We start from the raw sequence: 57,671 nt of genomic DNA on the forward strand, positions 1-57,671 counted from the left end.
AGAAACACGGAACTGGTCACTGGGGGACAGCGTCTATCTCAATCCAGAGAAGGCTCGTGTAGAAGAAAAGGCGTACATGAAGGCTGCTTAATTTAAATTGAGGCGACAACTACCTTGACACACACCGGAAGCAAAGAAAGGAATTCGGCCGCCGGGCCGAGACCCGGCCTGTATCCACGAAGGCAATCGCTTTAATTAACGACACGGTATACAAACACAGACACTGTGCTCCAGCCTGCGCTGGAGCGACGTTAATATGATTGCCGCTTATCGAAAGAAACCCATCCCCACCCTAGCCCTCCCCTTGAAAGGGAGGGGATTTCCCGGTCATTTTTTGTCAAGCACATTATTCCGGACAGCACTGAGTCTTCACTAAAGCGACCAGATTATGATTGCCAGTAACTGACCAAACCTACCTCAACTCCAAAAACTTCTGTATCGTCGACAACACCTGCTTACGCGACAAAGGCTTGGTCAAAAACCCCTCACACCCCGCCTGTTGCGCATTGGCAACTTTATAAACAAATACCTTATCGACCAGTAAAATCACCGTCGTCCTGCGGTCCGTATTTTGTTTTTTCAGCTCGCTACACAGACGATATGGGTCCAGACCAGGGGTAGAAGTGTTGATCATGGTCATCGCATGCCGGTTGTTCTTGTCCAGCATCAGGGCACTACGTTCGTCACAGGCCAGGGTTACGGAAATATTGTATCTATCCATGATCATGGCCACATATTCGCGGAAACGCATGTCTTTGTCGACGATCATGATGCCGCCCCGGGTAACGGTGGGACGGCGCATTTTTTGGTAATCGACAGGGTCGCTCAGGTCCAGATCCAGGCGTTCACGGCGGCGGCGTTCGGGCACGGCCACGGCGCTGTAGGCACTCAGGGTGGTCAGCAGCAACTGGCGACGGTCGATCAGCTCATCCAGCACATCAAACAATTTGCGCCAGCGTATCGGGCGCGGCATGAAGGGATAGGGCAAACTGATGGTAGTTTTGCCAATAAGCAACACTGGCTGCGCATCGCCCAGATTTAAGTCCGACAAGGTCGCCAATGCTTTAATATCCTCTGCATTGACAATATGGAGGTCAGGATCTTGTAGACTACCGGTTTTTAAGACCAGATAGCGGTAACCCTTCTCGCGGAGAACGGCAAGAACGGTTGAAAAGGTTTCTTCCTCTTTTTGGGAAAATCCAAGCAGTCGGATCGCGATCGTTGGAGTTTTTGTTGACATCGTTTTTCCACCTACTTATTGCGGCTACAATCATTGCAGCTACAATAGCTGCAAAAACGTTGCCAGAATACCGCTTTATTCTGCCAGCCTGAGAAAAAAATTGCAAAATATCATCACAAGATTAACCAAAACAACAGATTTTCATTCGCATGGCCACTAAAAAAAATACTTCTCCGTCCGACTATAGCGAATCATCCATCCGAGTACTCAAAGGTCTGGAACCGGTCAAACAAAGACCGGGGATGTATACCCGCACCGAAAACCCGCTGCATATCATTCAAGAGGTGATCGACAATGCTTCAGACGAGGCATTGGGCGGACACTGCAAGCACATTATCGTCACCATCAATGCTGACAGCAGTATCAGTGTAGAAGATGATGGCCGCGGCATCCCGGTCGGCCTGCACCCTGAAGAAGGTGTGCCGACGGTAGAAATCGTCTTTACCCGCCTGCATGCCGGCGGCAAGTTCGATAAAGGTTCTGGCGGTGCGTATGCCTTCTCTGGCGGCTTGCATGGCGTCGGTGTGTCGGTCACCAATGCGCTGTCGAAACGCCTGGAAATCACGGTCTGGCGTGAGGCCGGCCTGCATCAGCTGACGTTTGCCAATGGCGATGTGATAGAGCCGCTGCGCAGCCAGCCGCTGGCACGTGGTGATAAAAAGAACGGTACCCGCGTCACCATCTGGCCAGATGCCAAGTATTTTGACAGCGCCAATATCCCGCAGGGTGAATTACAGCGTCTGCTGCGTTCCAAGGCTGTTTTGTTGCCCGGCGTCAAGGTGACACTGACGCATGCAAAAACCGGTGAAAGCCAGACCTGGCAATATGACCAGGGCCTGCGTGGCTACCTGACGGAAGCTTTGGCCCAGTCTTCGCATGGTGACCCATTGATCCCGCTGTTTGAAGGTGAACAGTTCGCCACCTCTGAAAGCGACGGCTTTGCCGAAGGCGAAGGCGCATCCTGGGTGGTGGCCTGGACGGAAGAAGGCAATGTGGTGCGTGAATCCTATGTCAACCTCATCCCTACCCCGGCTGGCGGTACCCATGAATCCGGCTTGCGCGAAGGACTGTTTGGCGCAGTCAAGAGCTTTGCTGAAATGCATTCGCTGCTGCCGAAAGGCGTGAAGCTGTTGCCGGAAGACGTGTTTGCCCGCGTATCTTTCGTCTTGTCCGCCAAGGTGCTGGACCCGCAGTTCCAGGGCCAGATCAAGGAAAGGCTGAATTCACGCGATGCCGTGCGCCTGGTATCGTCGTTTACCAAACCACCGCTGGAGCTGTGGCTGAATTCCCACGTTGAATACGGCAAGAAACTGGCTGAACTGGTCATCAAGCAAGCCCAGTCACGCCTGCGCTCAGCGCAAAAAGTTGAAAAGAAAAAATCCTCGGGCGTGGCGGTCTTGCCAGGCAAGCTGACGGATTGTGAATCCAGCGACCTGGCCCGCAATGAACTCTTCCTGGTCGAGGGCGATTCTGCCGGTGGTTCTGCCAAGATGGGCCGCGATAAAGAATTCCAGGCCATCCTGCCACTGCGCGGCAAGGTCTTGAATTCATGGGAATCTGAACGCGACCGCCTGTTTGCGAATAATGAAATTCATGATATCGCGGTAGCGATTGGGGTTGATCCGCATGGTCTCAATGAAATTGCTGACATGAGCAATCTGCGCTACGGCAAGATCTGCATACTCTCTGATGCGGACGTCGATGGCTCGCACATCCAGGTCTTGTTACTGACCCTGTTCTTCAGGCATTTCCCGCAACTGATCGCGCGTGGCCATATCTGCGTGGCACGTCCACCGTTGTTCCGTGTCGATGCGCCGGCGCGTGGGAAGAAACCGGCACAAAAAATCTATGCGCTGGATGAAGGTGAGCTGATCGCCATCGAAGACAAGTTGCGCAAGGATGGTGTCAAGGACGGTGGCTGGAGTATCTCCCGCTTCAAGGGTCTGGGTGAAATGAATGCCGGACAATTGTGGGAAACCACCATGAACCCGGACACCCGCCGATTGCTGCCGGTATCCTTGGGCGAGTTTGACCAGGATTTTTCTGAAGGCCGATTCAATATGCTGATGGGCAAAGGCGAAGCCGCTGCCCGCCGCGCCTGGATAGAAGAGCATGGCAATGCCGTTGAAGCCGACATCTAAGAAGCCGCTGATTAAGCTACTGCGCGACGTGATTTTGAGCCTGCGATGCTCGCCGTACGTTCGTACGACTGCGCGTCTTAACTCAAACTAACGCCGCTCGCTACGCTTACTCAGCGACTTCTGAACAGCTATATGGAATATAACAGTATCAAAAATACGAAAAAGAATTATGAGCGAACAAGCAAATTTATTTGATCAAGCCCCGCCCCCACCCGGCGACGGTGAAACACTGACACTGGCGACCTTCGCCGAACGCGCATACCTGGATTACGCCATCTCGGTCGTCAAGGGCCGTGCCCTGCCCGATGTCTGCGATGGTCAAAAGCCCGTGCAGCGCCGCATCCTGTTTGCGATGAATGAACTGGGGCTGAACTCTGCTGCCAAACCGCGCAAATCTGCTGCCGTGGTGGGTGATGTACTGGGTAAGCTGCATCCGCATGGTGACCAGTCCGTCTATGACGCGCTGGTACGTATGGCACAAGACTTTTCGCTGCGCTATCCACTGATAGATGGCCAGGGTAATTTCGGCTCACGCGATGGTGACGGCGCCGCGGCAATGCGATATACCGAAGCCCGTCTGACACCTATCTCGCGCTTGCTGATGGATGAAATCGACCAGGGTACGGTTGATTTCCAGCCCAATTATGACGGCACCACGGAAGAACCCAAACTGCTGCCAAGCCGCCTGCCCTTCGTTCTGCTGAACGGTGCATCCGGTATTGCCGTTGGTCTGGCGACAGAAATTCCTTCGCATAACCTGACTGAAGTGGCCAAGGCCGCCGTGGCCCTGATACGCAACCCGGCCATGAAACATGCCGAGCTGATGGAACACATCCCCGGCCCGGATTTCCCGGGTGGCGGACAAATCATCACGCCCCAGTCCACCATCAATGACATGTATGCCACCGGTCGTGGCAGCATGAAGGTCAGGGCGCGCTGGAAGATAGAAGAAATGGCGCGTGGTCAGTGGCAGGCCGTGGTGACAGAATTGCCGCCAGGCACGTCTTCACAAAAGGTACTGGAAGAAATCGAAGAACTGACCAATCCAAAAATCAAGCTGGGCAAGAAAGCCCTGTCGCCAGAACAGGTTGCGTTGAAGCAAGTCATCCTGTCGGTGCTGGATACGGTACGCGATGAATCCGGTAAGGATGCACCGGTACGTCTGGTGCTGGAGCCAAAATCCAAGAACCAGGACCAGACCGAGTTCATGCAGATGTTGCTGGCGCATACCTCGCTGGAAACCTCGGCCTCTATCAACCTGGTGATGATAGGTGGTGATGGCCGCCCGCGACAGAAAGGCTTGCTGGACATCCTCAGTGAATGGGTATCTTTCCGCTTCACGACCGTCACACGCCGTACCCAGTTCCGCCTGAAGAAGGTGGATGACCGCATCCATATCCTGGAAGGCCGTGAAGCGGTGCTGTTGAATATTGATGAAGTCATACGCATCATCCGTGAGTCTGATGACCCTAAACCTGCACTGATTTCAGCCTTCAAGCTGTCGGATATACAGGCTGAAGATATTCTTGAGATACGCCTGCGCCAATTGGCCAGACTGGAATCCATCAAGATCCAGCAGCAACTGGATGAATTGCGCAAGGAAAAAGCCGGCCTGCACGACCTGCTGGACAACCCATCTTCGATGAAGCGCATGATCATCAAGGAAATTGAAACCGATGCCAAGCAATATGGCGATGCGCGCCGCACCATCATCGAAGAAGCTGCCAAGGCGTCGGTAGAGCAAAAAGTGATCGATGAACCGGTGACTGTCGTCATCTCTGAAAAAGGCTGGGTACGTGCCCGTACCGGCCATGGCCATGACAATGCCCAGTTCACCTTCAAGGCTGGTGACAGCCTGTATGGCACGTTTGAATGCCGCACGGTAGACCAGATGCTGGTGTTTGGTTCGAATGGCCGTGTGTATTCCGTCCCTGTCGCCGCCCTGCCCGGCGCCCGTGGCGACGGCGTCCCGGTCACTACCCTGATCGACCTGGCACCCGGCACCAAGATCCTGCATTATTTTGCCGGCAGCGCCGACATCAGCCTGCTGCTGTCCTCCAGCGCCGGCTATGGTTTCACGGCCAAGTTGGGTGACATGGTGGGCCGCATGAAAGCCGGCAAGGCCTTCATGACACTGGAAGAAGGCGACCTGCCCTTGCCACCAGCCATTGTCGCCGGTGATGCCAGCGCAATTGCCTGCCTGTCAGAAAAAGGCCGCCTGCTGGTATTTGGCCTGACAGAAATCAAGCAACTGTCCAGCGGTGGCCGTGGCGTCATCCTGATGCAACTGGAAGACAAGGAAAGTCTCCTGGCCGCCCAGGCCATCAGCCAGCGCGGCGTGCGCGTCATCGGCCTGGGCCGTGGCGGCAAACCGCAGGAAGTCAGCCTCAGCGCCAACGGTCTTGGCATCCACATAGGTGCCCGTGCACGCAAGGGTAAGGCGCTGGAAGCCAGGATCAAGGCCAGCGGCTTGCAAAGGATAGTGGCGAAAGAGTAGCAACACCCCGCCCGACGCTTTGTACAAATGGCTTCATTCAACATCTCTTGCTGAATGAAGCCATTTTGTTAGATAACACACACTTTAACAAAAAAGCGGGAACGACAATGTGACCATAGTGGTTTTTCGCAAACCCTATTTGCCCTGGTAGTGCGCTATGATCAACAGGTAAAAATTCGATACATTGATCGGTGCAGTAATCGGTATAGTGATCGGCGCAGTAAAAATACCTGTAATACGTATAAGGGACAAGGTCAATGACTGATCAGGCCAATACCAATACCACTGCCGACGACATGCTCAATCTGGCAGATAGCCAGGATGCCAGTTTTTCAGCCCACAAGACTGATCTGCCTGCCAGGGCAGACCTGCACCAGGATTTTTATCTCCACTCACCACAAGCACACCTGGGCATCTCGGTAGACGGTGTCATCAGGCAGGCCAATCTGGCCTCGGCAACGCTGTTAGGAACATCTCTTCCCGCATTGTTGCATACAGACCTCAGTAGCTATTTATTTGACACCGACGCCAGCCTCTTCAATGAGGCTTATCGACAAGTAATAGCAACCGGTATGGCACCGCAGCATGATTTACGTGTCATGCGGGCGGACCATAACCTGATATTGGTGCAATTCAACTTCCACAGACTGGATAGCAGCAAGCATGCACCGTGGGTCAGTATTTATTTATCAGATATTAGCCAACGACAACATAGCGGGATGGGATTGCCGGCCAGTGAAGAATTCAACCGCCTGATTGCCGACAATATTCCCGGCATGCTGGCGTACTGGACTGCCGACTTGCGCTGCACCTTTGCCAATAAGCAATACCTGACCTGGTTTGGGCGCAGTATCGACCAAATGCACAACATGCATATGCGAGACTTGATGGGGCCGGAGTTATTTCAAAAAAATATTGCCTATATCAATGGTGCGTTAAAAGGAATGGACCAGCAATTCGAACGTTCATTAATTAAGGCCAACGGTGAAACCGGGCATACCTGGGCACAATATATCGTGCATAAAACGGATGGTGTCGTGCTCGGTTTTTTTGCGCTGGTTACTGATGTGACCGTGCTTAAGCGCACGCAAACGGCCTTGCTGGAGAGTGAAAGACATTACCGCACTCTGGCAGAAGACATGCCCTTGTTTGTCATCACATTTTTACCCGATGGTACGCTGACCTACGTCAATAAACTGTTTGCGAGCGCAGTGTCGTCGACAAAATCTGCTTTGCTGGACAGGAATTTCTTTGATCTCCTGCCGGCTGCCGATCAACAAATGGTGAAAGTAAAACTGAGCTCGCTGACGCCAGAGCAAGCGTTTGAAATTCATGAACAATGTTACCCCATGCCGAATGGTGAATTGATTTATCACCGATGGACCAATCAGGCATTTTTCAACGCACAGAATAAACTCGTCTCTTTTCAGGCAGTTGGTGAAGACATCAGCGCCTATAAAAAGGCTGAAAAACAATTGCATGAAAGCGTATCCAAAAACCGGGCATTAATACAAGCCATACCCGATCTCATCTTTACTATCGGCCACGATGGAAGATTTCTGGATGTCCATGCACCCAAATCCGGGTTCATTTTCGCTGACCCGACAAAACTGATCAATACAAAGCTTGCTGATACATTGCCGTCAGAAATAGCAAGCCATTTACTGCGCGCTGTAAAAACCGCCCACCACAACCAGCATGTGCAGGAAATTCAATTCTCTACCGATGTCATCAACGGAAAGGAAATGATCTTTGAAGCCCGGATTGCGCCCAATAATGCTGACTCCGTCATCGCTATTGTCAGGGATGTCACTGACGTAGAGCACGGGCGCCAGCAACGTGAGCAACAACTAAACGCGCGTTTGCAGGTAACGGAAAACGATTTGCACGACGTACGTCAAAGTCTCACCCTGGCCAGTGATGCTGCCAATTTGGGAGTCTGGGTGCGCGACCTGGAGCGTGATGAAATTTGGGCTTCACCACAATGGCGATCCATCTTCGGCTTTTCTGCGGACCAGCGTTTGGGCATCAACGACGTATTACAACGCATCCATCCGGCTGACCGGAGTTCGATGGAAAAACTGACCAGCAATTTCAGCATCGATGAAAAACCCCGGTATCAGGCTGAATTTCGCATCGTCGTAGAGAATGGCAAAATTCGCTGGATTGCTGCCGTTTCGCAAGTTGAATTTGATGCCGGACAAAAACCGAAATTTACACGGGGTGTATTGCTGGATATCACTGCACGCAAACAATCCGAACTTGAACTGGAACAAAAACGTGCTGAAGTTACCCATCTGTCACGCGTAGTGACGCTGGGAGAATTATCCGGTGCCTTGGCGCATGAACTGAATCAGCCGCTGACCGCCATACTCAGTAATGCCCAGGCAGCGCAACGCTTTCTCATGCGTGAGAATGCCGATTTGAATGAAGTGCGGGATATCTTGCAAGATATCGTTGATGAAGACAAGCGTGCCGGTGAAATCATCCAGCGTTTGCGCCGCCTGTTCAATAAAAATGACAAGCTTGAACAAAACATAGACATCAATGCCCTGATCATGGAGGTTATGCATATATTACGAAATGATATGCTTAACCGTAGCATCAATGTGTCAACAGAACTCAATCCGGCCAACCCCTGGCTTATTGCGGACGCGGTGCAATTACAACAGGTCATCATCAATTTAATCATGAATGCCTGTGATGCCGTTTCTCATCTTGAAATTGGCGAGAGAACAGTTACCATAAAAACAGATCAGGTCGAATCAGACCGGATCCGTGTCAGCGTCATTGATAACGGGAAAGGTATCCCGGAAGAAAACAAGAGTAAGTTATTTGACGCGTTTTATACGACGAAAGAAAAAGGAATGGGCCTGGGCCTGTCAATTTGTAAAAATATTATCGAAGCACATGGAGGTAGGCTCTGGTGTGAAAACAATGCAACAAGTGATGACATTAGCTGTAACACCAGCGGTGCCAGCTTCCATTTCAGCCTCAGTCAATCAAGCAAATGCAAGAACAAATCATGATATTGAAATCTCGTGTCTTCCTGGTTGATGACCAGGAAAGCATTTTGAAGGCATTGTCGCGGCTGATCGTGTCTATGGGTTTCGAAGTCGAGACATATAATTCGGCGCAAGATTTTCTGGAAAGCGGCAATGCAACAACCCCAGGCTGCCTGGTACTGGATCTGAGCATGCCAAGGATGGGCGGCATGATGTTGCAAGAGCGCCTTGGGGGTATGGCAAGTGACATGCCCATCATCTTCCTGACTGGAAACGGTAGTATAGACAGCAGCGTGCAAGCCATGAAAAAGGGTGCGCACGACTTTCTGACCAAACCGGTTGATGCCGAAAAACTGCTGGCCGCCATACAAAGCGCCCTTGCCCGCAACCAGACAGCGCGGCAAATACGCGCGGAGCGCGACAAAATTACTGCACACCTGGCTGAACTGACGCCACGCGAACACGAGGTTTTGCTACACATCACCGACGGCAAACTCAATAAACAGATCGCAGACAATATGGGAATTGCAGAAAAAACCATTAAAATTCACCGTGCACGCGTCATGAGCAAGATGGAAGCAAAATCGGTAGCCAGCCTCGTCCATCAGCTAGAGAAACTGAAAAACTGAATTCAGGTTTTTGTCATTTACCAGCGCGTGTTGACCTGGCAAGCATTTCCCCTTCCCGCATTTCCCCTTCCCGCATTTCCCCTTCCATACCGCCTTATAAAGTGCTGTTAAAAGACGGCTCCCCCTCTGCTTGCCCTTCAACATAGCGTAGCCTGGATATAGGACCAAGGTCCTATATCCAGATTGCGCATAGACGCCTACCATGATTCTCATGGGCAATAAAACTACATGGGTCGCAATCGTTGATGATGAAGAAAGCATTCGTCGTGCGCTATTACGACTTTTTCGTTCAGTTGGGCTGGAAGCACAGGCATTTCGTTCTGGTCAGGGTTTTTTATCAAGTTTGCAACATACTATGCCATCTTGTGTAGTCATGGATTTACATATGCCAGAAATGTCCGGGTTTGCCGTTCTTGAAGAATTAAAGACTTATGCGCCCGATTTGCCGGTTGTCATCATGACGGCACATCAGATCAACATTGGCCAGTTGGAAAGCAGTCTGTCTACTGCAATCGCTGTTTTACAAAAACCAGTTAACGACGATGTCCTGCTGGATGCCATCACAAAAGCAACGAAGCCTCCAGAATTAGTCGCCGCAGAGAATGTAAAAGAAAACTGACACAGGAAAATGCATGAAATGGTGCAGCAAGACATAAAAAAACAGGGCATTAAAAAATCAACAGAGTTAAAAACGATACAAAGCCGCCACATATCAAACAACCCGGGAAGAATGTATGAAACTGTCAAACCTACCTATTGGAACACGACTCGGAGCAGGCTTTGCTTTGATACTGCTCATGTTGCTTAGTGTCGCCTATCTCGGGATTAACGGCATGCAACAGTCCAATGAAGCCTTGCACCACGTTGTGACTGTCAACGTTAAAAAAATGGATGCCCTTGAAAATATGTCGAAATCGATACACATCGTTGCACGTGTGATACGCAGCATCGCTTTACTGTCGGATGAAGCACAGGCAGCACAGGAACATAAAAAAATTGATGATGCACGGGCACTCTACAACACAGCCTTTACTGCGCTGGAAAAAATGCCTCTGGACGAAGCAGGAAAAAACTTTCTTGCCAGGATCAAGGAAAACCAGACTGTGTCGAGAGCGCTTAATGATAAATTCGCCGAGATGGCAAAAAGCAATAAAGATGAGGCTATACAATTTCTGCTGAAGGAAGCAGGACCAGCCAATACCAAATGGCAAAATGCCATACAAGAGTTCCTGGACCTGCAAGAAAAGAAAAGTCAATCCGATGAAGAAGCGGCAGCAAAAGCTTACCAGTCCGCGCTGACAATGACGCTTTCCATTACTGCACTGGCGATTGTATGCGGAGTAGCCATCGCCTGGTTTTCCACAAGGGCCATTACCGTTCCTATTGGTATTGCAGTTGAGTTGGCAAAAACGGTTGCCAAAGGTGATTTAAGCTCGGATATTGAAGTCAAGTCTACCGATGAAACCGGTCAGTTAATGCAGGCGCTGAAAGACATGAACGAGAACCTGATCAATATCGTCAGCAAGGTTCGTAACGGTACCGAGACCATCAATACAGCAACTGGCGAAATTGCAACCGGCAATCTGGACTTGTCTTCGCGGACAGAACAGCAGGCTGGCTCGCTGGAAGAAACCGCATCATCGATGGAAGAATTGACTTCTACCGTAAAACACAATGCCGAGAACGCCCGGCAAGCGAACCAGTTGGCCATTTCAGCGTCTGAAGTTGCCGTCAAAGGCGGTGCAGTGGTGAATGAAGTGGTCCACACCATGGGCTCTATCAATACTTCATCGAAAAAAATTGTCGATATCATTGGCGTCATCGATGGCATCGCCTTCCAGACCAATATCCTGGCCTTGAATGCCGCCGTTGAAGCAGCACGTGCTGGTGAGCAAGGCCGCGGCTTTGCCGTGGTCGCCAGTGAAGTACGCAACCTGGCACAACGCTCGGCAGCAGCAGCCAAGGAAATCAAGACTTTGATCAATGACTCTGTGGAACAGGTCGAAATTGGGTCGCGCCTGGTTGACCAGGCAGGTTCAACCATGGATTCGGTCGTATCCAGCATCAAAAACGTGACCGACATCATGGGTGAAATCACCTTGGCAAGCCAGGAACAAACTTCCGGCATCGAGCAAATTAATCAGGCGGTGACACATATGGACGAAGTCACCCAGCAAAATGCCGCACTGGTTGAAGAAGCTGCTGCTGCAGCAGCTTCGCTGGAAGAACAGGCACAGATTTTGACACAAGTTGTCAGTGTCTTTAGGCTGCCAGGAAATCTGCTGGAATCTGCCCCCACCATTAAAGCCAGCCGGCGCATCGAACCTGCAGTAAGAAAAACCAGCCCCCAAAGCATCCCGGCAAAACGCATTTCAAGCAATGTTCGTCCACTCAAACAGTCAAAGTCAGGCAATGCTGCCGCTAGCGATGAATGGGATGAATTTTAATGAAATTGCAAATGGAGTAATTTAGCCACCGGGCTGGCGTTCTACCGGCGTTGTTTTTGTGCCGTACTTTGATTAAAAGATTGCCCTTCGTGGGCACAAGCCGGGTCTCGGCCCGGCGGCCGAATTCCTTTCTTTGCTTCGCCAAAGAACGGAATCAAAGAAAGGCGACCGCAGACTCGCCCTACGGGTGCTTACGCTGCGCTTCAGCATAATTTGTGCATCACAAAAAATGGGAAGATCCGAAACTCGCTACGCTCAGACATCGGCTCTTCTGATTCCATTTTCTGTGAAGCACAAATTACATCGTCCCAAGCGGATGAGAGTCAAAGACAACGTCAAAAACAACTGCAACAGCAAAGTCAAAACCAACGTCAACACAACCACTAGTCATATTTATTTGAGTGGCATCGATCAACCATGGTGTTGGGGTTGCAGTTGTTTTTGATGTTGAGGTTGTTGTTGACTCTAATCCGCTTGGGACGAAGCCATTTGTGTAGTGCAGAAAATGGAAAAAGAAGGGCCGGTGTCTGAGCGTAGCGAGTTTCGGACCTTCCCATTTTTTGCACTACATAAATGGGCACTCCCGCAGGGAGCGAGTCTGCGGTCGCCTTTCTTTGATTCCGTTCTTTGGCGAAGCAAAGAAAGGAATTCGGCCGCCGGGCCGAGACCCGGCTTGCGTCTACGAAGGGCAATCGTTTTAATCAAAGTACGGCACAAAAACAACGCCGCTGGAGCGACGATAATATGATTGTTGGTAATGCCCCCTACTTCCTCACCCTCAACACCCACCTCGGCAACAAATTCAACACCCCAACCAGCCACTTCATCTGCCACGGAAACACCAGCCTGTCCTTGCGCCTGGCAATGGCATTCACAATCAAGCCCACCGCCTTTTGCTCTGACATGATAAAAGGCTTATGACTGGCATCGCCCGCATTCAACGCCCGCAGTTTGGCGGTATCCACGTAGCCCGGCACAATCGCAGTAACAGCGATGGAGAAAGGTTTCAGCGCTATGCGATACGTGTCGCACAGACTCAGCACACTGCGCTTGGTGGCGCTGTAGACAGAGGCACCAGGATAGTCGTGCAACAAACCGGCGATGGATGAAATGGCCACCAGTTGACCTGACTTTTGCTTTAACATTTTGGCAGCGGCCAACTCAAATGCATGGCCAAGGCCACTGACATTCGTTTGCAACATGCGCAGGGTTGTTGCCTCATCCAGCAGGTGGCTGCGGGTGTTGAAATAGATGCCAGCGGTGACAATCAACATGTCCAGACCTTGCACGGCAAAGTCATCGATGGCTTGCGCCACAGCGCTGCGGTCTGCAATGTCAAACTGAAAAGGCAGCACACCGGCAGCGCCATGCAGATCAGGCGGCAGCCTTTGCAGATCACGGCCACATACCGCCACGCTGGCGCCGTGTTGCAGATAATAGCGAGCAAGGGCCAGACCGATGCCGCTGGTCCCGCCGATGATCATGATCTTCATGCACTGCCCCGGCTGTACTTGTCGCTATTGCGGATATGCGATTCGTCATAGGCGGTTTGCCGGGTAAAGGCTTCCATGCCGCGCTCATAACCGTACTGCCACTGGGCGTCCATATACGCAACATAGGTGGCGTAATCTTTGGGCATTTGCAAGCTGATACGGTTCTGCAACCAGTTCAGTTTCTTTTGTACGGCTTCCTTGTCCAGCACCGTTGCCACATCGGACGTGTCGATGCGCACATCGACTGGCTGGCCATTCACATAGCGCAGGCGGTCATTGCCGTCCAGGCCGAGAACGGTGCGCCAGGCGGGAATGGAAAAGGCCTGGTCGAAGCTTTGCTTGAATTCCATCACTACTTCATCGGCCAGGCTTCTTGCCACTTCGATGGGGAACAGATCGAGCACGCCGCCAAAGTAATTACCGTCGGTATGTGCATGGCAGCGGAAGTAAAACATGTCGGTGATGGAAATGCGTGCCGCCAGGCTGGTAGGGGTAGTCACGTCACACAGCAATTCTTCTGAAATGGCGTGATCGCCCCAGCGTGGGTCGGCCAATGGGGATGGCATGCCTGCCAGCAAGGCTGCAGCCCTGGGTTCACAAAACACGGTTTCGGCAAACAGCTTGCGCTGGCCACGCGGCTGCCCGGCTTCGCTTTCATCAAACAGCAGCTTGCCACCGATGATGGCGGTGGCGACGGATTGTTGGCTGAGTTGGCTGAGTTGGCTGACCGCGACCTCTGGCAACGGCAGCTTGGGCGGGATTTCAAACAGGTATTCATTGAACAGGTCGGGGATGACCGTGGCAGAGTCACGTATGAAACCGCGCTTGGCCGCCATGGCCAGGGTACGGACGATGCCTGCCCTGGGTGACGACGTCAGGCCGCCCCAGTAATGGTACATGTCTTCAGAACTGAGCCAGGCCTTGCGTTGCACATCGTCCGGCAAACCCGCAATAATGCTGGCCGCGAGTGCGCCGCCGCAGCTTGCCAGCAAGATGTCAGGTGCCCGGCCAGCTTCACAGGCAGCCGCATACATTCCCAAATAAATGCCAAAACGAAACCCACCGCCTGCCAATACCATGCAGCGTTTATATTTTTTAACTTGATTCATACTGCTAAAATAGCACACTGTTAAGACTATTCGCACCTTAAATGCCGTCTCTACCTGCAACTGTGCAACACCGCTTGCGTCATTTGCTGCTGAATGCCTTGACGTTTGCGCTGTGCTACCTGAGTGCCAATTTGCTGGCTCAACAGCAGGGCATAGTGCGCCATGCCGCCTTGCCATTTGAGGCAAGCATTCCATTTTTGCAATGGATGATACTGCCCTACCTGAGTTCGGGTATATTTTTCTGCCTGGTGTTCTTTATGGTGAAGACGCAGGACGAATTGCGCGTCATCAGCCAGCGCCTGTTGCTGGCAACGGTGGTGGCAGCGATACTGTTTGTGATCTACCCGCTGCAATTCAGCTGGCCCAGACCTGCCATCCAGTCAGCCTGGTGTGCGTATCTGTATGCGTCACTGACGCTGATGGACAAGCCCTATAACCAGTTACCGTCGCTGCATGTCTGTTATTGCATCCTGTTCTGGCAGGCCTTGCACCCGCACATACGCTCCCGCCCTGGACGCATAGCGCTGGCAGCCTGGCTGACGCTGACTGCTATTTCTACCGTCTTCACTTTCCAGCATCATGTGCTGGACCTGGTGGGGGGTGTCTTGCTGGCGTTTTTTTGCATCATCATGATTACCCCCAAGAAAAGTGAACCCCATGTGGCTTTTTACTATCTGGTGGCAGCCTGTGCGCTGTTGTCTACCGGGGTCCTGGCCTGGCATAACCCGTTAGCGCTCTACCTGACAGGCAGTCTGCTGCTGATCAGCCTGGCGTATTTCCGGCGTGACCGGAATTTTCTGCATAAGCACGACGGCCGGCATCCGTGGTGGATCTGGCTCTTGTATGCGCCGTATCTGCTGGGTTACCGGCTGACCTGGCATGCGGTGGTCTGGCGTGAACGGCACAAGCCAGTTGTCATCAAACTCACGGAACAATTATGGGTCGGCCGTCGCCTCAGCGATAGGGAAGCCCGCCTGTTACCGCCAGATTGCAGCATCATCGACCTGGCCAATGAACTGAGCGAAACCACTGCCCTGCGTACCGATGCCTACCGGTATTTTCCCCTGATGGATTTGCTGACACCGGCACCGGATACCGTGCGTGAGGTATTGCAACACATGCGTGCAGAAATGGATGCCGGCAAGATAGTCTACCTGCATTGCGCCATGGGCTATAGCCGATGTATATTGCTGGCCAAACTGTATATGTCACAAGGGACACTTGCCAGATAATGAGCTTTTCCATCTACCAACTGAAACCCCGCTTCCAGCAACTGCTGCAACCTGTATTGGCCAGCCTGGCAAAACGGCGTGTCACGCCCAACCAGATCACGCTGCTGGCGATGCTGCTGTCCATCGCGTATGGTATTGCGCTGGCCTGCTTTCCACAGGACACAAGACTGTGGCTGGGCCTGCCGCTGTTCATGTTGGTACGTATGGCCTTGAATGCGATAGATGGCATGCTGGCCAATTTTACGCAGCAAAAAACGGCCTTTGGTGCCATCCTGAATGAAGTGGCTGACCAGGTATCGGATGCGGTTCTGGTCTTGCCCTTTGCGCTGGTAAGCGAGATCCATCTGCCCTTGCTGATTGCGGTTGCCATGCTGGCGCTGCTGGCGGAATTTGCCGGTGTGGCGGCCTTGCTGGCAGGGTCTACCCGGCGTTTTGACGGTCCCATGGGCAAAAGCGACCGCGCTTTTGCCTTTGGTTTGCTGGCCCTGCTGGTGGCCTTTCAAATAACAGCCACCTGGCTGAATGCCGTGCTGGGGATAGTCCTGCTGCTCTTGCTATGGACCTTGTTCAATCGGATAAAACGGGCATTGCCGCATCCCGCTGCGCCACCGACACCGTAAATATTCCGGCAATACCCAACTGGGTAGCCACTTTGCGGCAACCTATGCTGGCCACCAGGGCATCCATTTCTGCCTGGGGCCGTGGCCGCATCTGCCACGATTGACCGCGGTGATTATTCAGGGTGCGGGCGATCATCACCAGTTGTGGATGCCAGGGTTGGCCGGTGTAGATCAGGTGGCCACCGATTTTCAATTGCTGCTGTATGCCGCGCAGCGACGCCAGCACCAGCACATTGTCGCTGAATAATTCATGCAGACCGGATACGATGACGATGTCATACGTCCCCTCTTCTACCGGATAACTGGTGCCGGCAAAAGCATCGCGACATTGATAGTTGATAGTGTTTTTTAATTGCAGGCGTTCTGCCAGTTGACGCGCCTGATCCAGATTGACCTGGTCAAAATCCCGCAGGCTGATTTCTATATCACGGTTCTGGAAACGCTTGATGGTTTCCAGCACATAGCGGCCACCACCGGCAGCAATATCCAGTATGCGTACAGGCTGGTCTGCCGGGCATTGCTGTATCAGATCAGACAGTGTTTGCTGCATCTGCATTTTGCGCTGGCGTATGCCGCGCCAGCCTATGGCATCCAGATAACCACGGTCTATCATGCCACCTATCAGCAAATGGCCACCGGCCTGGTTGCGGTAGACATAGTCGAGCGACGCACCAGAATCAAAACCATGTTGCAGGCCGATACGCATACCATTGCTTAGCTTGCCGAGATGCCCCAGCATGAATTTTTGCAGGCCGTAAAAGGCATTTTCCAGCGCGCCGCCCAACTTGCCCTGCTGCAGGGCCAGGTATTGCTGCGCGCTCTGGCTTTGTGTATCGGCCTTGAAGTAATGCTGTGCAGGTGGTACATCACGCGCATAACATTCAAAGATAAATTCCCTGGCCGCTTGTATTGCTTGCTGCACCTGTGCATCGCTCTCATAGAAAATCGCATGGTGACAATTTTCTATCAGCACATAGCGCTTCAGGGTCGAAGAAATGCGCTCATAAAACTGCTTTTGCGGTGCCTGTTTGACGACATAATCCTTGTCGGCAACCAGCATCATGACCGGTACGTCGATCGCCTGCGCGTCCTGCACCACCCGTTTGGCAGTATCGGCCAGGTCCAACAAAACACGGGCAGAAATATTCTTGGTGATCAGTGGATCAGCATCATACGCCCTGGCCTGCTCGGCAGAATGGGTGAGCATGGACGAACGTATATAACTGGTGACAAACAGATCCGGCTTGAAACAGGTGGCAAAACGCAGTGCCGGCTTTGCCAGCGGCACATACAGGTTGATATCAAATGCTGCCGCTGCCATGACGACACCACGCACGCGCGGCGCATAATCATGCAGCCAGGTGGCGGCGATCACCGCACCCACGCTGTTGGCGACGATGAGCATGTTTTCTTTGGCGATGCCATAGTGACTGCTGATGTGATCAATGAAACTGTCAAAATCACGCACCATGGTTTGAAAATCAGGGGCATCACCACGTTCGCCCGGCGAATTGCCATGGCCACGTGCATCCCAGGCAAAAGCCCAGTCATTCACAAAACCAAACTGCTCGACCAGCGGCCCTATGCGACCAGAATGTTCATGGCCACGGTGTAGAAAGATCAGCGCCTTCTGTGATTTCTGTGCCTGGTCTGCAGCAATCGCCAAGGGTTTCCAGATACGATAAAACAGGTGCGACCTGTCGTGGCTGTCAAAGCCGGATTCACTGCATAGCCATTTGGCTTGTAGTTCAGTTGTCATGCATTGTCCTTCATTAGCTATCATTTTTTGTAAACGCTGATTTTTTAAAACAGCAGACCCAGATACAGCAAGGGCGCAGTCAGCACCAGGCTATCCACCCGGTCCAGTATGCCGCCATGGCCTGGTATCAGTTCAGAGAAATCCTTGATTTTGAGATAGCGTTTGGCTGCTGAAAAAATCAGATCACCAGCAAAACCACCGACAGACAGCAAGATGCCCATCAATAGCAAATACAGAGGGGTGGCCAGATGCAGATAGCTACCCAGGCCGGTCGATACCAGCATGGATATCACGACGCCGCCCAGCAAACCCTGCAAGGTTTTATTCGGGCTGATGGTGGGGGCGATGGTCTGCTTGCCGAATATTTTTCCGCTGACGAACTGGGCAATATCGTTCAGGGCCGTGACGACAAACAGGTAAAAAAACCAGGCCAGCCGGACTTCGTTTGAAAAGGGCAAGGTCAACAAATTCAGCATGAAACTGAGGCCATAGCACAGTAGCAGAAACAGCATCAGCAGCAATTGATTGCGTTGCCGCCAGATGAAAAACTGCAAGGCTTGCAGGCATAACAAGGCAGGTAAAATCAGGCTGGCATCAAAGACATTCACATATTGCAAGCCGACTTGCAGCAATACCAGCAGCAGGCAAGACAACAAGAAACGCCAGCGTGGCCCGGTATAGTGCAACGACAATTCACGCACCGCCAGCACCACGATCAGCAGCGCCATCAGCAAAGGGCCAACGGGATACAGGAACAGGCTCAGGCTGACCACGGGGAAAATAAACCACCAGGCATTCACCTGCTTGCGCAATTGACTCTGGGGTGCGCTATGCCTGCCTACGCCCACACTTGCGAAAGCCAGCAACAGGTACAGCATCAACATGGCACCCACGGTAGGATTGCCGGCAAGAAAATTGGGAAACACTGATCAACCTGGACAACAATAAAGATATGCCAGTGTACACCGACGTGTTCCGCACTTGTTTTTTTAATATGTAAGCAGAAGAAACAAATGGCATGCGCGCCCATCACACAGGGATTGCGCAACAAAAAATCCAGCGCCATGTTCTTTTGATTGCAGGCCAACAGCCGCTTATTTGCTGAAGAAAATACAAAACAGTGAAGTTCTTCCGCCGGGATATAAGGCAAGTCCCTTTGAAGCGCCTTCGTCATTGTCGGGCGCACTACGTGCGATTACGCTGCGCTAAATCGCACCGAAATAAAAAAGGCTACCGTGATGGTAGCCCGTTTTATCCAGCCATTAAGACTTAAGCCATGCTGATGCGATTACGGCCACTCTGTTTGGACACATACATGGCGGCATCGGCAGCGTCAATCAATTCGGCGGCATCGATCGTTGATTCCAGATCCGCCACACCGCCAGAAAAACTGACCGAGAAATGGCCGTTTTCACAATGGTGTTGTATCTTGGCAAATGCGACCCTGACCTGGTCCAGCACCTTGCGTGCCATGGTCGCGGTCGTGTCCGGGAAGATCACGGCAAATTCTTCACCGCCGTAACGTCCGACCAGATCACTGCGGCGCAGACGTTGTCGCAACAGGCGTGCCAGCGTGCGCAAAACCTGGTCGCCAGCGGGATGGCCATAGGTGTCATTGATTTCCTTGAAGTGATCCAGGTCTATCATCGCCAATGCCAGCGGTGCACCGTTGCGACTGGCTTGCGATATCTCGGAAGCCAGTTGTTCCTTGATGGCGGTATGGTTGTAGAGGCCCGTCAAGCCATCGCGCATGATCAAGGCGCGCAAAGAGCGATACCGCTCTGCCCGGCTGTACAGCGATGACTTCAGGTATTCTGGTGCAACCGGCTTGGTGATGAAATCATCGGCACCGGCGCGTACGGCATCGAGTTGCTTGGCCCGATCGGCTTCGCTGGATAAAAACACGATGGGTACATCAACATACGAATTGTCCTGGCGTATCATGCGCGACAACTCAACCCCGCTACAGACCGGCATATAGACATCCATCAACACCAGTTCGGGACGGAAATCAGTCATCACCGTCAGTAGCTGCGTAGGGTCATTCAGCAGGTAGACATTCATGCCGGCATCGCGCAAAATCGCGCCATAAAATTTCGAGGTAACGGCATCATCATCAATGATGAGCACGCGATAGCTCTTGTTTTCATGGAACTGCAAGATGCCTTCTATGCGCTCGGTCAGGGCCACCACATCCACCGGTTTGGTGAAGTAACCATCACCGCTGGCACGTACCGCCAGCAAACGCGATTCAAAACTGCTGGAACGCGAGACAAACACGGTAGGAATGCGGAAGCGTTCTATCTGTTTGATGCGGGCAATTTCTTCTGCGCCGGCGATTTTGCCTTCGGGGAAGCTGAGTTCAATCACGATCACATGCGGGCGCCTGGCGGCTACCGCCGTTGCCAATGCCCGCAGATGGCTGATGCGTACGACTTCATAACCGAAGTGTTCAAGCTGGTCGGTAATTTCCTGGTTCTGCGCTTCATCTTCGTCCACCAGGTAGATCAGGTGGGGGTCACTGATATACCGTTCTTCTTCCTGCACGCTCTCTGCGACGCCATTTACTGGCGTGGTGTCATGCTTCAAGGCATAGTCAAAATAGCGATTCATGTCGGCGGAATAGGCATTCAGCTCTTCTACCGTCCAGGGCTTGCCTTCCAGATGCGGCTTCAGCACGGCTTCAAAGACCCGGGCTTTTGCGCCGATTTCGGCAAAACCGAAAGTCCCGGCAGACCCGGCCATGGTATGCAGATGCCGGTGCAGGACGACCATGGCTTCTCTATCGTCCGGACGATCTTGCACCTCCTGCAAGGTGTTCAGGATTTCGTGTATTTTTGACGGTAGTTTCTGCAGAAAAACGGCTTCCAGGGCACGCAGCTTTTCTTGCAGGCTATCATTTTTGTCTGACATTTACGGCTTCTCCTGCCATAACTTACGTACTTGCGTCGATAATTCCATAGGGTCAAACGGCTTGGCGATCACGCCGATGGCACCCAGTGATTTATAAAATTCCATCTCGGTGGTCTGCACCTTGGCCGTCATGAAGATCACAGGTGTGGCCTGGGTGCCTGCCAATTTACGTAATTCGGCCAGCGTGGTCGGGCCATCCATGTTCGGCATCATGACATCCAGCAGCAGCAGGTCTGGCACGTATCCACCACTGACTACCTCAATGGCCTGGGCACCTGAACTACAGGTTTTCAGGCTAAAACCACCAACAACCTCCAGCGCTATCTGGGCCACGGTTTGTATGTCAGCATCGTCTTCCACATACAGAATGTTGGCGAGCGTTGCAGAAGTCATTGCTACTCCTTATTGCGATAGATGAAACGATTGCTTCAGGATAAATCAAGATTACTCGCAAAACAACAATAAATCCTGTTCATTATCAGAATAATCATCATTCAAAGCGTCCTCGGCAACAAGTCAGGGCCTGAATCCTCCTTTTTGTTTTCACGATACATGTATATTTTGAAATAATTATCCCCTTATTCGTCAAACAAGCAAGATTATCATTACCACAAGGGAAGTAATTGACGAAAAACATGGTCTAACGCTATAACAGCCAAAATATCTTGTACTGCAACATTGGCTGTTTTCCTGTTTCTGTACAGCGTTGATATCCATTTTAAAAAAACACCTGTTTTGTAATATGATCTGGCGGCAAATTAATTCAATTTATAGGACTTCTGATGCACCCCATGTTGACCGCTGTGTCCCTTATCGTTTTACATCTTGCTCTATCCAGTCATGCGGCCCAAGCCCAGCAAGTCCAGGAAGCGCCGTTGCGTGCACATCTGGCATTCTTATCTGACGATTTATTAGAGGGGCGTGGTACCGGACAACGCGGCGGTGATCTCGCCGTACGCTACCTCGAAACACAAGCGGCGGCAATGGGTCTGGTGCAGCTACCGGGCGCAAATGGCTATCGGCAAACTGTGACACTGGTTGGCAGCCAAACGCTGAGTAGCAGTCAACTCCGTTTTGAAACAAACAAAGCTACCCTCTCGCCAGTCATGGGGGCCGACATTGTGTATGGTTCTTCCAACGGCAAAACTGACAATGATATCGATGCTCCGCTGGTGTTTGTCGGCTATGGCGTACGTGCCCCAGAAGAACGTTGGGATGATTTCAAAGGCGTCGATCTGAAAGGCAAATTGCTGGTAATGATGGTCAACGATCCTCAGCCGACCATGGACGAGCCAAATCGTTTTGGCGGAAAGGCGCTCACCTATTATGGCCGCTGGACATACAAGTTTGAAGAAGCCGCACGGCAAGGTGCCGCAGGGGTGTTATTGATTCACACTTTGCCTTCAGCCAGCTACGCCTGGAACGTGCCACAAACATCTTTTAGCCACGAACGCTTTAGTCTTGGCAAGGATGGCAATGCGCTGGAAGGCTGGATACAGGAAGATACTGCCAAAGCCTTGTTCGCTGCGGCAGGACAGGACTTGGACGCGCTGCGTGCACACGCTGAAACCCGTGAATTTAAACCCGTCGCACTCGATGCAAGGATACATCTCACCTTGCGCAGTGCCGTGCGTAAAGTCGAGCAGCAAAACGTCATCGGCATGGTGCCTGGCAATGACGCAAAATTAAAAGACCAGGCCGTGGTGTATTCCGCACACTGGGATCATCTGGGGTTCGTGGAAGAACCCGGCAAACCCGCACAAATCTGGAATGGCGCAGTGGACAACGCTTCCGGTGCAGCTGCCTTGCTGGCCATGGCGCAGGCAGCGGTAACACATCCCGCGAAACGTACGCAAATTTTCTTATGGCCTTGTGCGGAAGAACAGAGCTTGCTTGGTAGCGCGTTTTACGTTCAACATCCCTTATGGCCACTGGAAAAAACTGCGGCCGATCTGAATTTGGATAGCATGAATTTTGTCGGTAAAACGCAGGACATGGGAGTAGCAGGCAGTGAGCACAGCAGCTTGCTTAACAGTGCTGCAGCCGTTGCCAAAAAAATGGGCTTGCGCATTGCGCCGTCCGTTCCCGATTTAGGTGGTGCCTTCTTTCGCGCCGATCATTTCAACTTTGTGCGGGCGGGTGTTCCCGCATTTAATGTTGGTTCCGCTGTATTTTCTGGTGATGGATCGTTTGCGTTTGATCACGATGCAGAACAAGAAGCAGCACAAATGAAAGCGTTTAAAAAAGACTACCATACCCCGCGCGATCGTTACAACCCGGCATGGGATTTAAGCGGCATGGTACAACAGGCGCAATTTACTTTAAATCTGGGCTATGCGCTTGGCAACGACGCCACTATGCCGGTCTGGAAAAAGGATGCAATGTACCGACGTGTAGCGAAGTGACGGGGTGACGGGGTGACGGAGTTAGGCAGGGACGACGGATACTCCCTTAGCTGTCCCTGCTGCAATCCCATTACCGTGCTGCTTCATTGCAGCACGAAATCACTTCGCCCGGCTTTCATCTTGTTCAAGCTATTTCAGCGAAAAATCCACCCGGTTCGGACTGCCCTTGTCCTTGATGCCATCGGCATTCAGTTTGGGGGCGATCAGGAACAGTCTTTCGCGTTCAACACCTGACACATCTTCCAGGTAATCGCGTACGGCATCGGCACGTTTTTGGGCCAGGCTGCGCAAGGCTTCCGGCGTCACCTGGGTATTGGCGAGTATCATTTTTTCTGCTTCTGCCGTTGGCAGGGTCTTGGCCATACCGATGGGATTGCGCGGCTTGGTGAATTTTTCTGCCTGGTAGACTTCTTCCACGTACTTGGCTTTTTCTGCTTCCGTGATGACGATGTCATCTTTTTTGACGGTGCGGTCTTTCTGGTGCACGTCTTTCCATTTCAGTTCACGCATTTTTTGCAGCAGCAATATCTGGCGTATGCCATCTGCATCCGTCGCCGGTTCGACACGGCCTATGATGTCCAGCTTCAGGCTACTGCGGTTCTTGAGTGCCTTGGCCAGATTGTCGAGCTTGGTAGTGGCAGCGGGTGTCAGGCTGGTCTGGCCGGGCAGGAATTCGGTATAGGCCAGTTCTTCACCACCACCAAACATCGAACCCAGCAAGGCAAATGGTGATGTCACTGCCTTGGTAATCACGTTCATGAAGACCTTGAATATGATACCGCCAACTGAAAACTGTGGGTCAGACAAAGAACCGGTGATCGGCAGATTAATGGCAATACGGCCCTGGTTATCACGCAGCAAAGCAACCGCCAGCATGACCGGCAGCTTGGTCGCGGTCGGACTGTCTACTCTTTCGCCAAAGGTCAGTTGATCAAGGCGTACATCATTTTCTGCCTGCAATTGCTGGTTTTCTATGCGGTAAGACACTTGCATGGACAGCTTGCCTTTTTCGATGACGTAACCGGCGTACTTGGCTGCATAAGGCGTCAGCCGGGTCAGCTCCAGCCCATTGGCGCTGGCCTTGACATCCATGAAAACAGGATTCGACAGCGGATTCAGCGTGCCGGAAATCACCAGCGGCGCATCGTCATCGACCTTGCCATTCAATTCTATGGTGGCAGGTTGTGGATTGTCAGAGGCGATTGCGCCTATGGTACCGGCAACACCGGTCAGGTTGGCGCTGTAATTCGGTTTGACGAAGTTGTCGGTGAAGTTGATATTGCCGCCACGCAGCGTGGTCTGGCTAACGCGTATCACGACGGGATTGGATTTTTCAGGCTTGGCTGGCAAAGGTACGGTGACAATAGTCGTGGTCGCGGTTTTGCTGGTGACGGGCTTGACTGTTGCATCATCTGCCGGCGCCGTGGCTGTGGTCTGCCCGGCTGCAGGAGCAACCGCAGCCGAGTCGCCATCTTCCATATCGGCCTTTTTGGTGCTGAGTATGGTCTGTATATTCAGCTTGCCTTTGGCAGACAGGATGGCGCGTGCATAGAAATCATTGAGTGCCAGTTTTTTCAGGGTCACCAGTTGCTTGTCACCACCGATCTGGGCGCTGAGGCCATCCATGGAGATGTTTTTCCATTCCAGAAAATCTTCATCCGCACCATTTTCCAGCAAGTGGAAATCATTCAGCGCCAGCACGCCTTCGTAATTGATCTGCCGGTTGCTGTCGAGTATGTTGTTGAGATTCAATTTACCTTTGATATCTGCCCGACCACGTGTCAATTCCGCATTCACATACGGCGACACATAGGGAAACAAGGCCGATACCGGCAAGCCCTGGCCATCCAGGTTCATGGTGATATTCTTCAACTGGGCGGATGCAGTTGCATCCAGGCTCAGCTTTGATTTCTTACCTATATTGGTTTGCAAAGTCATTTTGACTGGCTGCGACATATCACTACTGAGTTTTTCTGCATGCAAATTAAAGGCATCCAGTTTCAGTTTGACTTCTGGCGACATGGATTTATCGTTGAAGCTGACAGCACTATCCTTGAAGTCAAGGCTTGCAAGATAGACTTTCCAGGTTGCTACAGCGGCAGCGTTGTTCGAGTTGGCGGCAGCGCTGGTGGTGCTGGCAGCACTATCCACTGTTGCAGGTGCAGCCGTGCTGACGCTGGTGCTGGCACCAGTGCTGGATTTCAGCCATTTCTTCAGGTTCAATACCGCTTGTTCATCCCGTCGCACATCCGTCACCAGGCCGTCGAACAGCACGCTACCTATATTGACTTGCTTGCTTTCCATGTTCAGGGTCAGCTTATCTACCGTCAATGCTTTCAGGTTGAAACTGCCGTCGTCGACAGACTTGGGCTTGATGGCGAACTGGCTGAGTTTCATACCCAGATCATCGACTTGCACCAGGCCTTTTTGCACTTGCAATTGTGCATTCATGTCAAATTTCCCGCTGACACTCGCGAGTAAATAATTGCTCAGCAAAGGCTGATAAGTAGCCAATGACCATGAACTTAAAGCCAGTTGTGCTTTGACCGTGCCAATCAGTGGCTGCATCTCACCTTCCAGCTTCAGGCTTTCATCATTTTCACCGTTGAGGGCAAACTTGAACGCAGCAGCTTTGGCGTCGGCTGCAGACGACAAGCCATGCGCGGTCAGGCTGATATCTTTCAGGTTGACGGTCTGTGCAGGGTTGGCATGTTTGGCATCACGGAAATGCAAAATCCCTTTTGACAGCTGTAGTTCTGCCAATTGCTGCAAGGCAGCGACCGGCTTTGTTACGCTTACGGCTGGAGACGATGCGGCTGAAGCAGCCACCACTGGCGCTACGGCACTCTTATTATTTGATTTGCCATCTTTAGGCGGGATAGCCGGAGTTGCCAGGCTAGCCCAGTTCAATTGGCCCTGCTGATTGATATCCAGCCAGATTTCTGGCGCTGACAATTCCAGCTTGCTGATGCTGGCTGCTGCCGTCATGACATTCACTTGCTTGATTTGTGCGTGCAGGCTGCCGAGTTTCAGCAAGGGTGCATCTGATTTATCAGTAACATGGAGCTCATCCAGATGCACGTCCCCTGCCAGTAATAATTCAGGGTGGGTATTCTTGCGGCTGAAAATCAGGTCCAGCTTGGTAGACAATTTTGCGTTCTTGATTTGTACCGGCAAGGCCACAGGCACATAGGGCAGGTACTGGGTCAGGTCCAGTTTATCGAGATCGATAGCCAGCGAAGTATCAAGGCTATTGGTAAATGGTCGGGCCCTGCCCTTCAAGACAAAATTCGATCCATTTACTTTGGCCGACAGCATGGGTTCGACAAAGCTTTCCACCTGATTAGGGAAGTTGGACACGAAAGGCACGCCAATTTGCAGCGCTTCCACCTTGAATTGTTCATTGACAACCTTGTCGTCGATATCTATCCTGCCGCCGGCCACTTGCAAATTAGCCAGTGAAAAACGCGCGTGGGAATCACTCTTGGGCATGGCTGCGATTTTGTCGAGAACGTCGCTGAAGTTATACCGCCCATAGCCTTCACCCGCGCTGCGGATGATGTGTACATAGGGTTCGGTAACCCGGACTTCATCAACGATCAGCGCCTGCCGGAATACCGATGCCAGCGACAGGTTCAGTACCAGTTCTTTGACTTTGACTGCGGGCGTGCGCTGGTCGGCTTCATACAGGTTCAGATCTTCTATCGTCAGCGCCAGTCGGAAAGGTGAAAAACGAATATCCCCCATATCCAGCTTGCGGCCTATCTGCTGCTGTACTTCTTCGGTAGCAATGCGCCTGACCAGACCGGGCAGGAAGGCCCAGCTCAAGGCAGCAAGCAATAACAGCAAACCGACGAAACCTGTTGCCCAACGCCCCAGATGCCAGCGTTGAATAGCATTCGTCATTTTTTGCTTTACTGTTGTCATGATCAATTCTTTGCTTGTGTCTATTGTGTCTACCTGAATAACATTATAGTCGTCACTGGCAGCGATAGGCCGGGAAGCACCAGAAAACCCACCTGAAGAGAGGTTAAAGAATGTCAATCAGCAAAGAAATTTTCAGCTGACTATCCCTGCAAACACCTTGGCCTGTGAAGGATTGCCAGCGATGTGGTACGCCAGATCTGCCGGTCTGGCGATGGCCCACAAGGCAAAATCGGCTGCCTTGCCGACTGCCAGGCTGCCGGTTTCAGAACCCAGGCCCAAGGCACACGCTGCATGGCAAGTCACGCCCTGCAAGGCTTCCAGCGGGGTCATGCGGAACAGGGTGCAAGCCATATTCATGGTCAGCAGCAAGGAAGTCATGGGCGACGTACCGGGGTTGCAATCCGTTGCCAGGGCTATCGGCACGCCAGCCGCACGCAATGCCGCCAGTGGCGGGTATTGGGTTTCGCGCAAAAAGTAAAAGGCCCCCGGCAACAGCACGGCCACCGTGCCGCTGGCTGCCATGGCGGCGATGCCCGCATCCGACAAGTATTCAAGATGGTCGGCAGACAAGCCCTGGTATTTTGCCGTCAATGCGGCGCCGCCCTGGTCAGACAATTGTTCGGCATGCAGTTTGACTGGCAGGCCGAATGCCTGCGCTGCCTGGAACACGCGTTCAGTCTGGGCTGGTGTGAAGCCGATTTTTTCACAAAACACATCAACGGCATCCACCAGGCCTTCTGCCACCAGGGCTGGCAACATCTGTTCACACACCAGCTTGATGTAATCGTCGGCCCGCCCTGCATATTCTGGCGGCAAGGCATGCGCGCCCAGGAACGTGGTTTTGACGCGTACCGGAAACTCATGCCCTATGCGCCTGGCCACGCGCAGTATGCGTGCCTCGGTTTCCAGGTCGAGGCCATAGCCGGATTTGATTTCCAGCGTAGTCACCCCTTCGGCCAGCATGGCATGCAGGCGTGGCAGACTGGCTGCCAGCAATTCATCTGCGGTCGCGGCACGGGTGGCACGCACGGTGGCATTGATGCCGCCCCCCTGCAGGGCGATGTCTTCATAGGCGACACCGTTCAATCGTGCTTCAAATTCATCGCTGCGATTGCCTGCATACACCAGATGGGTATGGCAATCGATCAGGCCAGGTGTCAGCCAGCAGCCTTTGCCATCATGGGTTTTTGCCGTGATATAGCCAACTGGCAGATCGGCTTGCAAACCCAGCCAGGCGATCTTGCCATCCTTGACGGCGATGGCCGCATCCCTGATGTCAGCATAGCCATCCGTCATGCAAGCCAGGTGGACATTGACCCACAAACTGTCCCAGGATAATTCGGTCTGCACCATCAGCTATCACCCATATTCAGGAATTGTATGCGCATCAGGTACAGCACGCTGCCTTCATCGGCATGCAGGTTCAGGCGTATGCCGCCGTGTTCATGCTCTTCATCAAACAGACAGCAATCATAGGCCTGCAAGGTCTCACCGCTGGACAGGCGGGCACTGCCCTCCGCGCAAAACAGCAAGAGCTGCTGGGCGTCATTGGCTTCGATGAAATGGCTGCCGGCTTCCAGTCTTTGCATGTGATGGGTGCAGACATCGCGCCGCGTCATCATGTTCAGGTCCAGCACACTGCCATGCAAGAGTTCGGCATTGATGGGGGTTTCGCCGTGGAACTGGTGTGGCAGGCTGTCTTTTTTCAGGAATATGCTGCTGGCATGGCTTTGCTCGCTATCGCTATGCAAGATCAGGCCATCGCCGGACAGAATCGCCAGGGTCCGGTCAATCTGGTTGAAATGCGAAAACGGGCCATTGCTGCTGACTTCGGCGGTGCTCAAGCGCCAGACAAAATGATCCAGACTGGCCCCCGGCGGAAAAATCGCCAGTTCAGTCGTGCTGCCACCGCCATTTTTCCATGGCATGGTTTGATAGTCTAGTCTTGTCCACTTACGCATAGTCTTCAGGAGTTGTCGGGCCAAACACAGAATGGCTTCTTCAAGCTGAAGAAGCCACCATGCTGTTCCAGCCTAAAAAAAAATCAGAATAAATATAAATTCTGATACAGCTGTTGACATTGTGCGCTCAATTGGCCTTCCACCACCAGCGTTTTCGCAGCTTCGATATCCGGCGCAAAGAAACGGTCTTTGTCATAGAAAGCCACCTTGTTGCGCAACAACTGGTGTACCTGTTTCAGCATGCCCGAGGTTTGCAAGGGCGCGTGGAAGTCTATGCCCTGGGCCGCTGCCAGCAATTCTATGCCGACGATGGTGGCAGTATTGTGCGCCATTTCATGCAGGCGGCGGGCACCATAGGTCGCCATGCTGACATGGTCTTCCTGGTTGGCCGATGTCGGTATGCTGTCCACACTGGATGGATGGGCATGCGATTTATTTTCAGATGCCAGTGCTGCTGCCGTCACATGGGCAATCATGAAACCCGAATTCAAACCGGACGATGGCACCAGGAAAGGTGGCAAGCCAGAGATCGAGGCATCGATCAGCAAGGCAATGCGGCGTTCGGAAATGGAGCCAATTTCTGCAATCGCCAGCGCCAGGGTATCTGCCGCAAAAGCCACCGGCTCTGCATGGAAGTTACCGCCAGAAATGACTTCACCAGTCTCGACAAACACCAGCGGATTATCAGTCACCGCATTGGCTTCGATCAGTAAGGTGCGGGCAGCATTGTTGATGATGTCCAGGCAGGCACCCATGACTTGTGGCTGGCAGCGCAGGCAATACGGGTCTTGCACGCGTTCATCATTGACGAGGTGGGAGCGGCGGATTTCACTGCCTTCCAGCAGGCTGCGATAAATCTGTGCAGTCGCCATCTGGCCGGGCTGACCACGGCTGGCATGGATGCGCGGATCAAACGGCGCATCACTGCCCTTGGCGGCATCGACGGACAAAGCACCGGTAATGGTAGCCGCTTCCAGCAGGCGTTCTGCCAAAAACAGGCCATTCAGGGCCAGCGCCGTAGACACCTGGGTACCGTTGATCAGCGCCAGGCCTTCCTTGGCGGCCAGCACGACAGGCTGAATGCCTGCTGCCGCCAGCGCTGCTTTGGCCGACACCAGCTTGCCGTTCACACGGGCATCGCCCTCGCCCAGCAAAGCCAGGGTCATATGCGACAAAGGTGCCAGATCACCAGACGCCCCGACCGAACCCTTGACCGGGATAGTCGGCATGATGCCGGCGTTATACATGGCGATCATGCTGTCGATGACCGATGCCCGTATACCAGAAAACCCTCGCGCTAGGCTACCGATTTTCATCGCCAGTATCAGGCGCACGACTTCATCCGCAATCAATTCACCAGAGCCGACAGAATGCGACAGAATAAGATTGCGCTGCAAGAGTTCCAACTGATCATCCGGAATACGGGTCTTGGCCAGTTTGCCGAAGCCGGTGTTGATGCCATAGGCGGCATCCCCCTTCGCCACGATTTTATCGATGGTGGCGGAGGACGCATTGATGGCGGCATAGGCGCTATCCGTCAGCTTCAAGGGTTGGGCCCTGGTCCAGATGGCACGCAGATCAGTCAGACAGAATTGGCCGGGTTGGATTTCAAAATGGGTGCTCATGGTTTTTTCCTGAATACTTTTAATAATTGTGTGGTCAGATTCGAGGGGCAATCTACTCCTTCCCCTTCAAGGGGAAGGTCGGGATGGGGATGGGTTTCTTGTGTAATCTGGATTCCTGGTCAATCAACTGAAACCCATCCCCACCCTAACCCTCCCCTTGAAGGGGAGGGAATATGAAAATAAATTACTATTAACGCGATAAATAAAATCCGCTTACTTGGCAGCACCCTTAATCATAGGCAACTTCAAACCCTCACGCTCCGCACAGGCGACCGCCTGCTCATACCCCGCATCGGCATGCCGCATGACGCCAGAGCCGCAATCATTCACCAACACCCGCGCCAGGCGTTTTGCGGCAGCATCCGTACCATCCGCAACGATGACCATACCAGAATGCTGGGAATAACCCATGCCCACGCCACCACCATGATGCAGCGATACCCAACTGGCACCGCCAGCGGTGTTCAGCAAGGCATTCAGCAAAGGCCAGTCGGATACGGCATCGGTGCCATCGCGCATGCCTTCGGTTTCGCGGTTGGGGCTGGCGACTGAGCCGGTGTCCAGATGGTCACGACCAATAACAATCGGTGCTTTCAGTTCGCCATTTTTGACCATCTCATTGAAGGCCAAACCGGCGATATGCCGCTCACCCAGGCCCAGCCAGCAAATGCGTGCCGGCAAACCCTGGAAGGCGATGCGTTCACTTGCCATGTCCAGCCATTTGTGTACGCCTTTATTCTGCGGAAATAGTTGCTTGATCTTGGCATCGGTCTTGCGGATATCTTCCGGATCACCCGACAGGGCTACCCAGCGGAACGGCCCCTTGCCATCGCAGAACAAGGGGCGGATATACGCAGGTACAAAACCAGGGAAATCAAAAGCATTCTTGACGCCGGTATCAAACGCCACCTGGCGAATATTATTGCCATAATCCACAGTCGGTATGCCCATGGCATGAAAATCCAGCATGGCTTGCACATGCACGGCGCAGGCTTGGGCGGCGTCGGCAGTCAGCCTGGCATGCTGGCTGGCGTCTTGCTGTGCGGCCTTCCATTGCGCGACAGTCCAGCCTGTCGGCAGATAACCATTGATCAGGTCATGGGCAGAAGTCTGGTCGGTGACCAGATCAGGTTTCATGCCACCGGCTTTTGCCCGTTTGACCAGTTCGGGCAAGACCTCTGCGGCATTGCCGAGCAAGGCAATCGATACCGCTTCTTTGCGGTCACAATGATGTTGGATGAGGACCAGGGCATCGTCAAGATCTTTGGCCTGCTTGTCGACATAACGGGTACGCAGGCGAAAATCGATACTCGATTGCTGGCATTCTATATTCAGCGACACGGCACCGGCAAAGCTGGCGGCCAAAGGTTGCGCGCCACCCATGCCACCCAGGCCAGCGGTCAATATCCAGCGCCCGCCCCAGTCACCATTGAAATGCTGACGCCCTGCTTCGGCAAAGGTTTCATACGTGCCCTGGACGATACCCTGGGTGCCGATATAGATCCAGCTACCGGCAGTCATCTGCCCATACATGAACAGGCCCTTGCGGTCGAGTTCATTGAAATGTTCCCAGTTGGCCCACTTGGGCACCAGGTTGGAATTAGCGATCAGCACGCGCGGCGCATCTGCATGGGTCTTGAACACACCGACCGGTTTGCCGGACTGTATCAACAGGGTTTCGTCTTCTTCCAGTTGTTTCAGCGACGCCAGAATCTGGTCATAGCATTCCCAGTTACGGGCAGCGCGGCCTATGCCGCCATACACCACCAGGTGCTTGGGGTTTTCTGCAACGGCAGGGTCCAGATTATTCTGGATCATGCGGTAGGCCGCTTCGGCTACCCAGGTCTTGCAGGTTTTTTCTGCACCATGCGGGGCGTGGATTACGCGGCTGGCATCCCAGCGGGGGTCGTTGTTCATGTCTATCTCCATCAACAAATGCAATATAGAAATCCGGCTCTGCGGAATAAAACCAAAAAATAAAGCCGGATCAGATTTGAACCATTGGAATAAAGTTTAAGTTGTATATACAACTTTTGCAAGCAAATATTTATGCGTCCATGAATATTTTTCGACACACGCAAATTGGCGCGATCTTACCGAATCATGCCGTTAACGCCACTATGCGTAACCGCTAAGCAAGCCGACAATGACTCCATCGTCACCCACAACTGAAAGGCAAACCCCATGTCCGTCGTCACTGAAGTTGCTGCTGCCAGCAGCGCTGAAGCCCTGGCCCATTTTTCTGATTCCCTGCGTTTTGAAACAGATTGCTGGGATACCCACCACGCCATGTCCGAAGGCAAGGCCGATTTCGTTCTGCTTGACGTGCGTAGTCCGGAATCCTATGCCAGCGGCCATGTGCCGGGTGCCATCAACCTGCTCAGAGGCAAAATCATCGCCTCGAAACTGGCCAGCTATCCAGTGGATACCTTGTTTGTGACTTATTGCGCCGGCCCGCACTGCAATGGCGCGACGCGGGCCGCAATCAAGCTGGCGCAACTGGGACGCCCGGTCAAAATCATGATAGGCGGCATCACCGGCTGGCTGGATGAAGGCTTCAGCCTGACGACTGAAGTGACAGAATTGGCCTAGCGCATGGCGGCAGACAATTCTGTGCGTTATGCAAAGGCGGCGGATGCCCCGGCCCTACTGGCAATGATGCGTGAACTGGCGGCATTTGAAGGCTATCTGTCAGCTTTTTGTGTGCAAGAGCAAGACTTGCTGGCACGCGGCTTGGGGCATGAGCCTGCGCAATTCCATGCCCTGCTGGCGGAATCGGCAGATGGTGCCTTGCTGGGTTATGCGGTGCTGGTGGAAATCGCCTTCACCTATGATTTGCGTGCGGATTGCCGTCTCAAGGAACTATATGTCAGCCCTGCTGCCAGAAGCCTGGGTGTGGGCACGGCATTGATGCAAGCCGTATTAGTACATGCAAAATCACGCGGCTGCGGTCGCCTGAAATGGGATGTATTGCCCGGCAATGAAAACGCCAGGCAATTTTATCGCCGCTTTGGTGGACAGCCTGATACCGGCTGGGAGGCGTGGGTATCGCCTTTGCAGTGAAGCCTTACAAAGGTAAGACCCCACTCGCCAATCAAGCATCAAAACAATCAAGCATCAAACCCACCATCCGCCTTCAGGTTGGCACCGGTGATAAATGCCGCATCTTCACTTGCCAGGTAAGCTACCAGGCTGGCGATTTGTGCGCCCGTACCGTATTTGCCAGTCGCCATGTAAGTGCGCATGGTGTCGGCAAAGGGGCCGTTGGCAGGGTTCATTTCTGTATCCACCGGGCCGGGTTGCACATTATTGACAGTGATGCCGCGTGGGCCAAGGTCACGCGCCAGGCCGCGAGTAAAGGACGCCACTGCACCCTTGGTCAGCGCATATACAGACAGGCCCGCTACCGGTACAGCATCACTGTTGACGCTGCCTATGGTGATGATGCGGCCACCTTCTTTCATATGGCGTTGTGCTTCTTGCGTGGCGACAAACACTGCCGTCACATTGATGGCAAGCAGGCGTTGATAGTCGGCCATGCTGAAGTCAGCAATACCACCGAAGGCGACTGCACCGGCGTTGTTGACGAGTATGTCCAGCCCGCCCAATTCTGCCGCTACGGTGTTGACGGCCTGTTTAACCGCATCTGCATCCTGGGCATCGGCACGTATCGCCAGCGCCTTGCCACCGGCAGCACGTATGCTGGCCACCACCTGTTCTGCCTGATCGCCGCTGCTGGCATAGGTAATCGCCACTGCCGCGCCGTCACGTGCCAGCCTTTGTGCAATGGCGGCACCAATACCGCGTGAACCACCGGTAACCAGGGCCACTTTGCCATTCAATGTGGTGTTTGCTTGTGTGTTCAAAATTTGTGTCATGTCGTTCTCCTGTGTAATTTACATAAAGGTGTTAATGAATTTCTGTTCAATCCGTGATTGGATGAAGCTATTTTCTACCTTTAAAGTAATTACAAATAGTCTATAATCGATTACATTACTTTCAACCAAAGGTTGAAAGTAAAAGGATCATCATGGAAACACTGGCGAGTATTGAGTCATTCGTCCGCAGTGCCGAAGCAGGCAGCTTTTCGCAGGCGGCGCGTAATCTGGGCTTGACGCCGGCGGCGGTCAGCAAGAATGTCGCCAAGCTGGAATCGCGGCTGGGCATACGGCTGTTTCAGCGCAGTACGCGCAGCCTGGTGCTGACGGAAGCGGGGGAAGTATTCCTGACCCAGATCAGGGGTGGGCTGGACAGCATACAGGCGGCCCTGGCGAATGTGGAAAACGTTGCCGGCAAACCCGCTGGTGTATTGAAGATCAGCCTGGCGCTGACTTTTGGACGTGATTATGTCTTGCCAGCGGTGAATGATTTCGTCAAGACTTACCCCGACGTCATCCTTGATATGCATTTTGATAACCGCAGCGTAGACCTGGTCGCCGAGGGCTTTGATATCGCCATCGGTGGCGGCATAGAACTGGTGCCAGGCGTGATTGCGCGTGAAATCGCGCGCGCCCATGTGATACCGGTTGCCTCGCCCGCCTATCTGGCTGCCCATAAGATGCCGGTCAAGCCTGCGGACCTGGCGACATTGGATGGCATCATCCGCCGCTCACCGCAAAGCGGCCGGCTGCGCTCGTGGACATTGCGCAATGCCGCAGGCGAAGAAGCCGCAATGGAATTGAAGACGCGCATCATCATGGATGACCCCGAAGCCATGTGCCACGCTGCCCTACTGGACATGGGCGTGGCCATGGTACCCAAGCTGCATGCCCTGCCCTATCTGGAAAGCGGCAGCTTGCTGCGCGTGCTACCAGCCTGGCATGCGGATATTGGCCCCATTGCGCTGTATTATGCCAGCAGCAAACTGATGCCGGCCAAGACCAGGCTGTTTGTCGATTTCATCCTGATGCGCTTTCGGGAACTGGATATCACTGGCAAGTTTTCTGCCTTGCCACGAAAAAAATAAGCGCTGCCAGTGGATATGTTCGCCATCCCTGCCTGCCTATGAGAAAATGCAGCCACCACCCATTTTTCTAGCGCCGCCCATCCTGTGAAACCCAGCAAGCCAGATATCCCAGCCTTTCAAGTGATCAAAGATACCCTGCTGAAGGAAATCCAGTCAGGCAAGTGGAAAGAAGGCGATGTCATTCCGGCGGAAACCACGCTGGCTGGCCGGTTTGGGGTGTCGCGCATGACAGTCAACCGTGCCATACGTGAATTGACCAGCGAGCAGATACTGACGCGCATACAGGGTTCCGGCACGTATGTGGCGCAACAAAAATACCAGGCCACGCTGGTGGAAATCAAAAGCATCGCCGAAGAAATCCGTTCCCGTGGCCATGCCCACCGCAGCGAATTGCATGAACTGAAGGCAGAAGCCGCGACCGAACTACTGGCAGCAGAATTCCAGGTCAAGGCCGGGCATCCGCTGTTTCATTCGGTCATTGTCCATTTTGAAAACGAAGTGGCGATACAGGTCGAAGACCGCTGGGTCAATTCCAGCGTGACGCCGGAATACCTGCAACAAGATTTCAGCAGCATGACGCCGAATGAATACCTGGTCGCCGTCGCCCCCCTGCAAGGCGTCGATTACCGCATCGAAGCCGTGCTACCCACCAAACTAATCGCCGACATGCTGCACATCCCGACCAAAGAAGCCTGCCTGGTCCTGCACAGAAAAACCCGCTCCCAAGGCATGATCGCCACCAGCGTCACCATGTGGCACCCGGGCAAGCGCTATCAATTTGCGGGTAGTTTTTAACTGCAAGACCTTTTCAAAATAGAATCCAAGCAACACAATTAAACTAATGCTATGCAATGCGTTCGCAAGAACTATTCAATAGGGACTGGATCTATCAATCCTCTGTTTCGCCATCTATTATTATTAACAAACGTTTCAAACTTTTTACCATCTGATAGCTTCAGGTCATCCGCATGGTCGGTTACTATGATCTGAGGTGAAAAACCATACTCCTGTTCAGTCTTCGTACAATAAATAGACAATTGACTGAAGAGATTTTCTACGGCGGCCATATCATCATCAATCTGCCTGTCATCTCGATGCTCTAAATTTTTAATCGTGTCTTTGTCGAATTTATCTGATTTGTCAAATTTAAAACTCGGGAAATATACTTGCGTAGGTTGATCCAAGAATAAAATCGATGGGATAGCGCATTGTTCACCTAAAGACGCGAAGTACTTATGGAGTGCAAGGAAAAGTGTAACATGACAATAAAGCCAATTTGCGCCACTCCCCATTGAGCGCAGGAAAATCTTTTCGCCTTTAGGAGTTAAATGATATAGGTCAAATGTTTCAAAAGAAAAATGAAGGTTAATGGGTTTATAGCTATCTTCAAATTCGAAACGCGCTCCAATTTCTTTCATCATGGCATTTACCGAGTCATCGGCTTTACTGAGTCCATCCTTGTAATCATATTTTTTCAACTCCAATTCTATCTTCTGAAGCGCTTTTCTAGCTTCTTTTAAGCGATTTTCAACGTCAACATCATCTGCTAGATTTAACGAATCAAGCAACATATATAAATTAGCTTTAGAGTTTAAAATAGACTCGTAAAGGCTCTTTTTCTCATTCAGTATCTTTTCAGATTTTTCAATTTCCGTGATTTGCTCTGCCACGCCAAATACTTCTTTAGATAGTCCTTCAATTTCTCTTTGTACCTGAACAAGCGAGGATTCAAATTTCGCACGCATTGGTTTCACTTGCACTAGATTATTTGAAAGCTTGGAAATGGCTTGTTGTAAATACTGCGCACTTTGTTGTAGTTGCTCATGCTCAGTATGGCAGAACGGGCAAACTGATTTTGCAATCTGAACAGCCTCAACTGATGTGCGGTTCGCATTTTGAGTCACAAATATTTCTTCTTCGCCGATATGCTGTTTTATTAGTCCACGATGGCGTTGCAATTTACGCAAACTTGAAGTTTTTATAGACAACTCTTGTTGTAACTTAAGATGCCGCTGTGTAATAGCATCAGATAAGGGAACAATATTCTCGGGACGAATAATTTTCTCAAGTTTCGCTTTCGCGTCCTGGGGATGGCGAAGAATATCTTGAAGAGAAATAGGGTTTTCAGAAAATCCCATAGCCGCATAAAGATGGAGAAGTACCGGCTCTATTTTTTGCTGCTGATTTTTTGCCAATTTACCGTTGTTTTCCTGCTCACGCTTTATTCGATTCATTTCGATAGTTAAGCGTTCTCTTTCTTGAGATAAATGAAAAAATTTCTGATCGACCAAACCCAAAAATATCTTGGTATGCTCAATGACTTGATCTCGTTTTTCTTTTTCGTCAAAACGATAAAATAGAGCATGTTTGTTAGCTACTAAGTTTTGATGCTGTAGCATAAATGAAGCAAAACTGCGAATAGATGGCGTTGGGGCTTTCGCAGAAAAACGCCTATTTTCTCTTGCGGCTAAAGAGTCATCAACGTCATCTATATCTAAAAACAGGCTTCTCACATGTTTTTTGAAATCAGATAACGATCTGAAATGAGATTTGACAAAATAATGCAGATTGATTTTTTCTGGATGATACCCATCCTCACGTCTAAAAAATGCTCTATTGTCGCCATCCGGTGAACGACCTAGTACTATATCTTGGTCATTCACATTCAAATATATGTAGTAGAGCGCAGCACTATCAGTGATTACTCCTTTGGGTACTGTATATTCAGCACTGCCAAAGCAATAATCAAAAATTTCAATCAACGCACTTTTACCTGTTGACGACTTTCCAGTAACAACATTTAGACCTTGTTTGAATCGAACTGTGTGTGCTTCACCAATTTTATCGATTACACCCATTTCGTGTATATATGCTTTCATCGAGGCGTCGCTCCTAACAGCGCATAGATATCAATCACAGAAAGATTGCTAAATAATGTTCCCAAATTTGCCGCACTTTTTTGCTTCACGAATGTCGCCTCTTCTGGGTTCAATCGAATAACATTAAGCATTTTTATTTCAATCTCTAACCAATCATTGGCCAAGCAATATTGCAAGCTCTGATCCGTCAAAATTTTAAAGTCGTCTAAGCGTTCTTGAAGGTCATATAAAAGCTCTCTATCACTAAATATTGTCCATACTGTACTTTTACTTTTCACGCCAAATTTAGCATTTGATAATTTCCCCGAAAAAACGTGGTGGCTACATAATGGTACGATCAAAGGTGCGAGGAGTAAGTTGTTTTCTACATTGGTCAATTCAGAGTAAAAAGAAGCCACGAACTCACCGTATTTAAAAGGGTTATATTTCGTGACATATAACGCGTCAACCAAACTAGTCATGGATCAACTCTCCAATGCAAGTTTTTCTCTTCATTGTCCATAGCGTCATGGATCAATCCATTTTTATACACAAGAGGCGGAGTGTAACTGCCACCCTCCATGGGAGCAGGTGTTTCTGAAATAATTTCATCATACAAGTTTTTAGAATCACGAATCGAATCAATACAATTTCGTTTTTTGTGTGAGTGTTTTCTCATAAATTGTTGGATGAGCTGAGCTTGATATTGGTTAGTAGCTCTACGAAACTGAGGTGCCCCATCCAACTCCGTATTTAACGAATTGTGTAGCTCGATCCAATTACCAACTGCGTCTGGAATCACTTCGCTATACTCAATGCATTGAACTTTCTGTACAAAGAGTTTCTCCTCATGGCAATCGATTTCCTGCTTTGTCGCTTCTCTACCTGTGAACGGAGGCAGCGTAAAACTTCTTCGACAATAGGTAGACGTAAGTTCTACACACTTCTCATGAAATGCATATTGGGATATTTCCCATTTTGTATAGTTGGCGCTCTCATATACAAATCCTACAATGCCATGCAAATAACTTAGCTGATTATTTTTAGGTATGTTAACTAAATGGGCTGATATCTTTTTTCGAATCGATGTTTCATCGTCAGCTTCAGTAAATAATGTGACCTTACTTAATACTTCTTTCAGTTTTTTTTGTTCGACAGTCATAACAGTTTTTTGCAGTTGAACAATAGGTTTTGGCTTATCCGCCGTCAATTCCTCTGGGGTCCTTGTTTCGAAAATATCTGTCAAAATCTTTACACGTTGTTCAATATTTTCTTGATTCCAATTTTTTAAGGACGACGTAGCACCAAACGACTGAGTCGTATGCAATACCAACGAGCCGTAGCACACATGGTCGAATTCAGGAGCAAGCCAATTACTCAATGTTTTCCAGAGATTTTCATGGTGATCGGTCAAGGCATCTGCATAGTGTTTAACCTCTTCTTGCTTGGATTCATCCGGTGAATTCCCTACCAAACTGACATCACCATCTCGTTCGAAACAAACAGATTGACCTTCCTGCAAAGCAAAGCATCGTTCAAGACCAATCAATACTTGGTAGTGGAAGGCAAGTGCCGTTGTTAATGCAGCATTTTTTGTTTGTCCGCCTCCCATATTCACTCCATAGAATTTATAAATTTATCTTTAACTATTGTCATTTGACAGTTATATAAGCAATGACAATCTAAACGAATTGATTCTATTTCTAAAAAGCATTCACTCATATTATTTCTCTACAAAGTCATATCGAGAAACGATAAAATCCTTTGCACTGAATAAACATCCAGTAAAATCCATTCAAAGAAATTCTTATTAATATTATCTTTCATTTTGATAAATAAATTAATAAAAAATTATTAAATTTCTCATTGCGATTATGGCTACGATCAGCACAAACGTTATTTAAAAAGAAATTCATTATGAAGCTGTCACTCGCCAAAAATGAATGCCTGATTGCACCGCCATGTCGCGCGTTGATTAGGTACAGAGAAAAGCGCATTTTCAAATTACGTTCAATGTCTGCATTTCTAAAAAAGACTTCTTTATCAACTTTTGGCAAAGGGAAGGCAAACAAAAAAGAATTTCTCTGTGCTCCCTCTGTGGTGTGGTGAGGAATTCAAGCAACATGTTGCTGGCTTACGAAACGATGATCTTTTGCAGAAGATCATTCCTTCCTCGTGTTGAGCTTTACGGTCTTCATTGGACCTTCCGGTCTTAAATTTTTGCTCACCCTGTCACCCAAATCCCCTGCAGCCGCGTTATGTATTAATAATGTGACACATACGGTAACCAACTGGTAACACCTCTAACAGGCTGGCAAGTTAAAATGCCGGTTATGCAGCGATTTGCTGGAATTGCAAGAAAGACACATCATGGCTAAAAAAAATGAACTAGACCCGGAAACCGAGGCGCTGATTGCCTGGTGTACGGAAGTGGAAGGTTTTCTGGTTGCCGGTGGTGCCACTGTGCATCAGGCACAAGATCACATAGAAGAACAGATCGAATGGTTCACTGACTTATTCTTTGATGGCCTCAGCCCGGAAGAAGCCGCCAAAGAAGCATTGGCCTGATACCGACAGGCTGGCTTGCTGCCGCTATCCGCGTGCTCCCCGGCTCCCCGTACTCTTCATGCAGTAAATGAAACAAAAAAATAGAAATCAAGATGATCCACCGCTTTGTATTATTACCTGTCGTACTGTCCCTGACCCTACTGAGTGCCTGTACCAGCACCGGCAAACATGCTGGTATCCAGCATGAAGAATTTGGTGCCACTGGCGTATTTACCCGCAGCTTTCCCGGTAGTGAAAAAACTGCCTGCGAATCAGCCCGCCGTGCCCTGCTGAGCCAGGGTTATGTCATCAGTGACTGGAAACCTTCTGTCCTCAAGGGCCGCAGAAAATACCAGCCGGATGCCGATGTGCATGCAGAGATCGAGTTCAATGTCGTCTGCGTGGCGGACAGCAAGGGCAGCAATAGCACTACCGTATTTGCGAATGCCATACGTGACCGTTACTCTTTAAAGAAAAGCAATACCTCGGCCAGCATCGGTGTCAGCGCCATCGGTTCGGTATCGCTGCCCTTTGGTTCTACGGATGATGCCCTGGTCAAGGTCGCCAGCGAAACCATCCCTACGGGCCAATTTTATGAACAATTCTTTGAACTGTTAGAACGTTACCTCGACAGCGTGCCTTACATGCCAGACACTGAAGAAGACAAGAAAACCGTCACGGCACCTGCATCCACACCCGCAACCCAGGCTGCCACGCCGGTGACCACACCGGAAACAGTGGTCAAACAATCCGATGATTAATGTGAGGATTAATGGCCAGGACCATGATCAGGACAATGACCAGGACGGATGAATCCCATGCAAGCTGATGACCTGCAACGCCTGTTGAGTTTCAAGATGCCCTATGGCAAATACAAGGACACCGTCATTGCCGACTTGCCCGGGCATTATCTGGGCTGGTTTGCGCGGGAAGGTTTCCCCAAGGGGGAGATAGGCCGCCTGCTGGAATTGATGTACGAGATCGACCACAATAACCTGGGCGAATTGCTGGTCCCACTCAGGAAGAAAGCCTGAGTAGCTATTCAGGGCAACACCAGCCGCCCTGCGGTGGGCCAGAACGACAAAAGGCAGACATGTTCAGCATGCCTGCCTTTTTTATATCCAGCAAAAACTTGGTTTGCTTGGTTTGCTAAGTTTGCTTAGTTGGTTTTGGTAACGTCTTTGCTTTGACGCTTGCCGGCAGCAGTTGCTGGCAGGTATTTCATCGGATCATTGACGCCTGCGGCATAGGCAGTCACCACGCTGCGCTGCCTGAGGCAGGAAGCACTCAATACGGTCGCATCAGGTGCAGAATTGCTGCAGACCTGCAAATCCTTGACGGTATCCAGAGGGATGCCGGCAGCCGCCGCTACGGAAATGATGGATTGTGGATTGGCGCCGCTGGCCACCAGGCTGTCTACCGTTGCCTGCAGGTTGGAGCTGCTGGTCAAGGCAGTGAAGATGCCATCGACAGTAGTGTCCACGCCTTCAGCGTAAGCGACTGACAAACCACCGGCCAAAGCCAGACCAATAATTGTGTTCTTAAGCATTTGTTTCATAGGATCCCCCAACATGTCGACAAACCATTTTGTCTTCTGCGACCAATTCTAAATAAGAGCAAATCAAATTGAAAGCGGATATTTGTAACCCGAAAAGTATTTTTTAACGAAATTTGTTAAATGATTTACGAAAATTTCCACACGGAAATAATTAACCATGGAAACTTGTCGCCCCGTCCAGTTTCTGCCTGATCAAGGCACCTGCACCTGTTGCACCTGATTTCTTTGTGCTGCCAGTGCGTTCAACTGCTCAATCACGGGCAGGTCTTTTTCCATCGCTTTTGCCGGCGGTATCACCAGGGTCGTGACTTGCCGGAAAGCTGCCTGTGGCAAATCACGCAGGCGCAGTTTTTCCATGCGGGTTTTTTCCAGCGGGTCGGTTGCGGCTTCATACAGTATCACTTCATGATCGAGTGGATAGCTGCGGCTCAGTTTATCCACCACGATCTGCAAGTGCGCTGGTTCGGTGTCAAAGCGTTTCAGGCTCAGATCACCGGCGATGCCTATCTGCCATAAAATCAGCAGCGCCGACGGGTCTATCTGTTTTTGATAAATCATGAACTGCGTGCTTTCCATGGATTGCATGCCATTGTTGGCGGGGTCTATGCCCAGGTCTGCTACCAGGCAATCCAGTGCTGAAATGCCGGGTTCCATATGCGCTTCAAAGCCTTCTGCCCGTGCCTCGGCGATTGCCATATGCGAGATGCAGGCAAAAATGCCAGGGTGGCCATAAAAAGCAGCGCACACTTTCTTGCCCGCCCTGACTTCTTTCAAGATGGTATCGGCCATGCGGCGATAAGTGTCGCGGCGGGTCTTGCCGTCCACTTTGGTGTCGTCGTAATGATCGTTGAGACAGACATATTCCTTGGCCACACCTTGCAACCATTTGCGGGCGAAGACATTTGGTATGGCGGCAATCACGATATCGAAATTTTCAATATAGCTTTGCGCGATGGGCGTTAATTGCCCTCCCATACGCATGCCGGTACCCACACAGACCAGTGAACCTTGAGTTTGATTTGTCATAGACTTTACAATAAGGACAACTTTGTGCATCGCCACATAGGGATTGAACTACCATGAGCAAAGCAAGCAGCTTCTGCCTCGCTCATTTTTTTGACTATTTTCTTTGCAGCTTTTCTTCAGTGAAAGAAAACAACAGAACTGTCACCAGCCGACAACGGCCTCCTCCTCAAAACGCATCCTGCTATCACCCAGATCGAAAGAAGTTCCTGTCGTATCCAATGAATCGAAATTCTTGAACGGGATATCCAGGAAAGCAAAAATCTCTTTTCTATCCTGCTTCAACAAAACCGCTTGTTCATCAACCGATAAATCAACATCGCAGGTCGCCTGTTGCGGCTTCTGCCTGTTGAAGCTTCCTTTTATAAGCATGTATCAGAGCCGCATTTATTTGCATCTGAAGCATACAAAAAATCCATGCGCCTGGACATACCATTTTCCGTGCCGGGCAAAGCATGTGGCGATATCGTCATCAAGAATTCTATACCACTTTTTCAAGCAGTAAATCACCTATTTTTTTACAATATTTAACGTTTGGTATTGCGGATAACTAGCGATACACCGTCACGCAGTTACGCCCTTCTGCCTTGGAATTGTACAAAGCCTTGTCTGCCGCTTCCAGTGTGGACTCAAAGCTTGATAAGCCATTACTGTCTACTGTGGCAACACCAAAACTGGCCGACAGCGGGAAACGATAACCGCTGGGTTCGGTGTCTATCATGGCGATAGCCATGCGACAACGTTCTGCCAGTTGCAAGGCAGATGACTGATTTGAATCAGGCATGCAGATACCAAACTCTTCACCGCCCAGACGCCCGAACAAATCTTCTTTGCGCAAATGGGTCTTGATGGTTTCGCATACATTCTTCAACACCCAGTCGCCGGTGGCGTGGCCAAAAGAATCATTAATATTCTTGAACAAATCCATATCAAACAAAATGATGCTCATGCTGCCAGTACGCATTTTGAAGGCCTCATTCGATGAGGTCATGAAATGCATGCGGTTGGCAGCCTGGGTCAAACCATCTGTCTGCGAGAATTCACGGAACTGGTTTTTCTGTTGCAGGGTCTTGATCAGCCACAAAATCATCAACACCATGATGATGGCGACGAGGATGATGACCAGCCATAAATTCTGGTTACTTTTCTTTTCCAGCTCACGCTCAACGGCGAGGATTTTATTTTTCTGTTCCAGCAGGCTCAATTGATTGGCTTTATCCTGGGTATCAAATTTAACGCGCTGAAAAGCCAGGTTTTTATGCAACTGGTCATCCAGAACACGGTTTTTCAATGCCAGTGCCGTTTCAAAATATTCCAGTGAACCGGCAAATTGCCCTTGTGCACGCTTGATGCTGGCCATGGTCTCGGCGGTTTTTTCCATGATCTGAACGGCACTGCCAGATTTGGCATGCTGGTAGGCTTGCAGGCCATAGCGTTCGGCCTGTTCCAGGTTGTCGGTATGCAGAAAGGCGCGAGCCATCGCTTCTTCCAGCATGGTCAGGTAATCCGAGCTTTGGGTAGTTTTGGAAAATTCGGTCAACAAGGCCAGACCGGCACCTTTACCCTGTTGATAATTGCCAGAATCAATCAGGTCTATGCAAGCCAGTGTCTGCAACAAAAGCGCGAAAAAATTTCGCCCCTGGGTTTCACAAACTGAAATGGCTTCTGGCAAAAGTGATCTTGCCTTTTGTCGCTCACCTTTCAGGAAGTTGATTTCCACCAGATCCCCCATGCCTACGCACCTTGAGCTACTTTTGTCGAGATCAACATCCAAGGCCAACATGCGGTCGGCATAGACCAGTGCTTCGTCATAGGCGCGCAGGGAATTAAGCAAGGTAATCGCTGCCTGCAGTGTATCCACCTTGGCAATCTGATTCGTTAATTTTGGCAGCAGGATGATGCTTTCATTGATGGCCACCAATGCTTTTTCATATTCGCCCAGGCTGGTATAGCCAGAAGATAACTGATAAAGAAAACGCACGCGGAAATCGGGGTCTTTGACAAAATTCAAACGTGATTCGACCAGTTCGACACGTTCTTTATGGCGCCCTTTGTAGCCATACGCGGAAGCAGAAAGCAAGTAAAAGCGGTTTCTTTGTGCTTCGCTAAACGTCGGTTCCAGTTCGTTTAAACGGCTGATCGTGGTGGATACGACATCGGGCGCATTTCTGATTTCCTGCGCCAATTGGGTGAGCATTCCATCCACGTTATCAGATTCGCGTGCAGCAACTTGCACACTTGCGCAAAGTCCGGTAACAAGCAAGATGGCCGTGAAAAATTTTAACTTCAAGCCTGAAATCATCGCTTATACCGGAGAATTGTTTCAACTACGTTATTAATATTCAATCGAATCAAGAGCCGGAAGATCTTCAGAAGAAATTCCCAGCAATCCGGCAACCGCCTCTTTGTCACCAGAGATAACGGCAGCTTGTTCTTCACTCGTCAGACCAAAACTGCCCATGGCAGTGGCCGGGTCACTTCTGTGCGCTGCAAGTGCAGCACTATCTTTATCCAGCGTATTCAAGTATTCAAGCAACTTAGACATGTTGATTCACCTTCCATTTAACTTCGTGGGTTAAGAAACGAGGGTAATGCCATGAAGATTCTATTATGATTCTGTAAAAGTTGTAACAAATTTCAAGCATTTATGCCATCAGACGCAACACGGGGTAACGGCACCATTCGGGTTCATGGAAGCGCTGGCAAGCCTGAAAAATAAAATCCAGCACGGCTTGTTGATTATCAAGCAAGCCAGGGTGGGCCAGTTTCCATTGCTCAAACGCCTGTTTTACCGCTGGCTCGGTGGCGAGAATCTCACTGGCGGTGTCTTCAAACACATAGTCGGAATAGGCTTCCTTCTTTTCCAGCACGCTGTTGAAAAAACCCCAGCGGAAGAAGCTGTCATGCGCCTGAGGCTCCAGGGTTTCGACGATGTAACGGGCCTTATCCTGCTCCAGCGGCACCACATAATCACCGGCATGCGCTGCCATGTTGCGCGTCACCGCCTGTAATTTCACCTCATCATGGAACAGATGGCCTTCATACGCATGCGGGCGTGATGTAACGGAAAGTATCTGATACACCTCGGCCTGCAGGCTGCTGTCTTGTTCCAGCCTGTGCATCTGCACGCCGTTCCATTGCAGGCGTTCGATCACGGCACGCCAGGCTTGCGGTATCAGGTAGGCTTTTGCCTGCTGTACGCTGATGTCGGCAATGAAGCGATCATAATAAGCAATCGGTTTTTCCCACGGCTGGCTGCGGTCATACGCCAGGCGCTGGTAGCTGCCTAATATACTGGGGATATATACGGCCTTATAACCCTTGAATAAAAACTGTGACTGCCGGCTGTGATCTGCTGCCCAGTGCACAGCCACCTGCTGTGGTTGACTGGCCGCCTGACGTGCTCTGGCGCGCAAATCCTGTATCTGCGCAGCATGGGCGACGGTGAAGGCCAATACGCTTTCCACCAGCGCCCGCATGGATGCATAGCGGTCGGCAAAGGGTTTCAGCATATGGGTTTCGGGCATGAAACCGATGGTGTGGTGCAGGGCAGCATAGCCGGTGGAAAAACGCGGCGTTTCCAGAAAATCTTCTATGCCATGATCCGGGCTGTCCTGGACCGGATTCACATACGGGCAGGTGGGCCAGCCACGCTGTTGCATGTCGGCATAAATGGCTGGCAACATGGTATCGCGCAAGAACGGCCCCAGACCATAGCCCAGTTTGTCGGCCTGGGTTTGTATCAGGGTCATGGTGTAATGGTAATCGGCACCATTCGAGGTATGGGTATCGACCATGACATCCGGGCTCCATTCGCTGAAGAAGCGGTTGAATACCTGGGCATTTTCGCTATCGCATTTGATGAAGTCGCGGTTCAGATCCAGGTGCAGGCTATTGCCACGAAAGCCGAATTGTTCTGGCCCATCCTGATTCACGCGTGAGGTATTCTGACGGTTCACACTGCCGTCGACGTTATACACAGGGACAAACAAAAAGACGGTTTGCCCCAATGCCGCCAGGCGTTCAGGCTGCGTGCAGAAATCACGCACCAGAGCCATGCAGGCATCAATGCCTTCCGGCTCACCCGGATGGATGCCATTGTTATTGAAAAACACCGGGCGCTGTTCTTGCCTGATGCGATCGCAGTCAAACACGCCATCGGCAGTCACCACACCTGCATGAATCGGGCGGCCGCCATCGGATACACCAATTTGCGAAAACTGCAGCACGGCGGGAAACTGCGCCGCCAGGTGTTGATAAAACGCGATACAGTCTTCCCAGCTTGTGGTCTGGTTTTGGTTGCCGGCTTCATACGGTGTAATGAAACTGGCAGGACTGTTGGCATTCACTGATTGAGATGACATAAGCGGGGCAAACTCTAAAATAGTTGATGAATAGTTGATGGCCAGATTTTATCTCACAAGTAGCCTTGCTGGCGTGGCATACTCAGGTTGGATTGAAACATTTTGCATCGCTTATTTGCGTCGCTTATTTGCGTCGCTTATTTGCCTCAAATACTGTGCCTCAAATACCGTGCATCAAATACTGTGCATCAATTAATGAATTGCGGGAGACCCCATCTTGACCGACGCCGACATTCTGGCCTTGCGCCTGAGCTGCCACACCACACTTCCCGGCCATCAGTACCAAACCCCGGCCCAGACTTTTGCCCGCATGGCAGCCTGGTGCGAGCAACATCAGGTCCAGCATGACAGCTATGGTGAAGGTGAACTGCTACAGGCATTTGAACAAAAAGTCGCCACGTTGCTGGGCATGGAAGCCGGCCTGTTCTGCATGACCGGTACCATGACCCAGGTCACCGCCTTGCGACTGGCCTGCGAAGAAAGAGGTAGCGACCTGGTCGCCTTGCATGCCAGCTCACATATCCTGCAACATGAAAAAAGCAATTACCAGTTGCTGCGGCATTTCAATGCACTGCAGATCGGCAACCCGCACCGCCCCTGGTTACTGAAAGACTTGCAAGCCGTGCCGGAAAAACTGGCAGCAGCACAATATGAATTACCGATGCGAGAAATCGGTGGGCAATTACCACCGTGGGAAGAACTGGAAGCCATCAAATCCTGGTGTCTTGAAAACGAAATCCACCTGCATATGGATGGTGCCCGTCTGTGGGAAGCCGCCGCCGGATACGGACGCAGTCTGGCCGATGTCGCGCGTGGATTTGAAACTGCCTATGTCTCGTTCTACAAAGGTATAGGCGGACTGGGTGGTGCCATGTTACTGGGCAAGGCAGAATTCATCGCCAGGGCAAAAGTGTGGATGCACAGGCAAGGCGGCAGCATCTTCCGGCGCAGCCCTTATGTGGTGTCGGCAGCCATGCAGTTTGATGACAGACTGGCCGCCCTGCCCGCCTGCTTTGCCCGCACGCAATGGCTGTTTGAAACCTTGCGCGACTATCCCTCATTCAAGACCAATCCGGCCCTGCCCCAATGCAATATGCTGCATCTGTATCTGCCCGTTGACCGGGAAACCGCCATCACCATCCGCAACCGTATCGCACAAGAACACGGAATATGGTTATTCAATAATGCCGTCCACACGGCCCTGCCAGGACAATGCATGTTTGAATGGTATGTGGGTGACAATTTACTAGCGATGGACGATGCCACAGTCAGGCGCGCATTGAGTTTGCTGGCTGATGCATTGATAACTGCGGGATTGACAACTTCCACATTAACAACTGCCACATTGATAACTAGAGCTTGATGCTTGGCCCTGTGTTAGTTATCGCACATACAGGTCATTAATTCTTCTTTAATCTTCTATTCATTATTTCATGTTTTCTTAATAAGCATGAATGAGCATCAGGTCGAATCGCCTGTTTACAATCTCAACTATGAAGGAAGAAAAATGGTCAATTTAATCAATCTGAAATCAGACAAGTTCAAGTACGATCCCAATCATTTATTTGATGCTTTGATAAAACGTCTGCATTTAAAAAACGACGCGGCCTTGTCCCGCCTATTGGAAGTGGCACCACCGGTGATCAGCAAAATCCGTCATCACCGCCTGCCTATCGGGGCATCGCTGTTGATCAGCATGCATGAAATCAGCGGCCTCAGCATCAAGGACTTGCGCGCTCTGATGGGCGACAAGAGAGAAAACTTCCGGATTACTGATACGCAACTGAAACCGATACTTGCAAATCAATCATTGGCCAACACGGAACGTGCTTCATCCGCGAATACGGAACGTACTTCATCAACCAACACAGAACATGTTTCAGCAACGAATACAAGACGTACTGTCAGTCATCAATATTGACTGGTCCTGGCGTAGTGCTGCACTCTGCGTGCAACACGACACTAGCATTTCGGAAAAACCAGCGTCAGCCGCGCGCCAGGGAATTCGCTGCGGGCCTCGCCATTGTCTATCTCCACATGGCCGCCGTGCAGTTCGATAATGGTCTTGATGATGACCGCCCCCAGTCCGAGGGAAATGCCGGATTGCCTGCTGGGTAAGCCGGCGAACATCAGCCGCGTATCGCGCCTTTGTCCGAAGCGCGAAATACCGTCTGTAGAGATACCGGGGCCATCGTCTTCCACCACCAGTTCCAGCGTGTCGGCGACAGCCTGCAGCCGTATGCGTACCCTGCTTTGTGCATACCGGGCAGCATTGTCAAACACATTGCGCAATAGCCGGGATATCAGATAGGTATCGCCATTGATATAGCCAGTCTGCGCGCAGCTGGCATCGATCTGCAATTCAAAAGCGATGGCTGCTTCAGTCTGCTGCTGATTATGCTGATGATGGACTGCATGCCCGGTTTCAGCTTTCAGCAAGTCGCACAGATCCAGGCTGGTGGCCTGGTTACGGTAACGCGGTTCATCAATATTGGCGATAAAGAACAGATCATCGATCAGCCGGGTAAAATAATCCAGTTCACTTGTGACGACGTTGAAAAATTCCTGCCGCTCCTGCTGTTCCATATCATCGCCATGCACGGTCAGGGTATCAATCGCCGTGCGCAGGCTGGTCAGCGGGGTGCGCAAATCGTGCCCCAGTTCCTGCAATAATTCACGCCGTGTTTTTTCGATTGCCTGCAATTGCATCACCAGGCGCTGTATTTCATCGGCCATGACATTGAAGTGCTGCATCAAACCACCGATAGCATCCAGCCGGCCAGATGTAAACCGCGCCGTCAAATCGCCCGCTTCCATGCTTTGGATAACCTGCCGTGCTTCGGCAGAACGGCCACGCAGATACAGGGTCAGCAATAACAGCCCCAATAAAATGGCGGCCACCAGGGTCAGTACAAACAAGATGACCATGGTCTGAAAGGCACCCCGGGCTGGGGTACCAGGATTGTGAATCAACAGATAAACCGGCTCCGATGCCTGCAGACGTACGATTGCAGAAGCCGTATTGCCCGAAAAGAAACGCCCGCGCGCCATTACTTCATGAATGGCATCCGGCTTTTTACGTTCCAGCAAACTGGCAGGTGGTTTTTCCCCGGCGACACTGCTGGCCAGCACCTGATTATCGGCATTGACTACCCACATTTCCAGTTGGATGGCCGGTGATTCGCTGCGATACGTCTGCACCCTGCGCAAGCCCTCGGCATAGTCATGGCCTTCGACGATACGGGCGATGAACAGGTACATGCTGCGCTGTACTTCATCACCGGGCCGGGTTGTCACTTCCCTGATCATCCACAAATAAACCTGACTCAGCACCACGGAGAAAAATAGGCTGATCACCAAAAACCGTAACCACAGGGGACGACTCATGCAGACTCCAGTTTATAACCTACGCCATAGATGGCGACGATGCGTTCGACGGCACCGGCATCTTTCAATTTGCGACGCAAATGACTGAGGTGCGAATCAATAGTGCGGTCGTAAATGATATTGCTGTCTTCAAACTGATCCAGTATCTGTTGACGCGTAATGGCATCACCGTTGGCACGCACCAGCAACATCAGTACATCATATTCTTTCTTGCCAAGTTGCAGTGACGTACCGGCAGCATTCACGGTACGACGCTGAATATCCATCTGGATAGTACCAAAGCAAATCACTGCACGGCTTGCCGTATCTGACGGGCGACGCGTCAACAAGCGTCGCATGCGGGCGCTGACTTCACGCAAGCCACAGGGCTTGCGTATGTAATCATCCGCCCCGCCCTCTATGCTGGCGACCACAGCACTTTCATCAGACCGTGCTGACAACATCAGTATGGGCGTATCAGGATGCAGTTCACGCAATTGGCGACATAAAACGATGCCATCACCATCGGGCAGGCCGACATCCAACAGTATCAATTCAAATGCCTGCTGTTGCAGAAACTGCATGGCCGCAGCGATGCTGGCCGCATGACTGAGTACAAAACCCTCATAACGCAAACCCATGCTCAAGGTACGGGCGATCATGGGATCGTCTTCGACAAACAGGACTTGGGTCGCAGGAATCATGGGCGTTGATACAAGTAGTAACAAAGAATTTCCCTTCATTTTGCCATAGTGCTGATTACGGTGACTGCTTCCATCAAAATTACAGAATTGCTGATTACAGTAGCTACAAGATTTCACCCACGCTTTTGTTGCTACTGGAGATGACCATGACCTACCCTTCTTTTTCTTCTATGTTGACCGTCACTGCCATAGCGACTGCCTCCAGCCTGCTGAGCGCCTGCGGCGGCGGATCTGGCAGTAGCAACGCCGCTGCACCACCGGTGGTATCGGGCACTACGGGCACTACGGGCACTACGGGCACTACCAGCACTACGGGCAGTACCGGTACAACAGGTACAACGGGTACAACGGGTGGCACCACCAGCGTCAGCCCCCACATTGCTGCTGCGATTGCCGCCGCCAAAACGGCTGCCAGCACAGATCCGCTGTGCAGCGCTGACAAGCTCGGTGATTTTTACTGGGAAATCGGCAATGCGACGGATAGCACGCCTGTGGCATCCGGCTCGCAAGGTGCTGGCAGTGTCACGGCAACGACGTATTTCAATATCGCGTCTGCATCGAAGTGGATATTTGGTGCCTATGTGCTGGAAAAGAAAGGCATAGACCAGGTACGTAGCAATACATCAATCAGCAATGGCTTGCGTTTTATGTCTGGCTATACCGGCCTGGATGAAGACGCTTGTGTAGGTAAAACAACGATCAATGCCTGCTTTATCGCCGGTATGGACCGCACCAGCGGCAAGACCAGCCAGCCAGATCCCACTACTGTCAACCAGTTTGACTATGACGGTGGGCATGACCAGAAACTGGCCAGCGTTGATATGGGCCTGGGTAATTTTACTGCCGCCCAGCTCGATACGGAATACCAAAACACCATGGGACTCAGCAAGGGTTTCAACATGGCACCGCTAGACCCGCTGATGGCTGGTGGCATGATGGGCAGCGCCACTGACTATGCCCTTTTCCTGAAAAAAATCATGAAACAGGAATTGGAAATCGGTCGCTACCTGGGCGACCAGGCTGTGTGTACACTGCCATCAGCCTGCCCCGGCAAAGTGGCGTATTCACCCATACTGGCGCTGAACGAACCCTGGACGTACTCCTATAACCACTGGGTAGAATCCGAACAGGGCAAGGGCAGCATCGATGCCTATTCCAGCCCTGGCAAATGGGGTTTCTACCCCTGGGTTTCACCTGACAGAAAATACTACGGCATCGTGTCGCGCCACGACAAGGACACCGGTGCCTATGCCGCCTCAGTCAAATGCGGGCGGCAGATACGCAAGGCGTTCATGAATGCGCTTTAGGCCTTGCGTTTGATCAGCATAGTCCGGTCAGATCATGTCAGGGCAAAAAATCAAGCCAGGCTATCGGGTATCGCCTGTTGTTGATTTACTTGCGGCGCAAGGTGGCCAGCACGGTCTTGTCGAGTTTTGCTGCCACACCGACACTGCGCCCGGCCAGATTGGGAATACTGAAATGGAGGGCGCTGCCAAATAGCTGGGCACATTCAGACAGGCTGAGTCCATAATCCTGTTGCAGCCACTGCACCATGCCGTTGGTGGCGACCCGCAGGGCATCGTCCAGTGAACCGGCCTGACCCAGCACCATGATCTGCGTGGGTGACTCTACCCTGGGTGTCGCAACAGCTTTGCCTTTGATAACCTCGACGCTAAATTCCACGTCCATCGAGGTTTCCAGCGCATATTGCGAGGTCTCGCCATCACCTTGCAAGGCATGGGCATCACCCAGGTAGAGCAAGGCCCCAGGCTGCTGCACCGGCAGGTAGACGGTATTGCCTTCAACCACTTCATTAAAATCCATATTGCCGCCAAAACGGCCTGTGTCACCAGTAGAAATGGGTGGTGAGCCATCGCCAGGTGCCACTGCCAGGCCACCCAGCATGGGTCGGACCGGCAGACTCAGCATACGCAAGCCTTCGGTCGGCTGTTCCGGGCTGGCGAGACCACGTTGACGATCCAGCTTCCAGCGCACCGGCTTACCCAGATTGCCGGCTTTGGCTGCCAGGCCAGGCCCCATTGCCCTGCCGACGATGCTGTCCAGGCTGTCGGCATAATCACGGTTCAGGCGCAGACGTTTCAGATGGATTACCAGGGTATCGCCCGGCTCGGCCGTAGCCACATAAAATGGACCAGTCTGCGGGTTGCCATACAAGGCTTTGGTGACACCATGTTCATCGACGCCACCAGAATCGATGGTCTTGGTGCGTACCGAATCACCAGGCCAAACCGTCAGCACCGGCAAGCGATGCGGGCTGAATTCATTCGAATAGTCTATCGGCTGGAAGTCGTAGACGCGCGCCGGCCCCGCAGGGCGCTCAGGCAGCCGACGGGCGCTGAAAGTATGGCTGGCCCTGGCCTGTGGATTGTTCGTATCGGGAAAGTCTGCCACACCCTGCATCGCATCCTGGCCCACCGTGCCGCTGTAGGTGTAGCTGGCTTTATCCTTGTCCGTCACACTAAAGCGAATACGGCCCGCACTGCGGGTGCCGGTCAGGCTGTCACCATCGAGTTGCCCGCTGATGACATTGCCTGCCGCTTTCAGGGTCATGGCCTGGTAAGAAATATTGCCCCAGCGATCTAGCTGCAATAACCATTGTTCTTCGCCTGCCGCCAGCACAAAACCGGGTATCAGGGCTATCAACAGCAGCGCTACTCTCAACATGGGTTTTCCTATCGCAAAAGAATATGCAGGGCATTCTATATGTACAGGGCAGTCATATCGCATTGAATGCGATGAAATGCACATTGCAACGACCGGATCGCAAAATTACAGACACAGATGATCAGAGACTGCATCTGAAGCTGAATCTGAAGCTGAATCAGAGACTTGTTGACGCGCTGATCATCTCACCCTGATCTGTCCTCAGCCACGGCCAGCGGCTTTGATATGACGCGGCCTTTTTCTCAAACAGATCGCGGTAAGGCGTCAGGGGATTCATCGTCAGGATGCCGTCGTACAGCAGGGCCAGGCCGTTTGGCGCGTAGATAGCATCCGGGCGTATGCCGACACAGGTGGCGGGGATAAGGAAGCGGTCGATACCATCGCAAGCGCACGCCAGTGCATCATAAGGATGGCCAAAGTAAGATGCATACCAGAGATGGACGCGCGCCTGGTTGCATGCTTCGACCGTAATTCCCAGATCGCCCAGCACCTCGTCGACACGCGCCTGCACGTTTTGTTCTGCTGCCTCACTCAGATCACTGGCATCGTAATAAAACAGGTCATAGTCCTTGATGTCCGCTTCTGGCGCGCGGCCAGCCTGTTTGTTCCAGATGGTCTGGAACAAACACCCGGCAACTAACCAGCCATCGGCAAGTGCCAGGGCATCCCAACGCTCTAGGATGACGCTATTATTGCGGTTGCCAAGAACCTCAGTCAGGAAACGGTTTTGCATGAAATAAAGTAGAGGATAGAAGGAAGTAAAATAATGGAATTCCTTCCATCAAGGCGCTGCCGATGCTGCCGATGCTGCCGATGCTGCCGGCACCGCCCCTGCTTTCAGCATCGCTTCTACCCGTGCGCGCACGAAGTTGATGTGGCTGCGCAGGCCATACAGTTCTTCGGCATACGACAGTGGTATGGTGATGCGGTTGACCTTTTCTTCGATTTCATCAAGGTGACGTAATTGCGCGGTGGCCACGGCCTGCAATTCTGCCGGGGCCACGCTTTCTATCGATTGTTCGACCAGTCGCAATTGACCATACCAGCGGTAGATACGTGAGCGTATGCGCCATACATACAGGGGCGGAATTATTTTTGACAAGGGCAGGAACAGCGCGCCGAGTGCCACCAGTACTACCCACATGCGTTCAAAGAAATTGGCGACCCAGAATGTCAGGTAACGCTGCAACATGGGTGGGCCGTTTTTATAGAATTTTTCGGCTTCCCTTGCCACCGGGATTTCGGTGTATTTATCTGATGGAAATTCGCCCTGCTTGCTGAACCAGTCTGCCCCGCTATGTATGCGCCGTGCAGCCTGCAACAGCAAGCTGATCATGGCGGGGTGCAGGCTTTCATGGGCGACCAGAGTGGCAGTGGGTGCGATCAGGTGGTAGTCGCGAGCCGGGATGTCGCGGCCTATATCGACGATGCCGCGCGGTAGCACCACATGCGACAAAAACGGGAAGCGCCGGGTATAGGCTTCGGCCTGGACAAAATCAAACAGGCGTATGCCGGGCGTCTGCAACAGCATTTGCACCAGCGGTGAATCGCTGGCAGAACTGAAGATCAACACATCGACTGTGCCGTCGAGCAAGGCGACCGTCCCTGGTGTATCGGCCAATTTTTGTATACTGACATCAGCTGTGGTCATGCCATTGACGTCTAATATCTGGTCAAATAGGCGGGCAACGCCGGTACCATCGGGGCCGACATTCACGCTCTTGCCCTTGAACTGGCTGATGGTGGTGACTTCTTTGGGGTTGCGGTAAAACACCCAGATCGGTTCATAAAACAGGCTGCCCAAAGAAATCAGGCCGCGTTCCTGCGCCTGTGCTTCATCGGTGGAACCACTGCGGACAAAGCCGACTTCAACCTCGGAATCAGGGTCACTTATACGTGTCAGGTTTTCTTCTGACCCCATCGAGGATTGCTGGCGTAATTCGACCTGGTTCTTGGCCAGCTCTTGTGCATAGCGTTTGGCAAACCGCTCATACGCGCCATTGGCCTGACCGGTAGACATATCGATGACACGCGATGGGGCCGGATCCACCAGCCAGTAACCGACACCGCAGACGATCACCACCATCAGCGTGACCGGGCCAAAGGCGACCAGCAGATCACGCAGATTGAACAGGGTGAATTTAATCTTCCGCATATTTTTGTGGCGTAGGAATATAGTCAGATGTCAGCGTCCGCAAGCCTTCCAGCATGGCGCCATAGGCAACTGCCACCTCTTGCTGGCTACCCTTGACGCCCAGTTCTATATGGCGGCGTTCAGTCGCGCTGCCGACGCTGGGCAGGCTGAAGACCTTGATGCCGGCATAGGTGGCTTCCAGTTCTTCCATCAGGGGTGTCAGTACGGACTCAGCAATTTCATACACCAGCACCGACTTTTCAAATTGCGCATGCTGGTGAAACAAATGAGAAAAATGAGTATCCAGCACCCATTCCAGCATGGGCCAGGCCATGACAGGGAAGCCAGGCACAAAGAAATGATTGTGTATCGAGAAACCGGCGATCTTGTTGAAGGGATTGGGGATGATGGCCGCACCCTGCGGGAATTCACCCATCTTCAGCCTATGCTGGTGATCCGGGGT

At 51.6% G+C, this 57,671-nt stretch carries 46 protein-coding genes and 1 pseudogene (1 of these 47 running past the window's edge); 19 read left to right on the top strand and 28 right to left on the bottom strand.

Features of this window, described 5'->3' with window-relative positions:
• Positions 1-412: 412 nt before the first annotated feature.
• Entirely contained in the window at positions 413-1,240 is an 828-nt protein-coding gene (locus ACO0K9_RS11180) for a response regulator (protein ID WP_422984802.1), read from the bottom strand.
• 149 nt (positions 1,241-1,389) lie between these two features.
• Here ACO0K9_RS11180 and ACO0K9_RS11185 point away from each other — a divergent pair, with 149 nt between their 5' ends.
• The 6 genes from ACO0K9_RS11185 (at position 1,390) to ACO0K9_RS11210 (ending at position 11,959) form a co-directional block, all read left to right on the top strand.
• Complete coding sequence (locus ACO0K9_RS11185) at positions 1,390-3,381, top strand: DNA topoisomerase IV subunit B (protein WP_422984804.1); 1,992 nt, start codon at positions 1,390-1,392, stop codon at positions 3,379-3,381.
• 169 nt (positions 3,382-3,550) lie between these two features.
• Positions 3,551-5,878, top strand: a complete 2,328-nt coding sequence (gene parC, locus ACO0K9_RS11190) for a DNA topoisomerase IV subunit A (RefSeq protein WP_422984806.1) — start codon at positions 3,551-3,553, stop codon at positions 5,876-5,878.
• Positions 5,879-6,135: 257 nt separating this feature from the next.
• On the top strand, positions 6,136-8,907 hold the full coding sequence (locus ACO0K9_RS11195; protein WP_422984808.1) for a PAS domain-containing sensor histidine kinase: 2,772 nt from the start codon (positions 6,136-6,138) through the stop codon (positions 8,905-8,907).
• Positions 8,904-9,512 carry a response regulator transcription factor gene (locus tag ACO0K9_RS11200; RefSeq protein WP_422984810.1) on the top strand — a complete coding sequence of 203 codons (609 nt, stop codon included), beginning with the start codon at positions 8,904-8,906 and terminating at the stop codon, positions 9,510-9,512. The genes ACO0K9_RS11195 and ACO0K9_RS11200 overlap by 4 nt, the downstream gene beginning before the upstream one ends.
• A gap of 211 nt (positions 9,513-9,723) precedes the next feature.
• Complete coding sequence (locus ACO0K9_RS11205) at positions 9,724-10,131, top strand: response regulator transcription factor (RefSeq protein WP_422984812.1); 408 nt, start codon at positions 9,724-9,726, stop codon at positions 10,129-10,131.
• A gap of 115 nt (positions 10,132-10,246) precedes the next feature.
• On the top strand, positions 10,247-11,959 hold the full coding sequence (locus tag ACO0K9_RS11210; RefSeq protein WP_422984814.1) for a methyl-accepting chemotaxis protein: 1,713 nt from the start codon (positions 10,247-10,249) through the stop codon (positions 11,957-11,959).
• Positions 11,960-12,723: 764 nt separating this feature from the next.
• On the opposite strand, the gene ACO0K9_RS11215 is transcribed toward ACO0K9_RS11210, so the two are convergent.
• Positions 12,724-13,452 carry an SDR family NAD(P)-dependent oxidoreductase gene (locus ACO0K9_RS11215; RefSeq protein WP_422984816.1) on the bottom strand — a complete coding sequence of 243 codons (729 nt, stop codon included), beginning with the start codon at positions 13,450-13,452 and terminating at the stop codon, positions 12,724-12,726.
• Positions 13,449-14,561, bottom strand: coding sequence for a hypothetical protein (locus tag ACO0K9_RS11220; RefSeq protein ID WP_422984818.1), 1,113 nt, complete (start codon positions 14,559-14,561; stop codon positions 13,449-13,451). The genes ACO0K9_RS11215 and ACO0K9_RS11220 overlap by 4 nt, the downstream gene beginning before the upstream one ends.
• Before the next feature lie 41 nt (positions 14,562-14,602).
• Here ACO0K9_RS11220 and ACO0K9_RS11225 point away from each other — a divergent pair, with 41 nt between their 5' ends.
• Positions 14,603-15,793: a phosphatase PAP2 family protein gene (locus ACO0K9_RS11225; protein WP_422984820.1), complete on the top strand. Its 1,191-nt coding sequence runs from the start codon at positions 14,603-14,605 to the stop codon at positions 15,791-15,793.
• Positions 15,793-16,413 carry a CDP-alcohol phosphatidyltransferase family protein gene (locus tag ACO0K9_RS11230; RefSeq protein WP_422984822.1) on the top strand — a complete coding sequence of 207 codons (621 nt, stop codon included), beginning with the start codon at positions 15,793-15,795 and terminating at the stop codon, positions 16,411-16,413. The genes ACO0K9_RS11225 and ACO0K9_RS11230 overlap by 1 nt, the downstream gene beginning before the upstream one ends.
• Here ACO0K9_RS11230 and ACO0K9_RS11235 read toward each other — a convergent pair.
• The 4 genes from ACO0K9_RS11235 to ACO0K9_RS11250 form a co-directional block, all read right to left on the bottom strand.
• Positions 16,361-18,172 carry a bifunctional alpha/beta hydrolase/class I SAM-dependent methyltransferase gene (locus ACO0K9_RS11235; protein WP_422984824.1) on the bottom strand — a complete coding sequence of 604 codons (1,812 nt, stop codon included), beginning with the start codon at positions 18,170-18,172 and terminating at the stop codon, positions 16,361-16,363. The two genes, ACO0K9_RS11230 and ACO0K9_RS11235, sit on opposite strands and share 53 nt — an antisense overlap.
• A gap of 44 nt (positions 18,173-18,216) precedes the next feature.
• Positions 18,217-19,098: a phosphatidate cytidylyltransferase gene (locus ACO0K9_RS11240; RefSeq protein ID WP_422984826.1), complete on the bottom strand. Its 882-nt coding sequence runs from the start codon at positions 19,096-19,098 to the stop codon at positions 18,217-18,219.
• Positions 19,099-19,441: 343 nt separating this feature from the next.
• Positions 19,442-21,085 (bottom strand): diguanylate cyclase, encoded by a 1,644-nt coding sequence (locus tag ACO0K9_RS11245; RefSeq protein WP_422984828.1) that lies wholly within the window; start codon positions 21,083-21,085, stop codon positions 19,442-19,444.
• Positions 21,086-21,478: a response regulator gene (locus ACO0K9_RS11250; protein WP_422984830.1), complete on the bottom strand. Its 393-nt coding sequence runs from the start codon at positions 21,476-21,478 to the stop codon at positions 21,086-21,088. It lies immediately after the preceding gene.
• A 398-nt stretch (positions 21,479-21,876) separates the two neighbouring features.
• Between ACO0K9_RS11250 and ACO0K9_RS11255 the strand changes: the two genes are divergently transcribed.
• On the top strand, positions 21,877-23,490 hold the full coding sequence (locus ACO0K9_RS11255; protein ID WP_422985262.1) for a M28 family peptidase: 1,614 nt from the start codon (positions 21,877-21,879) through the stop codon (positions 23,488-23,490).
• Positions 23,491-23,619: 129 nt separating this feature from the next.
• Here ACO0K9_RS11255 and ACO0K9_RS11260 read toward each other — a convergent pair whose 3' ends face one another.
• From ACO0K9_RS11260 to hutU, 5 genes are all read right to left on the bottom strand, one after another.
• Positions 23,620-27,417, bottom strand: coding sequence for a DUF748 domain-containing protein (locus ACO0K9_RS11260; RefSeq protein WP_422984832.1), 3,798 nt, complete (start codon positions 27,415-27,417; stop codon positions 23,620-23,622).
• A gap of 132 nt (positions 27,418-27,549) precedes the next feature.
• Positions 27,550-28,770 carry an imidazolonepropionase gene (gene hutI / locus ACO0K9_RS11265; RefSeq protein WP_422984834.1) on the bottom strand — a complete coding sequence of 407 codons (1,221 nt, stop codon included), beginning with the start codon at positions 28,768-28,770 and terminating at the stop codon, positions 27,550-27,552.
• Positions 28,770-29,378, bottom strand: a complete 609-nt coding sequence (locus ACO0K9_RS11270) for a HutD family protein (protein ID WP_422984836.1) — start codon at positions 29,376-29,378, stop codon at positions 28,770-28,772. Before ACO0K9_RS11270 ends, hutI begins: the two co-directional genes overlap by 1 nt.
• Positions 29,379-29,461: 83 nt before the next feature.
• Positions 29,462-31,003 carry a histidine ammonia-lyase gene (gene hutH, locus ACO0K9_RS11275; protein WP_422984838.1) on the bottom strand — a complete coding sequence of 514 codons (1,542 nt, stop codon included), beginning with the start codon at positions 31,001-31,003 and terminating at the stop codon, positions 29,462-29,464.
• A gap of 213 nt (positions 31,004-31,216) precedes the next feature.
• Complete coding sequence (gene hutU / locus ACO0K9_RS11280) at positions 31,217-32,920, bottom strand: urocanate hydratase (RefSeq protein ID WP_422984840.1); 1,704 nt, start codon at positions 32,918-32,920, stop codon at positions 31,217-31,219.
• A gap of 267 nt (positions 32,921-33,187) precedes the next feature.
• On the opposite strand from hutU, the gene ACO0K9_RS11285 reads away from it, so the two are divergent.
• Positions 33,188-33,595 carry a rhodanese-like domain-containing protein gene (locus ACO0K9_RS11285; protein WP_422984842.1) on the top strand — a complete coding sequence of 136 codons (408 nt, stop codon included), beginning with the start codon at positions 33,188-33,190 and terminating at the stop codon, positions 33,593-33,595.
• Between the two features lie 3 nt (positions 33,596-33,598).
• On the top strand, positions 33,599-34,066 hold the full coding sequence (locus ACO0K9_RS11290; RefSeq protein WP_422984844.1) for a GNAT family N-acetyltransferase: 468 nt from the start codon (positions 33,599-33,601) through the stop codon (positions 34,064-34,066).
• Between the two features lie 47 nt (positions 34,067-34,113).
• Here ACO0K9_RS11290 and ACO0K9_RS11295 read toward each other — a convergent pair whose 3' ends face one another.
• Positions 34,114-34,881 carry a 3-oxoacyl-ACP reductase family protein gene (locus ACO0K9_RS11295; RefSeq protein ID WP_422984846.1) on the bottom strand — a complete coding sequence of 256 codons (768 nt, stop codon included), beginning with the start codon at positions 34,879-34,881 and terminating at the stop codon, positions 34,114-34,116.
• Between the two features lie 152 nt (positions 34,882-35,033).
• Here ACO0K9_RS11295 and ACO0K9_RS11300 point away from each other — a divergent pair, with 152 nt between their 5' ends.
• On the top strand, positions 35,034-35,969 hold the full coding sequence (locus tag ACO0K9_RS11300; RefSeq protein ID WP_422984848.1) for a LysR substrate-binding domain-containing protein: 936 nt from the start codon (positions 35,034-35,036) through the stop codon (positions 35,967-35,969).
• 84 nt (positions 35,970-36,053) lie between these two features.
• The gene (hutC, locus tag ACO0K9_RS11305; protein WP_422984850.1) at positions 36,054-36,764 is read left to right on the top strand and encodes a histidine utilization repressor; all 711 of its coding nucleotides are present in this window, start codon (positions 36,054-36,056) and stop codon (positions 36,762-36,764) included.
• Positions 36,765-36,835: 71 nt separating this feature from the next.
• Here hutC and ACO0K9_RS11310 read toward each other — a convergent pair whose 3' ends face one another.
• The 3 genes from ACO0K9_RS11310 to ACO0K9_RS11320 are packed head-to-tail and all read right to left on the bottom strand — an operon-like array spanning position 36,836 to position 40,439.
• Positions 36,836-38,848: a DUF3732 domain-containing protein gene (locus tag ACO0K9_RS11310; RefSeq protein ID WP_422984852.1), complete on the bottom strand. Its 2,013-nt coding sequence runs from the start codon at positions 38,846-38,848 to the stop codon at positions 36,836-36,838.
• A complete protein-coding gene (locus ACO0K9_RS11315; RefSeq protein WP_422984854.1) occupies positions 38,845-39,309 on the bottom strand; it encodes a three component ABC system middle component in 465 nt (154 codons plus the stop codon). The genes ACO0K9_RS11310 and ACO0K9_RS11315 overlap by 4 nt, the downstream gene beginning before the upstream one ends.
• Positions 39,306-40,439 carry a hypothetical protein gene (locus tag ACO0K9_RS11320; protein ID WP_422984856.1) on the bottom strand — a complete coding sequence of 378 codons (1,134 nt, stop codon included), beginning with the start codon at positions 40,437-40,439 and terminating at the stop codon, positions 39,306-39,308. The genes ACO0K9_RS11315 and ACO0K9_RS11320 overlap by 4 nt, the downstream gene beginning before the upstream one ends.
• A 758-nt stretch (positions 40,440-41,197) precedes the next feature.
• Between ACO0K9_RS11320 and ACO0K9_RS11325 the strand changes: the two genes are divergently transcribed.
• From ACO0K9_RS11325 to ACO0K9_RS11335, 3 genes are all read left to right on the top strand, one after another.
• On the top strand, positions 41,198-41,395 hold the full coding sequence (locus ACO0K9_RS11325) for a hypothetical protein (RefSeq protein ID WP_422974851.1): 198 nt from the start codon (positions 41,198-41,200) through the stop codon (positions 41,393-41,395).
• Between the two features lie 92 nt (positions 41,396-41,487).
• A complete protein-coding gene (locus ACO0K9_RS11330; protein WP_422984858.1) occupies positions 41,488-42,135 on the top strand; it encodes a DUF2242 domain-containing protein in 648 nt (215 codons plus the stop codon).
• 57 nt (positions 42,136-42,192) lie between these two features.
• The gene (locus ACO0K9_RS11335; protein ID WP_422974847.1) at positions 42,193-42,408 is read left to right on the top strand and encodes a DUF3820 family protein; all 216 of its coding nucleotides are present in this window, start codon (positions 42,193-42,195) and stop codon (positions 42,406-42,408) included.
• Between the two features lie 125 nt (positions 42,409-42,533).
• Here ACO0K9_RS11335 and ACO0K9_RS11340 read toward each other — a convergent pair whose 3' ends face one another.
• The 6 genes from ACO0K9_RS11340 to ACO0K9_RS11365 all read right to left on the bottom strand — a co-directional run bounded on the left by ACO0K9_RS11340 (position 42,534) and on the right by ACO0K9_RS11365 (position 48,319).
• Positions 42,534-42,923 (bottom strand): hypothetical protein, encoded by a 390-nt coding sequence (locus ACO0K9_RS11340; RefSeq protein WP_422984860.1) that lies wholly within the window; start codon positions 42,921-42,923, stop codon positions 42,534-42,536.
• 201 nt (positions 42,924-43,124) lie between these two features.
• Positions 43,125-43,958, bottom strand: a complete 834-nt coding sequence (locus ACO0K9_RS11345) for an SAM-dependent methyltransferase (protein ID WP_422984861.1) — start codon at positions 43,956-43,958, stop codon at positions 43,125-43,127.
• 141 nt (positions 43,959-44,099) lie between these two features.
• Positions 44,100-44,327 carry a hypothetical protein gene (locus tag ACO0K9_RS11350; RefSeq protein ID WP_422984862.1) on the bottom strand — a complete coding sequence of 76 codons (228 nt, stop codon included), beginning with the start codon at positions 44,325-44,327 and terminating at the stop codon, positions 44,100-44,102.
• A gap of 178 nt (positions 44,328-44,505) precedes the next feature.
• Positions 44,506-46,152 (bottom strand): GGDEF domain-containing protein, encoded by a 1,647-nt coding sequence (locus tag ACO0K9_RS11355; protein WP_422984864.1) that lies wholly within the window; start codon positions 46,150-46,152, stop codon positions 44,506-44,508.
• Between the two features lie 138 nt (positions 46,153-46,290).
• Complete coding sequence (locus ACO0K9_RS11360) at positions 46,291-46,500, bottom strand: hypothetical protein (RefSeq protein ID WP_422984866.1); 210 nt, start codon at positions 46,498-46,500, stop codon at positions 46,291-46,293.
• Positions 46,501-46,600: 100 nt separating this feature from the next.
• On the bottom strand, positions 46,601-48,319 hold the full coding sequence (locus ACO0K9_RS11365) for a M14 family zinc carboxypeptidase (RefSeq protein ID WP_422984868.1): 1,719 nt from the start codon (positions 48,317-48,319) through the stop codon (positions 46,601-46,603).
• A gap of 217 nt (positions 48,320-48,536) precedes the next feature.
• On the opposite strand from ACO0K9_RS11365, the gene ACO0K9_RS11370 reads away from it, so the two are divergent.
• Positions 48,537-49,682, top strand: a complete 1,146-nt coding sequence (locus tag ACO0K9_RS11370) for a threonine aldolase family protein (protein WP_422984870.1) — start codon at positions 48,537-48,539, stop codon at positions 49,680-49,682.
• Between the two features lie 144 nt (positions 49,683-49,826).
• Positions 49,827-50,111, top strand: a pseudogene (locus ACO0K9_RS11375) (hypothetical protein); the annotation flags it as partial.
• A 170-nt stretch (positions 50,112-50,281) separates the two neighbouring features.
• Here ACO0K9_RS11375 and ACO0K9_RS11380 read toward each other — a convergent pair.
• Both ACO0K9_RS11380 and ACO0K9_RS11385 read right to left on the bottom strand, forming a co-directional pair.
• Complete coding sequence (locus ACO0K9_RS11380) at positions 50,282-51,706, bottom strand: ATP-binding protein (protein ID WP_422984872.1); 1,425 nt, start codon at positions 51,704-51,706, stop codon at positions 50,282-50,284.
• Positions 51,703-52,389: a response regulator transcription factor gene (locus ACO0K9_RS11385; protein ID WP_422984874.1), complete on the bottom strand. Its 687-nt coding sequence runs from the start codon at positions 52,387-52,389 to the stop codon at positions 51,703-51,705. The genes ACO0K9_RS11380 and ACO0K9_RS11385 overlap by 4 nt, the downstream gene beginning before the upstream one ends.
• 146 nt (positions 52,390-52,535) lie before the next feature.
• Here ACO0K9_RS11385 and ACO0K9_RS11390 point away from each other — a divergent pair, with 146 nt between their 5' ends.
• Positions 52,536-53,696 carry a hypothetical protein gene (locus tag ACO0K9_RS11390; protein ID WP_422984876.1) on the top strand — a complete coding sequence of 387 codons (1,161 nt, stop codon included), beginning with the start codon at positions 52,536-52,538 and terminating at the stop codon, positions 53,694-53,696.
• Between the two features lie 85 nt (positions 53,697-53,781).
• Here ACO0K9_RS11390 and ACO0K9_RS11395 read toward each other — a convergent pair whose 3' ends face one another.
• From ACO0K9_RS11395 to ACO0K9_RS11410, 4 genes are all read right to left on the bottom strand, one after another.
• The gene (locus ACO0K9_RS11395; protein ID WP_422984878.1) at positions 53,782-55,074 is read right to left on the bottom strand and encodes an acetamidase/formamidase family protein; all 1,293 of its coding nucleotides are present in this window, start codon (positions 55,072-55,074) and stop codon (positions 53,782-53,784) included.
• Positions 55,075-55,231: 157 nt separating this feature from the next.
• A complete protein-coding gene (locus ACO0K9_RS11400) occupies positions 55,232-55,807 on the bottom strand; it encodes a nucleotidyltransferase family protein (RefSeq protein WP_422984880.1) in 576 nt (191 codons plus the stop codon).
• A gap of 48 nt (positions 55,808-55,855) precedes the next feature.
• The gene (locus ACO0K9_RS11405) at positions 55,856-57,229 is read right to left on the bottom strand and encodes a TAXI family TRAP transporter solute-binding subunit (RefSeq protein ID WP_422984882.1); all 1,374 of its coding nucleotides are present in this window, start codon (positions 57,227-57,229) and stop codon (positions 55,856-55,858) included.
• Positions 57,216-57,671: the 3' portion of a competence/damage-inducible protein A gene (locus ACO0K9_RS11410; protein ID WP_422984884.1), read on the bottom strand. It continues 351 nt past the right edge of the window; 456 of the gene's 807 nt are visible here — the last part of the coding sequence; its start codon lies beyond the right edge, outside the window; it ends in the stop codon at positions 57,216-57,218. Before ACO0K9_RS11410 ends, ACO0K9_RS11405 begins: the two co-directional genes overlap by 14 nt.

This window comes from Undibacterium sp. Ji50W (genome assembly GCF_049340445.1).
Taxonomy (GTDB): Bacteria; Pseudomonadota; Gammaproteobacteria; order Burkholderiales; family Burkholderiaceae_D; genus Undibacterium.

Coding starts and splice junctions, on each gene's coding strand:
- ACO0K9_RS11285 (WP_422984842.1), top strand. CDS start 33,188: ATGTCCGTCGTCACTGAAGTTGCTGCTGCCAGCAGCGCTGAAGCCCTG.
- ACO0K9_RS11380 (WP_422984872.1), bottom strand. CDS start 51,706: ATGAGTCGTCCCCTGTGGTTACGGTTTTTGGTGATCAGCCTATTTTTC.
- ACO0K9_RS11185 (WP_422984804.1), top strand. CDS start 1,390: ATGGCCACTAAAAAAAATACTTCTCCGTCCGACTATAGCGAATCATCC.
- ACO0K9_RS11395 (WP_422984878.1), bottom strand. CDS start 55,074: ATGTTGAGAGTAGCGCTGCTGTTGATAGCCCTGATACCCGGTTTTGTG.
- ACO0K9_RS11220 (WP_422984818.1), bottom strand. CDS start 14,561: ATGAATCAAGTTAAAAAATATAAACGCTGCATGGTATTGGCAGGCGGT.
- ACO0K9_RS11340 (WP_422984860.1), bottom strand. CDS start 42,923: ATGCTTAAGAACACAATTATTGGTCTGGCTTTGGCCGGTGGTTTGTCA.
- ACO0K9_RS11270 (WP_422984836.1), bottom strand. CDS start 29,378: ATGCGTAAGTGGACAAGACTAGACTATCAAACCATGCCATGGAAAAAT.
- ACO0K9_RS11325 (WP_422974851.1), top strand. CDS start 41,198: ATGGCTAAAAAAAATGAACTAGACCCGGAAACCGAGGCGCTGATTGCC.
- ACO0K9_RS11235 (WP_422984824.1), bottom strand. CDS start 18,172: ATGACAACTGAACTACAAGCCAAATGGCTATGCAGTGAATCCGGCTTT.
- ACO0K9_RS11245 (WP_422984828.1), bottom strand. CDS start 21,085: ATGTCAGACAAAAATGATAGCCTGCAAGAAAAGCTGCGTGCCCTGGAA.
- ACO0K9_RS11400 (WP_422984880.1), bottom strand. CDS start 55,807: ATGCAAAACCGTTTCCTGACTGAGGTTCTTGGCAACCGCAATAATAGC.
- ACO0K9_RS11355 (WP_422984864.1), bottom strand. CDS start 46,152: ATGCTCACCCAATTGGCGCAGGAAATCAGAAATGCGCCCGATGTCGTA.
- ACO0K9_RS11260 (WP_422984832.1), bottom strand. CDS start 27,417: ATGACAACAGTAAAGCAAAAAATGACGAATGCTATTCAACGCTGGCAT.
- ACO0K9_RS11250 (WP_422984830.1), bottom strand. CDS start 21,478: ATGACTTCTGCAACGCTCGCCAACATTCTGTATGTGGAAGACGATGCT.
- ACO0K9_RS11290 (WP_422984844.1), top strand. CDS start 33,599: ATGGCGGCAGACAATTCTGTGCGTTATGCAAAGGCGGCGGATGCCCCG.
- ACO0K9_RS11365 (WP_422984868.1), bottom strand. CDS start 48,319: ATGTCATCTCAATCAGTGAATGCCAACAGTCCTGCCAGTTTCATTACA.
- ACO0K9_RS11180 (WP_422984802.1), bottom strand. CDS start 1,240: ATGTCAACAAAAACTCCAACGATCGCGATCCGACTGCTTGGATTTTCC.
- ACO0K9_RS11300 (WP_422984848.1), top strand. CDS start 35,034: ATGGAAACACTGGCGAGTATTGAGTCATTCGTCCGCAGTGCCGAAGCA.
- ACO0K9_RS11360 (WP_422984866.1), bottom strand. CDS start 46,500: ATGTCTAAGTTGCTTGAATACTTGAATACGCTGGATAAAGATAGTGCT.
- ACO0K9_RS11200 (WP_422984810.1), top strand. CDS start 8,904: ATGATATTGAAATCTCGTGTCTTCCTGGTTGATGACCAGGAAAGCATT.
- ACO0K9_RS11205 (WP_422984812.1), top strand. CDS start 9,724: ATGGGCAATAAAACTACATGGGTCGCAATCGTTGATGATGAAGAAAGC.
- ACO0K9_RS11320 (WP_422984856.1), bottom strand. CDS start 40,439: ATGGGAGGCGGACAAACAAAAAATGCTGCATTAACAACGGCACTTGCC.
- ACO0K9_RS11315 (WP_422984854.1), bottom strand. CDS start 39,309: ATGACTAGTTTGGTTGACGCGTTATATGTCACGAAATATAACCCTTTT.
- ACO0K9_RS11225 (WP_422984820.1), top strand. CDS start 14,603: ATGCCGTCTCTACCTGCAACTGTGCAACACCGCTTGCGTCATTTGCTG.
- ACO0K9_RS11350 (WP_422984862.1), bottom strand. CDS start 44,327: ATGCTTATAAAAGGAAGCTTCAACAGGCAGAAGCCGCAACAGGCGACC.
- ACO0K9_RS11230 (WP_422984822.1), top strand. CDS start 15,793: ATGAGCTTTTCCATCTACCAACTGAAACCCCGCTTCCAGCAACTGCTG.
- ACO0K9_RS11215 (WP_422984816.1), bottom strand. CDS start 13,452: ATGAAGATCATGATCATCGGCGGGACCAGCGGCATCGGTCTGGCCCTT.
- ACO0K9_RS11310 (WP_422984852.1), bottom strand. CDS start 38,848: ATGAAAGCATATATACACGAAATGGGTGTAATCGATAAAATTGGTGAA.
- ACO0K9_RS11255 (WP_422985262.1), top strand. CDS start 21,877: ATGTTGACCGCTGTGTCCCTTATCGTTTTACATCTTGCTCTATCCAGT.
- ACO0K9_RS11405 (WP_422984882.1), bottom strand. CDS start 57,229: ATGCGGAAGATTAAATTCACCCTGTTCAATCTGCGTGATCTGCTGGTC.
- ACO0K9_RS11330 (WP_422984858.1), top strand. CDS start 41,488: ATGATCCACCGCTTTGTATTATTACCTGTCGTACTGTCCCTGACCCTA.
- ACO0K9_RS11385 (WP_422984874.1), bottom strand. CDS start 52,389: ATGATTCCTGCGACCCAAGTCCTGTTTGTCGAAGACGATCCCATGATC.
- ACO0K9_RS11390 (WP_422984876.1), top strand. CDS start 52,536: ATGACCTACCCTTCTTTTTCTTCTATGTTGACCGTCACTGCCATAGCG.
- parC (WP_422984806.1), top strand. CDS start 3,551: ATGAGCGAACAAGCAAATTTATTTGATCAAGCCCCGCCCCCACCCGGC.
- ACO0K9_RS11295 (WP_422984846.1), bottom strand. CDS start 34,881: ATGACACAAATTTTGAACACACAAGCAAACACCACATTGAATGGCAAA.
- hutI (WP_422984834.1), bottom strand. CDS start 28,770: ATGGTGCAGACCGAATTATCCTGGGACAGTTTGTGGGTCAATGTCCAC.
- ACO0K9_RS11210 (WP_422984814.1), top strand. CDS start 10,247: ATGAAACTGTCAAACCTACCTATTGGAACACGACTCGGAGCAGGCTTT.
- ACO0K9_RS11345 (WP_422984861.1), bottom strand. CDS start 43,958: ATGACAAATCAAACTCAAGGTTCACTGGTCTGTGTGGGTACCGGCATG.
- ACO0K9_RS11335 (WP_422974847.1), top strand. CDS start 42,193: ATGCAAGCTGATGACCTGCAACGCCTGTTGAGTTTCAAGATGCCCTAT.
- ACO0K9_RS11195 (WP_422984808.1), top strand. CDS start 6,136: ATGACTGATCAGGCCAATACCAATACCACTGCCGACGACATGCTCAAT.
- hutH (WP_422984838.1), bottom strand. CDS start 31,003: ATGAGCACCCATTTTGAAATCCAACCCGGCCAATTCTGTCTGACTGAT.
- hutU (WP_422984840.1), bottom strand. CDS start 32,920: ATGAACAACGACCCCCGCTGGGATGCCAGCCGCGTAATCCACGCCCCG.